The 56,838-nt window shown below is 52.3% G+C and carries 53 protein-coding genes and 1 rRNA gene (1 of these 54 only partly in view); 27 read left to right on the top strand and 27 right to left on the bottom strand.

Annotation, left to right across the window (positions count from 1 at the left end; genetic code table 11):
- Both V2P20_RS12545 and dinB read left to right on the top strand, forming a co-directional pair.
- Positions 1-214 carry the 3' portion of a DUF4389 domain-containing protein gene (locus V2P20_RS12545; RefSeq protein ID WP_331818797.1) on the top strand. 101 nt of this gene lie to the left of the window's left edge, so only the last 214 of its 315 coding nucleotides appear in the window; the start codon falls outside the window, past its left edge; it ends in the stop codon at positions 212-214.
- 6 nt (positions 215-220) lie between these two features.
- Entirely contained in the window at positions 221-1,300 is a 1,080-nt protein-coding gene (dinB, locus tag V2P20_RS12540) for a DNA polymerase IV (RefSeq protein ID WP_331818796.1), read from the top strand.
- Between the two features lie 4 nt (positions 1,301-1,304).
- On the opposite strand, the gene yjgA is transcribed toward dinB, so the two are convergent.
- Genes yjgA through V2P20_RS12525 form a run of 3 tightly spaced genes read right to left on the bottom strand, consistent with a single transcriptional unit; the run spans position 1,305 to position 2,651 of the window.
- Positions 1,305-1,916, bottom strand: a complete 612-nt coding sequence (yjgA, locus tag V2P20_RS12535; protein ID WP_331818794.1) for a ribosome biogenesis factor YjgA — start codon at positions 1,914-1,916, stop codon at positions 1,305-1,307.
- A gap of 5 nt (positions 1,917-1,921) precedes the next feature.
- Entirely contained in the window at positions 1,922-2,110 is a 189-nt protein-coding gene (locus tag V2P20_RS12530; RefSeq protein ID WP_331818792.1) for a hypothetical protein, read from the bottom strand.
- 25 nt (positions 2,111-2,135) lie between these two features.
- Positions 2,136-2,651 carry a DNA-deoxyinosine glycosylase gene (locus tag V2P20_RS12525; protein WP_331818790.1) on the bottom strand — a complete coding sequence of 172 codons (516 nt, stop codon included), beginning with the start codon at positions 2,649-2,651 and terminating at the stop codon, positions 2,136-2,138.
- Between the two features lie 83 nt (positions 2,652-2,734).
- Here V2P20_RS12525 and rdgC point away from each other — a divergent pair, with 83 nt between their 5' ends.
- Both rdgC and V2P20_RS12515 read left to right on the top strand, forming a co-directional pair.
- The gene (gene rdgC / locus V2P20_RS12520) at positions 2,735-3,643 is read left to right on the top strand and encodes a recombination-associated protein RdgC (RefSeq protein ID WP_331818788.1); all 909 of its coding nucleotides are present in this window, start codon (positions 2,735-2,737) and stop codon (positions 3,641-3,643) included.
- Complete coding sequence (locus tag V2P20_RS12515; RefSeq protein ID WP_331818786.1) at positions 3,640-4,698, top strand: L,D-transpeptidase family protein; 1,059 nt, start codon at positions 3,640-3,642, stop codon at positions 4,696-4,698. Before rdgC ends, V2P20_RS12515 begins: the two co-directional genes overlap by 4 nt.
- Positions 4,699-4,758: 60 nt before the next feature.
- On the opposite strand, the gene V2P20_RS12510 is transcribed toward V2P20_RS12515, so the two are convergent.
- Together V2P20_RS12510 and V2P20_RS12505 are read right to left on the bottom strand one after the other, a co-directional pair.
- Positions 4,759-5,037, bottom strand: a complete 279-nt coding sequence (locus V2P20_RS12510; RefSeq protein ID WP_194969468.1) for an Lpp/OprI family alanine-zipper lipoprotein — start codon at positions 5,035-5,037, stop codon at positions 4,759-4,761.
- A 127-nt stretch (positions 5,038-5,164) separates the two neighbouring features.
- A complete protein-coding gene (locus tag V2P20_RS12505) occupies positions 5,165-5,707 on the bottom strand; it encodes a L,D-transpeptidase (protein ID WP_331818784.1) in 543 nt (180 codons plus the stop codon).
- A 72-nt stretch (positions 5,708-5,779) separates the two neighbouring features.
- Here V2P20_RS12505 and V2P20_RS12500 point away from each other — a divergent pair, with 72 nt between their 5' ends.
- Positions 5,780-7,414 carry an alpha-D-glucose phosphate-specific phosphoglucomutase gene (locus V2P20_RS12500; RefSeq protein ID WP_331818782.1) on the top strand — a complete coding sequence of 545 codons (1,635 nt, stop codon included), beginning with the start codon at positions 5,780-5,782 and terminating at the stop codon, positions 7,412-7,414.
- A gap of 33 nt (positions 7,415-7,447) precedes the next feature.
- Here V2P20_RS12500 and V2P20_RS12495 read toward each other — a convergent pair whose 3' ends face one another.
- The 3 genes from V2P20_RS12495 to rluD are packed head-to-tail and all read right to left on the bottom strand — an operon-like array spanning position 7,448 to position 9,945.
- Positions 7,448-8,275 carry a ZIP family metal transporter gene (locus V2P20_RS12495; protein WP_331818780.1) on the bottom strand — a complete coding sequence of 276 codons (828 nt, stop codon included), beginning with the start codon at positions 8,273-8,275 and terminating at the stop codon, positions 7,448-7,450.
- 4 nt (positions 8,276-8,279) lie between these two features.
- Complete coding sequence (gene pgeF / locus V2P20_RS12490) at positions 8,280-9,014, bottom strand: peptidoglycan editing factor PgeF (RefSeq protein ID WP_331818778.1); 735 nt, start codon at positions 9,012-9,014, stop codon at positions 8,280-8,282.
- Entirely contained in the window at positions 8,989-9,945 is a 957-nt protein-coding gene (gene rluD, locus V2P20_RS12485) for a 23S rRNA pseudouridine(1911/1915/1917) synthase RluD (RefSeq protein WP_331818776.1), read from the bottom strand. Before rluD ends, pgeF begins: the two co-directional genes overlap by 26 nt.
- Positions 9,946-10,063: 118 nt before the next feature.
- On the opposite strand from rluD, the gene V2P20_RS12480 reads away from it, so the two are divergent.
- Positions 10,064-10,906: an outer membrane protein assembly factor BamD gene (locus tag V2P20_RS12480; RefSeq protein ID WP_331818774.1), complete on the top strand. Its 843-nt coding sequence runs from the start codon at positions 10,064-10,066 to the stop codon at positions 10,904-10,906.
- A 70-nt stretch (positions 10,907-10,976) separates the two neighbouring features.
- On the opposite strand, the gene phoU is transcribed toward V2P20_RS12480, so the two are convergent.
- The 6 genes from phoU to V2P20_RS12450 form a co-directional block, all read right to left on the bottom strand.
- Positions 10,977-11,693: a phosphate signaling complex protein PhoU gene (gene phoU, locus V2P20_RS12475; RefSeq protein ID WP_331818772.1), complete on the bottom strand. Its 717-nt coding sequence runs from the start codon at positions 11,691-11,693 to the stop codon at positions 10,977-10,979.
- A gap of 14 nt (positions 11,694-11,707) precedes the next feature.
- The gene (gene pstB, locus V2P20_RS12470) at positions 11,708-12,541 is read right to left on the bottom strand and encodes a phosphate ABC transporter ATP-binding protein PstB (protein ID WP_331818770.1); all 834 of its coding nucleotides are present in this window, start codon (positions 12,539-12,541) and stop codon (positions 11,708-11,710) included.
- Positions 12,542-12,547: 6 nt separating this feature from the next.
- On the bottom strand, positions 12,548-14,203 hold the full coding sequence (gene pstA, locus V2P20_RS12465; RefSeq protein WP_331818768.1) for a phosphate ABC transporter permease PstA: 1,656 nt from the start codon (positions 14,201-14,203) through the stop codon (positions 12,548-12,550).
- The gene (locus tag V2P20_RS12460; RefSeq protein ID WP_331818766.1) at positions 14,200-16,437 is read right to left on the bottom strand and encodes an ABC transporter permease subunit; all 2,238 of its coding nucleotides are present in this window, start codon (positions 16,435-16,437) and stop codon (positions 14,200-14,202) included. The genes pstA and V2P20_RS12460 overlap by 4 nt, the downstream gene beginning before the upstream one ends.
- Before the next feature lie 240 nt (positions 16,438-16,677).
- A complete protein-coding gene (locus V2P20_RS12455) occupies positions 16,678-17,664 on the bottom strand; it encodes a phosphate ABC transporter substrate-binding protein PstS family protein (protein ID WP_331818764.1) in 987 nt (328 codons plus the stop codon).
- A gap of 92 nt (positions 17,665-17,756) precedes the next feature.
- Positions 17,757-18,272 carry a histidine phosphatase family protein gene (locus V2P20_RS12450; protein WP_331818762.1) on the bottom strand — a complete coding sequence of 172 codons (516 nt, stop codon included), beginning with the start codon at positions 18,270-18,272 and terminating at the stop codon, positions 17,757-17,759.
- Positions 18,273-18,382: 110 nt separating this feature from the next.
- Here V2P20_RS12450 and V2P20_RS12445 point away from each other — a divergent pair, with 110 nt between their 5' ends.
- Entirely contained in the window at positions 18,383-19,906 is a 1,524-nt protein-coding gene (locus V2P20_RS12445; RefSeq protein WP_331818760.1) for a CHAD domain-containing protein, read from the top strand.
- Positions 19,907-19,937: 31 nt separating this feature from the next.
- Here V2P20_RS12445 and V2P20_RS12440 read toward each other — a convergent pair whose 3' ends face one another.
- From V2P20_RS12440 to V2P20_RS12425, 4 genes are all read right to left on the bottom strand, one after another.
- Entirely contained in the window at positions 19,938-21,824 is a 1,887-nt protein-coding gene (locus V2P20_RS12440; RefSeq protein WP_331818758.1) for a cytochrome c peroxidase, read from the bottom strand.
- 59 nt (positions 21,825-21,883) lie between these two features.
- Positions 21,884-23,227 carry a selenium-binding protein SBP56-related protein gene (locus V2P20_RS12435; RefSeq protein ID WP_331818756.1) on the bottom strand — a complete coding sequence of 448 codons (1,344 nt, stop codon included), beginning with the start codon at positions 23,225-23,227 and terminating at the stop codon, positions 21,884-21,886.
- 8 nt (positions 23,228-23,235) lie between these two features.
- Positions 23,236-23,514, bottom strand: a complete 279-nt coding sequence (locus tag V2P20_RS12430; protein WP_331818754.1) for a DUF4242 domain-containing protein — start codon at positions 23,512-23,514, stop codon at positions 23,236-23,238.
- A 65-nt stretch (positions 23,515-23,579) separates the two neighbouring features.
- Positions 23,580-24,176 (bottom strand): TetR family transcriptional regulator C-terminal domain-containing protein, encoded by a 597-nt coding sequence (locus V2P20_RS12425; protein WP_331818752.1) that lies wholly within the window; start codon positions 24,174-24,176, stop codon positions 23,580-23,582.
- A gap of 356 nt (positions 24,177-24,532) precedes the next feature.
- Between V2P20_RS12425 and V2P20_RS12420 the strand changes: the two genes are divergently transcribed.
- A complete protein-coding gene (locus tag V2P20_RS12420) occupies positions 24,533-25,216 on the top strand; it encodes a hypothetical protein (protein WP_331818750.1) in 684 nt (227 codons plus the stop codon).
- On the opposite strand, the gene V2P20_RS12415 is transcribed toward V2P20_RS12420, so the two are convergent.
- Entirely contained in the window at positions 25,207-25,890 is a 684-nt protein-coding gene (locus tag V2P20_RS12415; protein WP_331818748.1) for a YggS family pyridoxal phosphate-dependent enzyme, read from the bottom strand. The two genes, V2P20_RS12420 and V2P20_RS12415, sit on opposite strands and share 10 nt — an antisense overlap.
- A gap of 113 nt (positions 25,891-26,003) precedes the next feature.
- Between V2P20_RS12415 and V2P20_RS12410 the strand changes: the two genes are divergently transcribed.
- Positions 26,004-27,041, top strand: a complete 1,038-nt coding sequence (locus tag V2P20_RS12410; RefSeq protein ID WP_194969448.1) for a type IV pilus twitching motility protein PilT — start codon at positions 26,004-26,006, stop codon at positions 27,039-27,041.
- 9 nt (positions 27,042-27,050) lie between these two features.
- Complete coding sequence (locus tag V2P20_RS12405) at positions 27,051-28,184, top strand: PilT/PilU family type 4a pilus ATPase (protein WP_331818745.1); 1,134 nt, start codon at positions 27,051-27,053, stop codon at positions 28,182-28,184.
- 36 nt (positions 28,185-28,220) lie between these two features.
- On the opposite strand, the gene djlA is transcribed toward V2P20_RS12405, so the two are convergent.
- Positions 28,221-29,027, bottom strand: a complete 807-nt coding sequence (djlA, locus tag V2P20_RS12400; RefSeq protein WP_331818743.1) for a co-chaperone DjlA — start codon at positions 29,025-29,027, stop codon at positions 28,221-28,223.
- Between the two features lie 74 nt (positions 29,028-29,101).
- Between djlA and V2P20_RS12395 the strand changes: the two genes are divergently transcribed.
- The gene (locus tag V2P20_RS12395; protein ID WP_331818741.1) at positions 29,102-29,995 is read left to right on the top strand and encodes a phosphoribosylaminoimidazolesuccinocarboxamide synthase; all 894 of its coding nucleotides are present in this window, start codon (positions 29,102-29,104) and stop codon (positions 29,993-29,995) included.
- A gap of 207 nt (positions 29,996-30,202) precedes the next feature.
- On the opposite strand, the gene radC is transcribed toward V2P20_RS12395, so the two are convergent.
- Entirely contained in the window at positions 30,203-30,877 is a 675-nt protein-coding gene (radC, locus tag V2P20_RS12390) for a DNA repair protein RadC (RefSeq protein ID WP_331818740.1), read from the bottom strand.
- 94 nt (positions 30,878-30,971) lie between these two features.
- Between radC and coaBC the strand changes: the two genes are divergently transcribed.
- The 4 genes from coaBC (at position 30,972) to argB (ending at position 36,277) form a co-directional block, all read left to right on the top strand.
- Complete coding sequence (coaBC, locus tag V2P20_RS12385; protein ID WP_331818876.1) at positions 30,972-32,168, top strand: bifunctional phosphopantothenoylcysteine decarboxylase/phosphopantothenate--cysteine ligase CoaBC; 1,197 nt, start codon at positions 30,972-30,974, stop codon at positions 32,166-32,168.
- Entirely contained in the window at positions 32,149-32,604 is a 456-nt protein-coding gene (dut, locus tag V2P20_RS12380) for a dUTP diphosphatase (RefSeq protein WP_331818738.1), read from the top strand. The genes coaBC and dut overlap by 20 nt, the downstream gene beginning before the upstream one ends.
- A 24-nt stretch (positions 32,605-32,628) precedes the next feature.
- Complete coding sequence (locus tag V2P20_RS12375; protein WP_331818736.1) at positions 32,629-35,121, top strand: phosphomannomutase/phosphoglucomutase; 2,493 nt, start codon at positions 32,629-32,631, stop codon at positions 35,119-35,121.
- Between the two features lie 265 nt (positions 35,122-35,386).
- Positions 35,387-36,277, top strand: a complete 891-nt coding sequence (argB, locus tag V2P20_RS12370; RefSeq protein ID WP_331818734.1) for an acetylglutamate kinase — start codon at positions 35,387-35,389, stop codon at positions 36,275-36,277.
- Here argB and V2P20_RS12365 read toward each other — a convergent pair.
- The 4 genes from V2P20_RS12365 to proC all read right to left on the bottom strand — a co-directional run bounded on the left by V2P20_RS12365 (position 36,260) and on the right by proC (position 39,044).
- The gene (locus tag V2P20_RS12365; protein WP_331818732.1) at positions 36,260-37,255 is read right to left on the bottom strand and encodes a DUF4124 domain-containing protein; all 996 of its coding nucleotides are present in this window, start codon (positions 37,253-37,255) and stop codon (positions 36,260-36,262) included. The two genes, argB and V2P20_RS12365, sit on opposite strands and share 18 nt — an antisense overlap.
- 84 nt (positions 37,256-37,339) lie before the next feature.
- The gene (locus V2P20_RS12360; protein ID WP_194969438.1) at positions 37,340-37,645 is read right to left on the bottom strand and encodes a DUF167 family protein; all 306 of its coding nucleotides are present in this window, start codon (positions 37,643-37,645) and stop codon (positions 37,340-37,342) included.
- On the bottom strand, positions 37,642-38,217 hold the full coding sequence (locus V2P20_RS12355) for a YggT family protein (RefSeq protein ID WP_331818730.1): 576 nt from the start codon (positions 38,215-38,217) through the stop codon (positions 37,642-37,644). Before V2P20_RS12355 ends, V2P20_RS12360 begins: the two co-directional genes overlap by 4 nt.
- Complete coding sequence (gene proC / locus V2P20_RS12350; protein ID WP_331818728.1) at positions 38,217-39,044, bottom strand: pyrroline-5-carboxylate reductase; 828 nt, start codon at positions 39,042-39,044, stop codon at positions 38,217-38,219. Before proC ends, V2P20_RS12355 begins: the two co-directional genes overlap by 1 nt.
- 126 nt (positions 39,045-39,170) lie before the next feature.
- On the opposite strand from proC, the gene V2P20_RS12345 reads away from it, so the two are divergent.
- From V2P20_RS12345 to V2P20_RS12305, 9 genes are all read left to right on the top strand, one after another.
- On the top strand, positions 39,171-40,163 hold the full coding sequence (locus tag V2P20_RS12345; RefSeq protein WP_331818727.1) for a spore photoproduct lyase family protein: 993 nt from the start codon (positions 39,171-39,173) through the stop codon (positions 40,161-40,163).
- Entirely contained in the window at positions 40,151-40,867 is a 717-nt protein-coding gene (locus V2P20_RS12340; protein WP_331818725.1) for an SDR family oxidoreductase, read from the top strand. The genes V2P20_RS12345 and V2P20_RS12340 overlap by 13 nt, the downstream gene beginning before the upstream one ends.
- Positions 40,861-42,465: an NAD-binding protein gene (locus V2P20_RS12335; protein WP_331818723.1), complete on the top strand. Its 1,605-nt coding sequence runs from the start codon at positions 40,861-40,863 to the stop codon at positions 42,463-42,465. Before V2P20_RS12340 ends, V2P20_RS12335 begins: the two co-directional genes overlap by 7 nt.
- Positions 42,462-43,163 carry an NAD-binding protein gene (locus V2P20_RS12330; RefSeq protein WP_331818721.1) on the top strand — a complete coding sequence of 234 codons (702 nt, stop codon included), beginning with the start codon at positions 42,462-42,464 and terminating at the stop codon, positions 43,161-43,163. The genes V2P20_RS12335 and V2P20_RS12330 overlap by 4 nt, the downstream gene beginning before the upstream one ends.
- A complete protein-coding gene (locus V2P20_RS12325; RefSeq protein ID WP_331818719.1) occupies positions 43,148-43,654 on the top strand; it encodes a disulfide bond formation protein B in 507 nt (168 codons plus the stop codon). The genes V2P20_RS12330 and V2P20_RS12325 overlap by 16 nt, the downstream gene beginning before the upstream one ends.
- A 143-nt stretch (positions 43,655-43,797) precedes the next feature.
- Positions 43,798-44,604: a methyltransferase gene (locus V2P20_RS12320; protein ID WP_331818718.1), complete on the top strand. Its 807-nt coding sequence runs from the start codon at positions 43,798-43,800 to the stop codon at positions 44,602-44,604.
- A gap of 370 nt (positions 44,605-44,974) precedes the next feature.
- Positions 44,975-47,200 carry a primosomal protein N' gene (locus V2P20_RS12315; RefSeq protein WP_331818874.1) on the top strand — a complete coding sequence of 742 codons (2,226 nt, stop codon included), beginning with the start codon at positions 44,975-44,977 and terminating at the stop codon, positions 47,198-47,200.
- Between the two features lie 76 nt (positions 47,201-47,276).
- Positions 47,277-49,037, top strand: a complete 1,761-nt coding sequence (gene argS / locus V2P20_RS12310; protein WP_331818716.1) for an arginine--tRNA ligase — start codon at positions 47,277-47,279, stop codon at positions 49,035-49,037.
- 3 nt (positions 49,038-49,040) lie between these two features.
- A complete protein-coding gene (locus V2P20_RS12305; RefSeq protein ID WP_331818714.1) occupies positions 49,041-49,724 on the top strand; it encodes an SPOR domain-containing protein in 684 nt (227 codons plus the stop codon).
- 43 nt (positions 49,725-49,767) lie between these two features.
- Here V2P20_RS12305 and V2P20_RS12300 read toward each other — a convergent pair whose 3' ends face one another.
- Positions 49,768-52,158 carry an ATP-binding protein gene (locus tag V2P20_RS12300; protein ID WP_331818712.1) on the bottom strand — a complete coding sequence of 797 codons (2,391 nt, stop codon included), beginning with the start codon at positions 52,156-52,158 and terminating at the stop codon, positions 49,768-49,770.
- Between the two features lie 266 nt (positions 52,159-52,424).
- Here V2P20_RS12300 and lnt point away from each other — a divergent pair, with 266 nt between their 5' ends.
- The 3 genes from lnt (at position 52,425) to V2P20_RS12285 (ending at position 56,675) form a co-directional block, all read left to right on the top strand.
- Entirely contained in the window at positions 52,425-53,993 is a 1,569-nt protein-coding gene (lnt, locus tag V2P20_RS12295) for an apolipoprotein N-acyltransferase (RefSeq protein ID WP_331818710.1), read from the top strand.
- A gap of 300 nt (positions 53,994-54,293) precedes the next feature.
- Positions 54,294-55,385, top strand: a complete 1,092-nt coding sequence (locus V2P20_RS12290; RefSeq protein ID WP_194969425.1) for a triose-phosphate isomerase — start codon at positions 54,294-54,296, stop codon at positions 55,383-55,385.
- 378 nt (positions 55,386-55,763) lie between these two features.
- Positions 55,764-56,675: an SDR family oxidoreductase gene (locus V2P20_RS12285; RefSeq protein ID WP_331818708.1), complete on the top strand. Its 912-nt coding sequence runs from the start codon at positions 55,764-55,766 to the stop codon at positions 56,673-56,675.
- Between the two features lie 58 nt (positions 56,676-56,733).
- Here V2P20_RS12285 and rrf read toward each other — a convergent pair.
- Positions 56,734-56,838 (bottom strand): 5S ribosomal RNA (gene rrf, locus V2P20_RS12280); the annotation flags it as partial.

Below are 56,838 nucleotides of genomic sequence, written 5' to 3'. Positions count from 1 at the left end.
GCTGTGGGCGATTATCGCGCTGCAAGTCGCCTCCATGCTGTTGACCGGCAAAGTCAACAGCAACGTACTCAATTTCGGCCGCAGCCTTTCGGCTTACACCTACCATATCCTGCTGTTTCTGACTTTCAACACCGATACGCTGCCCTTCCCTTTCTCGGACTGGCAGATGACTGAAGAGATGAGCCTGCCCGAGCCGAGGGATTCAAAAAAATAACCCGCCATGGATGGTATCCGCAAAATCATTCATATCGATATGGATGCTTTTTTTGCGGCCATCGAGCAACGGGATTTTCCCAAATACCGGAACAAGCCGCTGATCGTCGGCGGCGCACCCGACACACGAGGCGTCGTTGCTACCTGCAGCTATGAGGCCAGACAGTACGGCATCCATTCGGCCATGCCTTCATCGCAGGCTTACCGTTTGTGCCCGCAGGCTATTTTTGTCAAACCCCGCTTCGAAGCCTATCGGGAAGCGTCGCAAACCATTCGAAAAATATTTGCCGGCTATACCGAACTGGTCGAACCGCTGTCGCTTGACGAAGCTTATCTGGATGTCAGCGATACTCAATTGCGCCAGGGATCGGCCACGCTCATAGCCAAAGCCATCAAGGCCGAAATTAAACAGGAAACCGGCCTGATTGCCTCGGCCGGCATTTCCTACAATAAATTTCTGGCCAAAATCGCTTCGGACATGGACAAGCCGGACGGGCTTTATCTGATCACGCCGGAACAGGGCGCGCGCTTCGTCGAACAGCTCACTATCGATAAATTCCACGGCATCGGCAAAGCGACAGCGCAGAAAATGCAGGCGCTGGGCATACAGACCGGCAAGGATTTAAGAAACTTGCCGCTGGCGACGTTACAGCAGCATTTCGGCAAATCGGCCCGCCATTATTACAACATCTGCCGGGGCATTGACAACAGGCCCGTCAACAGCCATAGGATCAGTAAATCGGTGGGCGTAGAGACGACTTTTCAGCGGGACATTACCGCCAGACAGGAGGTCATCGCGCAACTGCATGGCCTGCTGAAAAAAGCCCTGGCAAGAGCCGCCGAAAAACAGCTGGTCGCCTATACTTTAACCGTCAAAATCAAATACCACGACTTTGTCCAGATCACGCGCAGTCGAACCCTGCCCCACGCGGTGACAACCACATCGGGCACGCTTGCGATCCTGGAAGATCTATTGCGCAGTACCGATATTGGCGCGCGCAGAGTACGGCTGCTTGGCGTTACGCTGTCATCGCTGGAAAACCGGTCCAGACTGACGCATTTCCAGCAAACGGACTTGTTTAACTGAGCCGCTACAAATCTGAATCCGGTTCATCGTCAGCCGGTTCATCATCAGCTGATTCATAGCCATCGAACTCAAACACTTCTTTCAGATAGCGGTACAGCAGGCGCGAAGATCTGGGAGGCTTGCCCGCCGCCGCTTCCTTCTGGGCATTGCGCAACAGCTGCCTTAACTGCTGCCGGTCCGCCTGCGGCTGCTCATCAAGCAATTCGGCCAGCGCCTCGTTGCCTTCTGCAATCAATCTATCCCGCCAGCGCTCGATGATATGATGCTCCCTGACCGCATGCGCGCTTTTGCTTTTGATGCGGGCCAGTCCTTCCTGAATGGGTTCTATATCGATTTTATGCAGCTGGCCGGCAATAAATTTCAGCTGCCGTTTTCTCGCACCTTTTGGCGGCATGCCTGCAACCTGGACGATGGCTTTATGGAGATTTTCAGGCAGCTCAAAAGTTTTTAATTGCGCCTCAGGCAAACCCGACAATTCTTCGCCCAAAGCGAAAAGAGCGGCCATATCGCGCTTTTGCTGCGACTTGTTGGGGCGGACCGCATAATACTCCACCTCCTCGTCTTCATCGTATTCGTACCCGTATTCTTCCTCGTATTCGTATTCTTCTTCGCTCATCTGATCTAAACCACTACCATTAAAAAAATCACAAACAGCACGACAAGGCCCAAAGGCACCAGCACTGCCTTCCAGTCTGCCGGCGCTTTTCTGCTTTGCTCGAGTGATGCCTTAATCCCGGGCCGCATCCAGAAAATAATCAGCAGCGCCAGAACGCCCAACAATAGATTTTCCCAGCTTGAAAATGCTTCCATCTCTGCCTCGCCGTATAAATAACGCCTACTTTACCACAGGCTGCTTAATCACTTTCCATGCTTCTATTTTTTGCGCCAAATTCAAAGAAGCATGGGCTGGACTTGTTGAAGGCAAACGCTGATATTCAAGATAGGCAAAACGTTGATCCAAGCTTGGCAGAATATATTTTTTATAGACCTTTTCAGCCATGCCGCCATTGAAAAATACGCGCCTGATAAATTTATACTCGCTAAAAAAGTTTGCAAAGTCATTGGTTTTTATCGATGCCCACGCTATATTCGAATCCAGGCTGCCCTGCCGCTGACAGCTTTGCAGCACATCCCAGACCGCTACCTTGTTCTCCATCAGAATGGCCTTACGCCGCTCATAATCAAGATCAGGAAAAGCGCCGAACAATGCGCCCATGATCGGCCAGAATGCATTACTGGGGTGGCCGTAATACTGTTGCTTAAGCAGTGAGACTTCACTGGGCATGGACCCCAGAATCAACACCTGCGCACCCCTGGAAACAATCGGAGCGAATCCTCTAATGTCAGTCATGCTCATTCTATAAATTTTAATTTTAGCCCGGCAATTTTGCGCGATAATACGCGCTCGTCAATTTTATAGAGTATCTGTTACGCATGTGGTTTAAAAATCTTAGCATTTTTCGTCTCACCGAAGATTTCACCTTATCTCCAGCTGAACTGGAGCAAAAACTTGAGCAAATGGCATTTCGTCCTTGTGGCAATCATGAGGAATTCTCCTTTGGCTGGACCGCTCCTTTGGGCAATGCTTCAGCACAACTGGTGCACACTGCGAACGGTTTTATGATGCTGTGCGGAAAAAAAGAAGAAAAAGTGCTGCCCGCTGCCGTAGTCAATGACATGCTGCAGGAAAAAATCCTAGAAACGGAGGACCAGCAGGGCCGGAAATTAGCCAAGAAGGAACGTACCGCCATCAAAGACGAATTGATCTTTGAGCTGCTGCCCAGGGCTTTCAGCTTTTCACGCAAAACTTACGCCTATATCGATCCCAAAGGCGGCTGGCTGATCGTTGACGCCGCCTCGGCCAAAAAGGCAGAGGACCTGCTCAGCAACCTGCGCAAATGCCTGGGTTCATTGCCGGCCGTGCCGCCTAATACGGTGGAAAAACCGGTTTTTACCATGACCCAGTGGCTGATCAATCACCAAACACCGGCCGATATCACGATTGAAGATGAATGCGAATTGCGCTCACCCGAAGAGGAAGGCGGCATCATCCGCTGCAAACGCCATGATCTGACGCTTCCGGAAATCAAAAACCATCTCGATACCGGCAAGGAAGCAATAAAACTGGCCCTCACCTGGGACGACCGGCTCTCCTTCATTATCGACGAACATCTGTCCATCAAACGCCTGCGCTTTCTCGATTTGATCCAGGATCAGGCCGCCGATATAGAAACCCACGACGAAGCCGAACAATTCGACGTGGACTTTTCGATTATGTCACTGGAACTGGCGAACTTTTTACCCCGTCTTATGGAATTATTCGGCGGAGAAAATAAAGCATGACTTATCTAACGACCAGCCTTATTCTTAAAAGTCGCCTTACGCCGTCTTTTATGCCCAGGCTGGTCGTATTATTACTGCTGATATCCAGCCTGCCCGCTTCGGCCACAACGTATGAACTGCCCGATAACCCGGGCGACAGCCTGATCGGCGATCCATCAGTCGGCGAACTTTATACCACGGCCACTTATGAAGACACACTGCTCGATATCGCCCGGCATTATGATATGGGACAGCTCGAAATCCTGCTGCTTAACCCGGACGTGGACAGATGGCTGCCGGGCCAGGGCACTCGGGTCCGATTGTCCAATCAGCGCTTATTGCCCGATACACCAAGAAAAGGTCTGACGCTGAACCTTCCTGAATACCGCATGTATTATTTCCCCAGGCATGCGGAAGGCGAGAAAGGGGTCGTCAAAACCTTTCCGCACAGCATCGGCCGCGTGGATTGGCGAACGCCTCTAGGGCGAACAACAATTGTCCGCAAAACTGAAAACCCGACCTGGACACCGCCGGCATCGATCAGAGCGGAGCATGCCGCCAAGGGAGATATTCTGCCGGCATTCATACCGGCCGGACCCGATAATCCTCTTGGTCAGTTTGCGATGTATCTGGGCGTAAAGGGCTATCTGATCCACGGCACCAACAAACCTTTCGGCGTCGGCATGCGGGTCAGCCATGGCTGCATCCGTATGTATCCGGAGGATATTGAAGAACTGTATCCGGAAATAGAGACAGGCACGCCAATCTATATTGTCAATCAACCGGTTAAGGTCGGCTGGCATCAGGATACGCTGTATATAGAAGTTCATCCGACTTTGGCTGAAACTGAAGCGGAAGACGAGAATGGAACCATTCCCAAACAGACGGAAAAAAAATACCTGGCACGCCTGGAACTGGCGCTAAAATTGATTGAACGCGCCAACAACAATCAAATGCCGGTCCTTGATGGCGCGACACTGAAAAAGGCTCTGCAAATGCATAATGGCATCCCTGTCGCCATTTATAAGCGCCCTTCCATGACGGAAGCCAGCCCCGCACCTTCTTCAATCCCATAAAAAAAGCCCGCTGGGGAAAAATCCCAGTGGGCTCTCTCTATGCATCAAAAAAATGATGAATTATTTCATCATTGATTTTTTGAACATACGATCCAGTTTGCTGTTAGTGTCTTGAGCGTATTGAGCAGCGCGGTTAGCAGCTTGTTCCGCATCAGCAGCTTTTGCAGCCGCATCAGCAGCAGCACGTTGTGCGCTGGCAGCATCAGCTGAAGCTTGAGAAACTTTAGAATTCAAACCATCAATTTGTGATTGCAGGTTATCGATATCTGAGTTAGTGGCGCAACCAACAACCAGAGTAGCAGCCATAGCGATCATTGATAATTTAATTACTTTTTTCATATTATTTTTCCTTATTTCAAAGTTGTTACTACGTAAAGAGTACTTCCAAATTAGATTCTACACTATTTTCAAGCTTTTTTCCAGCTTTAAGTTAGTTTCTCCCATTATGCCCTTATCTGTCCATTGACTATTTTATCCTGACCATTGTCCCTTTATCTATCCAATGACTCAAATGATCAATCTGACTGTTGGTCAAGGCGATGCAGCCGTGCGTCCAATTCATCATTTTATGGATTTTTTCATCGGCCCGACCTAAGCCATGAATGCCTATCCGTCCGCCTAATGGGGTATTTTGCGGAGGCACTTGATTGTGCTTGTGAGCGTATACGATACTGTTATAGGTGACGCGATTTATCAATCCCTGCTCCAGCGCTTTCCCGGCATCGTCTACGGAAGGATAGGTTAAACCAAAAAATTTTTTAAAGGCGCTCTGCTCACCGACCCAGCCGATCCTGTAATCTCCAAAAGGAGTGACATTATCGCCCCGATGATGCTTAAAGCCCGCGCCGCCCTGGCCGATCGCAATACCGTCGAGGGTTTCAAGCGTCTTCTCGCCTTTTTTGACTTCAATCTTTAGCGCGCTCGTATCCACCAGCAGCCATATATCCTCAGCGGCAGATACAACCGTAGCACAACAACTACAATAGAGTAATAAATAAATTCGCCACATAAATAATCTACACTAGAATAAAGGTTTCCATACTTAAGCTCATCAGGATAATTGTCGCACTAAGGCAAAAATATGCAAATAGAAACGATCACTACCCACCCCTATAACGACCAGAACCCGGGCACATCCGGTCTTCGAAAAAAAGTTAAAGTATTTCAGCAGCCGAACTATCTGGAAAATTTCATCCAGTCCATCTTCGATTCTTTGGACGACTTTGCCGGCAAAAAACTCGTGCTCGGCGGTGATGGTCGGTATTTTAATCGAACCGCAATACAAGTCATCATTAAAATGGCGGCAGCCAATGGATTCGGCGAATTGATCATCGGCCAGGGCGGTTTATTGTCCACACCTGCGGCATCGCATCTGATCAGAAAAAACAAGGCCTTCGGCGGCCTGATCCTTTCCGCCAGCCATAACCCGGGCGGTCCTGACGAGGATTTCGGCATTAAATACAATGCCGACAACGGCGGCCCCGCACCGGCAAAATATACACAGGCCTTTTTTCAGCGCAGCCAGTCCATCGACAATTACAAAATCGCAACCATGGCCGATGTAGACCTGGACAGCGTCGGCACGCAGCAGATCGGCGACATTAAAATCACGATTGTTGACCCGGTAAGCGATTATGCCGAACTGATGCAGTCAATTTTCGATTTTCCGCTGCTGAAGCAAAGCATCAGCTCCGGCTATATCAGCTTGTGCTTCGACGCCATGCACGCCATTACCGGCCCGTATGCCAAAAGAATACTGGAAGACATGCTGGGCGCGCAGCCCGGTTCGGTCATCAACGCCGAACCGCTGGAAGATTTCGGCGGCCATCATCCCGATCCTAATCTGGCGCACGCGCAGGAACTGGCCGAGAAAATGTTCAGCCCTGCCGCACCGACTTTTGGCGCCGCTTCCGACGGCGATGGCGACCGCAATATGATCATGGGCGACCATTTCTTTGTCACGCCCAGCGACAGCCTCGCCATTATGGCGGCCAATGCGCATCTGATTCCGGCCTATGCCAAAGGCTTGAGCGGCGTTGCGCGCTCGATGCCGACCAGCCAGGCTGTCGACCGCGTCGCGGCCAAATACAACATTCCCTGCTATGAAACGCCGACCGGCTGGAAATTCTTCGGCAATCTGCTCGATGCGGGCAAAATCACGATCTGCGGCGAAGAGAGTTTCGGCACCGGTTCCAATCATGTGCGAGAAAAAGACGGGTTATGGGCCGTGCTGTTCTGGCTGAACCTGATCGCCAGAAGACGCCAGCCGGTTGCCGATATCGTGCATGAGCACTGGCAGAAATTCGGCCGCGACATCTACAGCCGCCACGACTACGAAACCGTAGCGAGCGATATCGCCAACGATATTATCGAACACCTCAGATCTCTGTTGCCGACACTGGCCGGCCGGTCATTCGGCGAATATGCCGTCAAGTATGCGGATGAATTCAGCTACCAGGACCCGATAGATGACAGCATTACCGAGAATCAGGGAGTCCGCATCGGCTTTGAAAACGGTTCCCGCATTGTGTTCCGCCTGTCGGGCACCGGCACGGTCGGCGCCACGTTGAGAATCTACCTGGAACGCTTCGAGGTCAATCCCGACAGGCATGATCAGGATGCACAAGTCGCGCTGGCCGATTTGATCGATCTCGCCGAACAGCTTTGCGAGGTCAAAAAGCGCACCGGCCGAACCGGACCGACTGTTATTACTTGAGCCAGCTCAAGGCGCAGGATTCAGCCCCTGCGCCTACACCTCAATATCATGGGCAATACCGTGCATGAGGCAAACCAGCAGCACGCCTGCCAGAATCAAGACAATCTGCTGCAAGGACGCCTTCATGTCGGTTTTTCTGTGCAGCGACGGTATCAGGTCGGCAACGGCGATATAAATAAAACTCGAAGCCGCCAACGCCAGAAAATACGGCAGACTGTCATGCAGATCCTCCAGGCTGAAATAAGCCAGCACACCGCCCACAACCGTCGTCAAACTGGCCAGAACGTTATAGAACAGCGCCTTGCCTTTACCATAGCCGCTCTGCAATAAAATCGCGAAATCGCCGACTTCCTGCGGAATCTCGTGCGCGGCGACCGCCAGACTGGTCACGATGCCCAGTTTCACATCGGTTAAAAACGCGGCCGCGATCAATACGCCGTCGACAAAGTTGTGGATGCTGTCGCCCAGAATGATCAAGGCTCCGGCGGACTTGCCGTGCCCATGACTGTGCGCGTGCACATGCGCATGATCGTGAGCGTCTTCATCGCCGTGCGCTTCACAGCCGCCACCGTAATGGCAATGGCGCCAGATCAGCAGTTTTTCCAGGACAAAAAAACCGAGTACGCCGGCCAGGATGGTTCCGGACAAGGGCTGGATCTGCTCCGGCCTGACGTCTTCGAACGCATGGGGGATCAAGCCCCAGAAAGCGACGGCCAGCAGCGCGCCGATCGCAAAACTGATCCCGTGCGGCAAAACCGCTTCCCTGTGATGATCCGGCAACAATAGAAAGACTGCGGCAGCCATAACGCTTAAAAGACCGCCTACGGCAGTAAAAATAACAATAAATACCAATAAACTCACTACTTCAGTCTCTCCAGATTAATGTCGCCATGCGTCCTGTCTCTTTATCCCGGCGATAGGAATAAAAACGTTCATGATCCGTGACGGTGCATAAATTACCGCCATAGATTCTGTCTATGCCAAGAGCGGCCAGATCCACTCGAGCCAGTTGATAAATATCGGCCAGCCATTTGCCGTTGCCGCGCGCTTTGAAAGCCGCCGCAAACCCTGCTGATTTTCCAATGAAAGCCTCACGGACTTCGGCGCCGACCTCAAAACACGCGGGCCCGATCGCAGGCCCCAGCCAGACCAGCAGATCCTGATTGCCCATCGCCGTGACCGTATTGCCAATCACGCCGGACAACAAGCCCCGCCAGCCAGCATGAATAGCCGCTATCCGCGAGCCTTCGGCATTGCAGACCAGCAGCGGCAAACAATCGGCCGTCAGCACCGCGCAGACAACCCCGGCCTCATCGGTAAAGCTGGCATCGGCCTGTACCAGCGATTGTGTTTTTCCTGCATCGACGGCTTTGTTGCCATGGATTTGCTCCAGCCAGACAGGCTCGGCGGGCAGCGCCAGCATCGTTTTGATGATCTGCCGATTCTGCCTGACCGTTTCGGCATCATCGCCGACATGCGTGGCCGGGTTTAAGCTGGCGAACGCGCCTTTACTGACGCCGCCAGAGCGCAATGTCGTCGCGGCATGTATGTGGCCGGGCGCGGGCCAGTCCGGCTCAAGCCAATGTTTGTTGCTGTTCATTTTCAGCTAATGCTTCAAGCAGATTGATCATGTCTTCAGGCAAGGGTTGTTCCCACTCCAAATATTCATCGGTGACCGGATGCCGCAGTCCCAATTTTGCCGCATGCAGCGCCTGCCGTTTGAAGTTGCGCAATGCCTGCTCCAGATGCTCGCTGCAATGCGGCGGCATCTGGAAGCGCCCGCCGTACACTTGGTCGCCAACCAGAGGATAGCGGATATGCGCCATATGCACGCGGATCTGGTGCGTACGGCCGGTCTCTAGCTTGACCCGAATCAATGTGTGCCCCGCAAAGCGCTGGATGACGCGGTAATGAGTCACGGCAAACTTGCCTGAGTTTTTGACCGCATAGCGTTTACGATCGGTAGGATGCCTGCCGATCGGCTCATCGACAGTGCCGCCGGCAGTCATGCGGCCGCGCGCGATAGCCAGATATTCCCGGGTAATCTCGCGGTCCTGCAATTGCTGAGCCAGACTATTATGCGCCTGCAGCGTCTTGGCGATCATCAGCAGGCCGCTGGTATCCTTGTCGATGCGGTGGATGATGCCGGCCCGCGGCAAGGTCTCCAGATTCGGCGCATGATGCAGCAAAGCATTCAGCAAGGTGCCGCTCCAGTTTCCGACAGCCGGATGCACGACCAGTCCGGCCGGCTTGTTGACGATCAGCAGGCTGTCGTCCTCGTAAATGATATCCAGAGGGATCTCTTCGGGCTCACAGGTAATCACCACCTCCGGCTCGGCATCGAGCGTGATTTCCTCGCCGCCTTCCAGCTTGTCTTTCGGCTTGAGCATTGAGCCGTTGACTAGCACGCGACCTGACTTGATCCAGGTTTGCAACTTGCTGCGCGAATAATCGCCAAACAGCTCCGCAAGCGCCTGATCCAAACGCATACCGGCCAATTCTAAAGGCACTTCTGCCGTTAATCTCGTCATAACAAATTCTTCTGATTAACTCGATGTTAAGTTATACTCGCCGGCTATATGGCCATTTCAAGCGCCGCGGCTATATCCTGCGAGAAAACCTCTAATATTACAACGTGTCGTTAGCACTATGCGATTAATTTTAATAAAATTTTTATTCATCTGCTTTTTAAGCCTGTCGATTGGGGGTTGCGAAACGCTTAAAGAGCTCACGGCCGGCGACACCTCCGATACAACAGACGAATACGCGGACTGGAATGCCGATAAATTTCGCAAAGAAGCTAAAGCGGCCTCGGATTCCGGCAATTACGAAAAGGCGATTAAACTTTATGAAGCGCTGGAGGCGCGTTATCCGTTCGGTGAAGAAGCGGCGCAAACTCAATTGGATGTGGCTTATGCTTATTTCAAAAATGATGACCCTGAAGCCGCAATCGCCGCAGCCGACCGCTTTATCAAAATCAACCCGAGAAGCCCCGCCGTTGATTATGCTTATTATTTAAAAGGCTTGGTCAATTACAATCGCGGCATTGGCTTTATTGATCGCTACCTGCCGACCGACACCTCTCAGCGCGATACCAGCAGTGCGCGTGAGGCTTATGATAATTTCGCCGAACTGCTGCGCAGATTTCCGGAAAGCAAATACGTGCCTGATGCCAAACAGCGCATGATTGCGCTTAACAACAACCTGGCCATGCATGAAGTCCACATTGCGCGCTTTTACATGAAGCGCAAGGCTTACATTGCCGCCGTCAACAGAGCGAACCATGTTGTCGAGAAATATCAGCGCACCCCTGCCGTTCCCTATGCGCTGCAAATTTTGCAGGAAGCCTATACAGAGCTTCAGATGCCGGATCTCGCCGCGGATGCGGCCAGAATTTACGAATTGAACTTCCCGGAAGGCCCGCCTGTGCCTGAACACAAGAGCGCTACCCTACTAAATAAGGTCTGGGATTTTATCGGCCTGGAAGAGTAACGCTAAACCGGTACATTAACCGGTTTTTGCTGAAAAGGCGGATATCTTGAGATGCCCGCCTTTTCAGCATCTAGCCTTTGATCTTTTTCTCAAGTTCGGCCTGGGTCATATGGCGCACATCCTCGCCTTTGACCATGTAGATGATGTTCTCGCAGATGTTGACCGAATGGTCGCCGATCCTCTCGAGCGCTCTGGCTGTCCACAGCACATCCAGCGTACGCGTGATATTTCTCGGGTCTTCCATCATGCGCGTGATCAGTTGCCGGATGATGCTGCCGTATTCACGGTCGACATATTCATCGCGCCCGGTAATGGTCGTTACATCCTCTATGCTCATCCTGGCGAATGCGTCCAGGGCGCCATGCAGCATATCCCGGACCAGATCGGCCATATGTTGCAATTCATAATATTGATCATGCTTGTTGGTATCGGTATCCGTTAAACGCATCGCCATTTCAGCAATGCGCTCGGCCATGTCGCCGACTCTTTCAAGCTCGTTAATGGTTTTAATGACCGTGATCAGCAACCGCAGATCGAATGCGGCCGGCTGCCTCAGCGCCAGGATCTGCATGCATTCCTGGTCGATGAGCATTTCCAGCGCGTCAACCTGATTATCCTGCTTGATAACCAGTTCGGCCATTTCTATATCGCCGGTCATGAAGGCTTCTACGGCCTGCTCTATCTGCTGCTCAACCAGCCCGCCCATCGTCAAGACATTATTGCGGATATCTTCCAGTTCCTTGTTGAACTGTCCCGAAATATGCTGCCCAATTTTGCTTTTTTCCATTGTTATCTCCCGGTTTAACCATACCGTCCGGTAATGTAATCTTCTGTCTGTTTCTTTTTGGGATTGGTAAACAACTCGCTGGTATGCCCCATCTCGATCAATTCGCCCATATACATGAAGGCCGTATAGTCCGAAACGCGCGCCGCCTGCTGCATGTTGTGCGTCACGATGACAATGGTGTATGTCTCCTTCAGCTCATTGATCAACTCTTCAATTTTCAAGGTTGAAATAGGGTCCAGCGCCGATGCGGGCTCATCCAGCAACAACACTTCCGGCTCAATGGCGATGGCTCTGGCGATGACCAACCGTTGCTGCTGCCCGCCCGACAACCCCAAGGCATTGTCATTCAGGCGGTCTTTTACCTCATCCCAGATGGCCGCACCGCGCAAGGCGTTCTCGACCGTTTCGTCCAGGGTGCGCTTGTCGTTGATGCCCTGAATCCTGAGCCCATACGCGACATTTTCAAAGATGGACTTGGGAAAAGGGTTGGGCTTTTGAAACACCATGCCCACGCGTCTGCGCAAAGCGGCCACATTCACCGATTTATTATAGATGTCTTCATTATCGAGCAGGATTTTGCCTTCGATTCGGACATTGTCGACCAGATCGTTCATGCGGTTGATGCAGCGCAGCAGCGTTGATTTGCCGCAGCCGCTGGGGCCGATATAGGCCGTGACCTTTTTCTTGGGCATTTCCATGTTGATGCCGTGCAGGGCCTGCTTTTCGCCATAGAACAGCTTCAAGTCCTCTATTTTGATGCAGGTTTCCTGCGGACCCCGCGGTTTTGTCTGTCCCTTTAAAATGGAGTCCATATCGATTGCGTGAGTTCGTACGTTTTCTGTTGCCATTCTTTGTTAACCTTCTAATGCGCGGTATTTTTCGCGCAGGTGATTTCTGATTTTAACCGCCGCCAAATTAAGCCCGACGATGACTATGACCAGCAGCAATGATGTAGCGTAAACCAAAGGTCTTGCCGCTTCTACGTTCGGGCTTTGAAAACCGACATCATAAATATGAAACCCCAAATGCATAAATTTTCTGTCCAAATGCAAAAACGGGAAATTGCCGTCCAACGGCAATGACGGCGCCAGCTTGACGACTCCGACCAGCATCAGCGGCGCCACTTCCCCCGCCGCCCGCGCGACCGCCAGAATCAGGCCGGTCATCATGGCCGGGCTCGCCATCGGCAGCACCGTGCGCCACAACGTTTCCAATTTGGTAGCGCCCAACGCCAGACTGCCTTCGCGTATCGACTTGGGGATACGCGCCAAGCCTTCCTCGGTAGAAACGATGACCACCGGCAAGGTCAGCAGGGCCAGCGTGATTGAGGCCCACAGCAGTCCCGGCGTGCCGAAAACAGGCGCCGGCGCCGCTTCCGGATAAAACAGCCGATCGATGTTGCCGCCCACGATATAGACAAAAAAGCCCAACCCGAATACGCCATAAACGACCGAAGGCACACCGGCCAAGTTATTTACCGCGATCCTGATCAACCGGGTCATAAAGCCCTGCCTGGCGTATTCGCGCAAATATACCGCGGCAATCACGCCGAACGGCGTTACGATGATCGACATGATGATCACCATCATGATGGTTCCGAAAATCGCCGGAAAAATACCGCCCTCAGTATTGGCTTCGCGCGGGCTGTCCGTTAAAAACTCTGCAAGCTTGCTGCCATAATGGATGATTTTATCACCTACGCTCATGGCATTCGGCTGGTACAACCTGACTACTTTAGCCAAGGGCACCTCGAGCTCGCTGCCGCCTGAAGTCTTTACCACCAGGCTATCACGCCGTATCTGCTGATACAGCTCGCCCAATTGATCCTGGTAGCGTTTGTAGTCGGCCTCATATTCGGCTTTTTCAGCCGCCATCTGCTGCTGCGCCTCCTGATTCCATTGGCCATCCATCTGCAGGCGTTTCTGTTTAAGCCTTAAGCGTTCCAGACCATAGTTGACCGCGCCGATTTCTTTTTTCTCAATTCGCGTTATCTCGTCAAAAATAGCCGAAGCCGCCTCTATTCTTTCCAGCGCGGCCGGCAGAGCCTGATCGCCTGCCGCAATAATGTTGCCGCTTTCTTTAACCGCAGCCAGATTACCATAAAGATTGCCCCATTCCCGACGTTCCAAAACGCTGATATCGGCTGGAAACTGTCGGCTCCGGATATTGCGTTCCTGAATCCAGCGGAAATCGGCGCCCAGCACATCGCGATTGCCGGTCTTGATCAGATCTTGCACCAGTGTGTCTTCATTATCGGCCATTTTATAGCCGGCCGCCTTTGCCATGGCGGCGCTGGTGATACTGGTATCGACGATCTCGCCAATCACCGTCTCGGACTGCCCGCCTTCTTCCTGGTAAACCATTTCCGCTACATTGGACGGCCAGAAATGCCCGGCCCCTTTTACAGTCACGAGGCCCAGCAGGCCGAGTACAAAAATAAGACAGATACTGACCGCCGCGGCATTGAGCCATACCCACGGCGAACCGCTTTTAAACCATTGTTTGATCATAATGAACTGTATTTTTCGCGTAGGCGCTGACGGATGACTTCGGCCAGCGTGTTAACAATAAAGGTGAACAAAAACAATACCAGTGCGGCTAAAAACAGAACCCGATAGTGCGTACCATCAACTTCCGATTCCGGCATTTCGACGGCGATATTGGCCGATAAGGTGCGCATGCCTTGGAAAATGCTTAAATCCATGACCGGCGTATTGCCTGTCGCCATCAATACAATCATGGTTTCGCCGACGGCGCGGCCCAGACCGATCATGATCGCCGAGAAAATCCCCGGACTGGCCGTCAACAGCACGACCCTGGTCATGGTCTGCCAGGGCGTAGCGCCCAATGCCAGCGAGCCGACCGTCAAATGTTTCGGCACACTGAAAATGGCATCCTCGGCAATCGAAAAAATCGTCGGAATCACGGCAAAGCCCATCGCTACGCCAACCACCAGCGCGTTGCGCTGGTCATAGCCAATACCCAGCTCGGCTTTAAACCATTCGCGCAGGCTGCCATTGAATAATGCGGCTTCCAGCGGCACGCTGACGGCAAAAGCAAACCAGCCGCTTAATAAAATGACCGGTATCAACAATGCCGCATCCCAGCCTTCCGGCACTTTTTGCCGCAGGTCTTCGGGCAGGTTTTGCCAAAGAAAGGCAAACAGCATCACGGCCAGCGGCACAATCATCAACAATGCAAACAAACCCGCCAGATGCGCTTCTATAAACGGCGCCAGCCAGAGGCCGGCCAGAAAGCCCAGAATAACAGTCGGCAACGCCCCCATCATTTCGATGCTCGGTTTTACATAACGGCGCATGGCCGGCGTCATGAAGTAGGCTGTATAAATAGCGCCCATCAATGACAAAGGAACGGCAAACAGCATCGAATAAAATGCCGCCTTCAAGGTGCCGAATACCAGAGGCACCAGGCTGTATTTAGGCTCAAAATCATTGCTTGCCGAGGACGATTGCCAGATATAGCTGGGCTTCGGATAGCTTTCATACCAGACTTCCTGCCAAAGCACCTTCATCGAGACCTCAGGATGCTCATTTTCAACACGCCAGAAATGCAGGGTGTTGTCGCCGGACTGCACCAGGAATGCATTGGCTTTGGGCGATAGCGTTGCGGCAATAGAGCCCGCGTCGCCGACAGGCTTTTTAACCAACTCTCTTTCAGCAGTTGAATGGTAAATGCCAACGACACCATTGGCGTCCAGTGTCATAAAACCTTTGCGGCGCTGCTCGGCGTATATGCCAATGACAGGGCTGTCAGAAACCTTGAACGCTCTGATCTTCCGCAGTGCCGGCTGTCTCATATCGTCCCTGCCCAAATTCCATTGCGATACCAATCCGCTGGAATCGCCGACCAGCAGCGACAGATCGCCATTCAGGAATGCGATACTTGAAATCTTCTCGCCCGCCGCCACTACATTCTGCTGTTGCCGGATAGCCGGGCTGCTTTTATTGCTGATATCAAAAAAACTCAAACGTCCGTCGCTGCTGATCAGATACAGGCTGCGCTGTTCTCTGTCGATGATGATATCCGTCAGATTAAATGCTGCCGGCATGCTCAGAACGGCATCGGTACGATTTAGTCCTGCTTCCTCATCAAATAAAGACTCCTTTTTCTCAAAGCTGACCAATCGAACCTTATCCGCAGCTTTGGCTACGATCGTGGTTGTATCATTGGTCTTGACAGCAACTTTTTCCAAAGCCGCGCCAGTGTCGTCCACCATCAGCGGCGCCTCGCCCAATGGATAGCTCAGGGATGGCGTAATAACCCGCCTGTCGTCCGCATAAGATTCCTGGTATTGAGATTTTGCAACGATAGCGCGGCCATCGGACAATCCATAAATGACCTCGCCCTCGGCTGGACTGCCTTGGGCAAAACTGCTGATATGCACGCCTGCCGGTATCGGGAGCGATTTTACGTCCACCGTTTTGCCTGTCGCGACTTCAAAAAACACGACCTGGCCGCTATCGGTGAAACGAGAGGCCATTTGATTTTGCTCATCCATCGTCAGCAACAGCGTATGGCCCAGTGTTTTTTCGGGCACGTCGTAATGTGCAGCAGATTCCGCTGCCGCGGGTATAAACAAGGGAAAAACCGAATACAGCAGAAAGAAGAAAATCAGTGCGATAGCGACGATGATGCCCAGGCCGCCTATCACGACGCCATAACGGGCCAACTGGTCTTTTATCAATCGCCACTGATGATAATGCCTGCCGGTATCGGTTTTCATACCCGCAGATTGGTAATTTAAATTGCTTTCAGACATGCCGACATTTTGTAAATTGTTAGGACAATGAAATACAAACGAAAAAAGGCCGAGATTCATACAAATCCCAGCCGCCTTTTGTCCGGATTAATCTCTGTTTATCATGAGAAGGGGAAGAGAGCGTTAATCCAGCTCAACATCCTTGTTTATGCATCCCTGCACAACAATCAAAGTCCTTTCATAGCTAATCCATAATCTGTACTGTTATTTAATGGAAGCCGATGCTTTTTCAACCACTTTGGCAGGCAGTGGAATATAGCCGTCTTTTATGACAGCCTGCTGACCTTCTTTCGATAATACCATTTTAAGGAACTCATTTTCTAAGGGCGCCAATGGCTGGTTAGGCTTTTTATTGACGTAAACGTACAGGTAGCGCGCTAAAGGATACTTGCCAGCCAGTGTATTTTCAGGCGTGGGATCAACAAAAGCTTCGCCCGCTGCTTTTGCCAACGGCACTGCTCTGACGCCTGATGTCGTATAACCCATACCGGAATAACCGATACCGTTTACTGATGTCGTCACCGCCTGAACCACTGAGGCAGAGCCCGGCTGTTCATTGACGTTATCTTTGAAGTCGCCTTTGCATAAAGCTTCTTCCTTAAAAAATCCGTATGTGCCGGAAACCGAGTTACGTCCGTATAGCTGAACGCTTTTGCCTTGCCAAGCTCCGCTAATACCCGCTTCACCCCAGGTAGTAATGTCTTTGTCGTATCCACATTTGCGTGTCGCCGAAAAAATCGCATCGACTTGGGGCAGCGTCAGACCTTTAATCGGATTGTCTTTATTGACGAAAACCGCCAAGGCATCGATGGCTACAGGCACGGCAGTAGGCTTGTAATTGAATTTGCTTTCAAACGCATCGATTTCGTCATCTTTCATTTTACGGCTCATGGGGCCGATATTGGCCGTGCCTTCGGTTAAGGCAGGAGGTGCGGTAGAAGAACCGGCCGCTTGAATCTGGATGTTGACGTTCGGATAGTTGCGGTTGAATTCTTCTGCCCACAGCGTCATCAGATTTGCCAATGAATCTGAACCTACGCTGGATAAATTACCCGATACGCCGCTGGCTTTTTGATAGCTGGGAATAGCCGCATCAACAGTCTGTGCAGCCATCGCATGACTGCTTGCCAATGAGACGGAAGCCATCCCGATTGCTGTAACCAACTGTTTCACATTGAAAAATAATTTCATAACCTGCCTTTACTGAAATAACTGACTTGGAACCATTATGCAGGCAATAGATGACAGTAATATGACAGCTCTCATTTTTTGTCATATTACTATTAACGAGCTTTGGGTAAATTCCTGGCATAAGTAATGGACAACAGTTCTGCGCCCCCTGTGTTCATGCGACTCCAGTCACAAGATATGATCAGCCTTGCCAGCGCCGCCGTCGGCAATAACTTATCTTTATCGGGCAACGCTGCATTGCCTGCCAAGTCAATCAGCAGCGCTTCCAGTTCCGGATTATGACCAATCAATAAAACCCGCTCCGCCCGAACCGGACAATCGGCAAGCGTGTCTTTCAATCCATCCGGATCCTGCTCATACAAGCGCTTGTCCCGATGGATGACCTGAGCCGGCAGTCCTAATGCAGCGCAGACTATCTCCGCCGTTGCCACGGCTCTTAATGCGGGTGAACTGACCACGAAATCAGGCACCAGCTGATGCTGCTGCATCCAGATTCCCATCTGGCGGGCTGCGCGTTTTCCTCTCCGGCTTAACGGCCGCTCGAAATCATCGGCATCGACATGCCAGTCCGATTTTGCGTGCCGCAGCAACCATAATTCTCTATTCATACCCAACCTTTGGTAGTTGAACGCCGGCCTGTCATTAAACGTTAATACTCCGTTGGTACGCTTGGCAGTGTTGTACCAGACGACCCTGAACCATGACTAGCCCGGCAAATATGTTCCTAGATTTTGAATTTCCCATCAATTTAACGACGGAAAAATTTATCGCTCAACTAAGCGGTAAAGTGGATTTGCAACCGATTAGCCGACAATACACGCTCAAGACTTATTATGACAGCTTTGACTGGCGGCTCTACACTCACGGCATCACTTGCGAACTTAATCAATCCCTCTCTTCATCCACGCTGGTATTAAGGCATCTTGAAACAGGACGAATCATTGCCAAGGAAGAGCTTGATAGTGCTCCTGCTTTCAGCAGACAATTCAAACAGGGAGAGATACGCAGCCTGATCGAGCCGGCGCTGGAGATGCGCGCCTTATTGTCTGTCTGCAAACTGAATTATCAATGCCATCGGCTCAACATAATCAATAAGCGCGGAGAAACCATGCTCAATCTCTTTATTGAAGAGCATGATCTGTACAATAATCGCGCTTCAATGCAGCTAATCGATGGTCATGAGCATGCAGCCTCGGAAATCAGCGCATTATTAACTGCAGAACTTAACCTGAAGTTTTTAGACGAACCACTGCTGCTGACAGCCCTGAAACTGCAAGGCATCAAGCCTAAAACCTACACCTCGCGGTCGGCCATTAACCTGGATCCGGCCATGCGTGCCGATATTGCCGGCAAATTCATTTACAGCCACCTGCTGAAAACCATCAAGGACAATGAACAGGGAACCATTGCCCATACAGACAGCGAATTTCTGCATGATTTTCGCATCGCAGTCCGTAAAACCAGAACCGGCCTCAACCAAATCAAAGGCATACTGCCTGAGCCTATCAATTCATATTACGCCGAATTCTTCTCCTGGCTCGGACAGATTACCAGCCAGCCCCGTGATCTGGACGTTTTGCTATTGGATTTCGAACGCTACAAAGAGAGCCAGCCGGCTTCCACACAGGAGGACCTGAGTCCTTTGCATGAATTGATCCAGGCCAAACAAGAAAAAGCACATAAGGAACTGGTCAGGAAACTGAAGTCCGAAAAATACCTTTTTACATTATCCGAATGGGAGCAGTACCTGAAAGAGCCGGCATTAAGAAATCCGTTGGAGCCCAATGCCAAACTGCCCATTAAAGAGCTGGCCGATCGCAGGCTCTGCAAGATTTATGGCCGGCTTATGCAGAGAGGCGAAGCCATCACCGAGCAATCGCCGGCCGAAGCGCTGCATGAGGTAAGAAAGACCTGTAAAAAGCTGCATTATTTACTGGAGTTTTTTCAATCTCTTTATCCAGAAGACCAGATCAAGCCTCTTGTAAAATCCCTGAAAGTATTCCAGATCGTATTGGGGGAATTTCAGGACGCTGAAATACAGATACAGGCATTAAAACTATTCCGCGAGGAAATACTGGCCAACCCTGTGCCGGCCGATACGGTTTCAGCGATGGACCGATTGATTCAGGAACTGGGCGCCCGCCGGCATCGGGCGCGCCATGATTTCATCAAGCAATTCACCGCTTTTAGCCAGTCTGAAAGTCACTCCGTGCTTGATTCGCTGCTCGCTCTTAAAGCTTAAGCGACTTTATCATCATGATGCCTGGCTGAGCCTATTCCGCATCGCCGACCGGCGCGGCAAAAGCATCCGAAACCAGCTCCCGGACATTATCGCCGGTCAGCGCATTCAGGAAAGCCTCCAGATCATCCATGTCCTGAGCCGTCAAATTCAGCGGCTTAATCAAAGGGTCCAGGTTTTCATTAACAACGCCGCCTTTGTTATAGAACTCGATGACCTGCCGCAGCGTCCCGAGAGAGCCGTTGTGCATATAAGGCGCAGTCAGACTGATATTGCGCAAGGATGGGGTCTTGTATTTCCAGCGGTCATCCGGATTTTGAGTTATTTCATATCGGCCCAAGTCATTGGGTTTGATCTCGGAAACTGAATCGATCAACTGTGCCGCCACATCGACATATAGGCCTGGAGCGACCTGCACGCGTTGAGCGTCTTCCGTTTTGCCCATCGCGGCCGCATAGCCGATGCCGGTATTATGCAAACTATTATCCGTGAACAAGGCGTGTTCTGCAGTGACGACATGACAGCTTGAACAATTGGCCTTGCCGGTAAAAAGCTTGAAGCCGCGCTGCGCTTTGGCATCGAGCGCCTGCGGGTCTTTACCATAATACCAGCGGTCGAAAACCGAATTGGCCGAATTCAAGGTCCGTTCATAACTGGCGATCGCCATCCCCAAGCTTTCCATGTCCGGTCCCTTGCCGAAGACTTTCTTGAACAGTTCGTTGTAGTCGGCGCTGCTTTTCACCTTGTCGAGCACATAGCCGATGGAGGGATTGCCCATTTCGTTATGCGCCAGCAACGGCAGCCAGATCTGCTGCTCCAGCGCGTTTTCGCGGCCGTCATGGAACAGTTTCCGCGCATAAGCGATATTGTAGACCGTCGGCGTATTGCGCCTTACCGTCCGGCCTTCGATGCCGACGGCCGTGGCCATCTCGTTGCTGGCGAAGCCCTGCTCGGGAACATGGCACATGGCGCAGGAAAACGTGTTGTTGAACGACAGGCGGCGGTCATAGAACAGTTTGCGGCCCAGATTGACTTTGTCGGCAGTCAGCGGATTGTTGTCCGGCACAGGCACGGCAGGCAGGCCCAACGGCGGCTGCCTGATCGTTTTAAGTAGATCGGCCGGCTGGCCGGTGCGGTCGGTCAACGCCATCGAATGCGTTTCATAGTCGCTGCGTTCGTAGTGATTTTTATTGTCGCCGGCGGCATACAGTGCAGCGGTATCGGTTTTGATCGATTGCGTTTCCGATTTTTTCCCGGCCAGCAGCACAGTCTTGATGTCGTTGATTAGCGTCTCCGGCTGCAGGAACGAGACGCTGTAAATATTGCGCAGCTGTTTGTCTTTATCGATCAGGTAAACGCGCAAGATATGCGAGAACGTACCGGTAAAACGGCCCTGGTCGTCATAAATTTTTTCCAGGGTTTGCTTGTAGCTGTCCAGTATCGGCTGCAGCTGCCGCTCCGAGCGCGTGGTCAGGAACCGCCATTCGACGCCCGGTTCCTGAAATGCCTGTCCATACTGCTTCATCATGGCCGGCGTGTCATGCTCAGGATTGAAGCTTAAAGTCAACAGCCGCAATTGCTTGGCCAGTTCCGGCTCTTTTTTCAGGCGGCTCTTGATTTTGTGCAGCACCGAGGTCGCCAGCGGACAGCCGTTGACATCACTGCAGGTAGCATAAATAAAGCTCAGCAGGACGACTTTGTCGCCCATTAAATCATGCAGCGCTGCCTCATTGCCTTCCGTATCCAGCACGGCGCCATCGACGGCAGTCCCCAGAACCGGCAACTGATAAGTGCCCGGTTCCGGAGCGATAAATTCAAGGCGTTCGGAAGAAGGCGAAGCGGCGGGGCCAGAGTCGGCATAGCCGTTAGTCGTGATTAAACTGATCGCTAGCAATGCTGTGGTCAAGAGGACGCTGTTCATGGAGAGACTTACTCCGGTAAAACTGGAAAAAGGGCGGCCGAAGCCGCCCCTGTCATGGATCACTTGGATGATGAGGTTTTGTAAAGCGAGTAAGCGCCGAACTTCATCTGGTGGGCGCGGCCCAGTTTTTCCTTGATGAAATCGATCGCGAACTGCTCTTTCAACTCCTTGCCGTCCCAGTGGTAGGCTTTGAAGAACTGCTCGTTATCGGCGCCTTTCTTGTCCCAGTTGGCCAGCAATGAAGACGTGTAATACAGGCGCTTGCCGTCCCAGCTTGAAGACACCATGTTGACCTGGGCGCCTATTTTCTTCTCATAAACCTGTTTCGGCTTGAACGGGTCGCTGATATCGAACAGACGGGTTTTGCCGTCCATGAAGGTATTGACCCAGAGCCTTTTGTCATCGCTGGAGATCGAAATATCAACCGGCAGCGGCACTTTGGACGGCTCGCCGATATCGGCTACCTCTTTAGCCTGCCATTCGCCGGCTTTGTCTTCATGAATCAGCCAGATCTTTGAAGTCAGTGCAGTCGTACTGAAGCAGTAGTTGTGAGTTGGCTCCCAGGCACAGCGGATTTCCAGTGGCGCGCCCGGCACATCGAAGACTTTTTTCGGCTTCCGTGCGTGCAGATCCCACTGCACCATCGTGTTGCCGAAACGCTTCATGGCTTCCTTGTCGCCGAGCATTTTGCCGAAATCCATCATGTAATTCGACCAGCCCGTAAACGAGGTTGTCAGCATCAGGTTGCGGCGTGGCAGTGCGCGCACATCATAGTTGTAACCGTCGGCATACTTGCCGGTTTTGATGGCGCCTTGCAGGTTGCTGTCGGTCGGCAGCCAGTAGGTCGCCACATAGTCACCGTCATTGGTATATTCCACCAGTGCGGTGCGGCCGCCGTGGTCCTTATTGTTGGAAAGGCCCGTGATGATCATGCGGCCCGGCAATGCATAGGTCGAGTGCGGGCCGACTACGCCGCCGCTTTTGGCGACGAAATCGGTGATGGTCTTGACCAGTTTGGGCTTGGCCGGATCACTGTGCACATCGAAGACAAAGATTTTATTGGTGTCGAGAGAGCCGGCCCATAAATAGCGGCGGTCGTCGGTGAAGTCGGAATGATGCGCCTCATTGCGCCCGCCCACGGACACGCTGTGGATGATTTTGCCGTAAGTTTTCGACTTCGGATTGACATCGACGGTCACCATCTTGTCCTGCCCATCGCCCACGCCTTCCATCCCCAAGGTCCAGACATAAACCACATCCTCCTGGCCGGTAATCTTGACCATGTAAGGCGATTGGCAGGTCTCGTCGGCCTGCGCGGCGGTGATGCCGGCCAAACCGAGCGTGGACGCGGTAAAGGCGCACGCTGTCATGAAGCGGTTCAGCCGCTGTTTGTTCGATTTCATAATTACTCCTATTGGTTCTCGGCCGTTGTCGGGTCGATCACGGTTTTAACCTGGGAAATGCGGTTGGCCGGGAATCCGCCTTTTTCGGCATGGGCTCTGAGCGTCGCTTCATCGGGCGCGATATAGACGCAATACACTTTGTCGTCGGTCACATAACTCTCAAGCCACTGTATCTGGGGACCCATGTCGCGCAAAATGCCGCACGATTTTTGCGAGATGCCTTGCAGTTCCTGAGGACTTAACGCGCCGGCACCGGGTATCTCCCGTTCGATAATGTATTTGGGCATACAGCTTCTCCTGTTGGATTAATATATAGATGACTGGTCGTCTCTATTTTGGTGACAAAAAAAAATCAGGCCTTGAAAAAATCCTCCAACAATTCCTGACAACATTGCTTCAGCGGCGCCGAAGACTTTTCGATCTTCATCCTTAACAGAGCGCCCTGCCAGGCATTGACCAGCAAATCGGCCATGTCGGCGGCCGATTTATCGGCTCTGACCATGCCTTGCCGCTGCGCTTGTTCCAATCCTGATTGCAATAAATTCCGGTAGCGCCCGACCGCGCTCTGTAGAGAAGCCCGGCAGATTTCGCTGGTATCGCCGATTTCCCCCATCAGATTGCCGAGCAGGCAGCCGCCTTTGAATTCGGCTTTTTCAAGTTCGCCGATCAGTTCATCGAAATAAAGCCGCAGCGCAGTCAGGGCATCCATGTTCGGGTTGTCCAGATGTGCGCTTAACTGTTCGATGAACGGATTGATATAATGCTGAATGACAGCCGCGCCGAACGCTTCCTTGCTGCCGAAATAATTATAGAAAGACCCTTTGGGGATCTGCACGGCGTCGAGGATTTCTTTCAATCCGGTGCCGTGATAACCCTGCTCCATCAGCAGCGCGACGCCCTGGCTGAGCAGATTCTCCCGATTGATCTGTTTTTGCGTGATTTTCGTCATGGCTCAATAATACGACCGGTTGTCTCAATCGTCAAAATATATTTTTTCTAATGCGCGATATGCCCCATTTGCCTGCGTAATATGCCGCATAAAAAAGCGGAAGTGTGTCAAGACAATCGGCGCAAACCCTGATTATCAATGACTTGGCATCAGGCAAAACCAATAATTTCAGCAGATTCCATGCCAAATTGAGCGGCATATTGTCGCGCGGCAATATGACACACGACAAGCCATATTCAAATCGTTAGACTTTTCCCGACTCTTACCTGTACTCAACAGTAGAGTTACTTATCCTTCCTCACAATAATGCGGGCAGCCTGGATCGTCCGCATTTTTTTTAATAAATGGAGGTTGTTATGAAACGCAGTGAAGTCTCTCACGCGATTGAGCACGTCAATTACAAAGAACTGATCCGGCAGACCGCCATCCATGAGGCGGGGCACGCCGTGGCGATTCATTTAGGCAACCGGCAAAAATCGCTGCCGCCGGTTTTTTTTCAGATTGTCATTAAAAAACCGGCCCCTGATTTTCCCCGGCACGCATCAGAATCTTACGCCCATTGCACGGCCAAAGTCGAGGGCGGGCGCTTGATCCATATGCTGCCGTCTTCGATTGAAGAAGCCACAAACGATTTCTCTATAGAACAAAAACAAGCCTATCAACAGGCTTTCGAAGCCGACATTGTCAATCTGCTGATTGGGCCGCTGGCCGAAGCCCGATACATCGCCTCGCGCGATGATGAAGTCATTAACGCCTATCTGGTGAATCTGAATGCACTGCGCTATTACGGCGGCACATCCGACCTGGAACTGGCCGGCGAATATCTCGAATGCTTTATAGCGGACCAAGCGCTGCGCGAAAAGAAAATCGGCGAGCTTTTCATGAAAGCCTTCGCATTTGTCCATCATGCGCAAAACTGGCGGGCCATCATGGCTTTGGCGGACTATATTCTGGCCAGCCCGAAATCGATCATTGATTGCGAAGAAGTGATGGCATTGCTGGACAACTGCCTTATCCAAAACCGATATGCCTATGCTTGAGCATAGGCCCGGGCACCGAACAATGCCGTACCTATCCTGACGATCGTAGCCCCTTCCGCAATCGCCGCTTCCAGATCATCGGTCATGCCGAACGAGAACGTATCCAGCTCAGGCCTGCCGAGCGCCGCCACGGCCTGATAAAGCGCCTTATAAGGTTGACGCTGCCGCTCGAAATCGGCCTCGGGCGCAGGAATGGCCATGACGCCGCGCAGCTTTAAATGCGGCAGTTGCGCCACTTGCTCGCACATATCCGGCAACTCGGCCAGGGTGATGCCAGACTTGCTAGCCTCGCCGCTGATGTTGACCTGCAGGCAAATATTGAGCGGCGGCAGATGGGCCGGACGCTGCTCGCTCAACCGTTGTGCGATTTTCAACTTATCAACGCTATGGACCCAGTCGAAATGCGCCGCTATGGGTTTGGTTTTATTGGACTGGATGGGGCCGATAAAATGCCAGGTAATGTCAAAAGCGCCGAGTTCCTGCTGTTTCTTCAGCGCTTCCTGAAGATAACTTTCCCCAAAATGGCGCTGGCCCGCCCTGTAGGCGCTAGCAATATCGCCGGCCGGCTTGGTCTTGCTGACCGCCAGCAATAAAACCGATCCCGGTTTGTGGTGATAGGCCTGCTCAGCCTTGCTGATTTGGTCCCTTATCTGTTTGAGTCGCTCGGCTATCATAATCTGTGCAATATTTAAGCTACGTTGCCGATTATTAAACAATACGCCTTCAAAAAAGCAAAGACTTGAACTATGGTATAGAGATGATTTTTTAAACGCTTCAAGAGGATGTTATGGATATTGCCGAGTTATTGGCCTTTTCAGTTAAAAACAACGCGTCGGATTTGCATTTGTCCGCCGGCCTGCCGCCCATGATCCGGGTCGATGGCGATATCCGCCGCATCAATATTCCCGCTCTGGAGCATAAGGAAGTGCATGCGCTGATGTATGACATCATGAACGACAAGCAGCGCCGCGATTATGAGGAATTCCTGGAAACCGACTTTTCCTTCGAATTGCCCGGCATTGCCAGGTTCCGTGTCAACGCGTTCAATCAGGAGCGCGGCGCGGCCGGTGTTTTCAGAACGATTCCGTCCAAAGTCATGAGCCTCGAAGAGCTGAAGGCCCCCAAATTTTTTGAGGAACTGACGCGCAAACCGCGCGGCCTGATTCTGGTGACGGGTCCTACCGGCTCGGGCAAATCGACGACGCTGGCGGCCATGATCAACCATATCAACATCAACGATTACGCGCATATCCTGACCGTTGAAGACCCGATCGAATTCGTGCACGAAAGCCAGAAATGCCTGATCAACCAGCGCGAGGTTCACCGCGACACCCACGGCTTTAACGAAGCGTTGCGCTCGGCCCTGCGTGAAGACCCGGACGTTATCCTGGTCGGCGAGATGCGTGACCTGGAAACGATCCGGCTGGCCTTGACCGCAGCCGAAACCGGCCACTTGGTATTCGGCACCTTGCACACCTCCTCGGCCGCCAAAACCATCGACCGTATTATCGACGTCTTTCCAGCCGCCGAAAAAGACATGATCCGCTCGATGCTGTCCGAATCGCTGCAGGCGGTTATTTCGCAGACCCTGCTCAAGAAAGTCGGCGGCGGCCGTATTGCCGCACATGAAATTATGGTCGGCACGCCCGCGATCAGAAACCTGATCCGCGAAGCCAAGGTCGCGCAAATGTATTCGGCCATCCAGACGGGCCGCAAAGACGGCATGCAGACGCTTGATCAGAACCTGAAAGAACTGGTCGACAAGGGCCTGATCACAGCCAAGACCGCGATGGTCAAAGCCGTCAACAAAGATATGTTCCGCTAAGAGGTCAGCATGGATTTTAAAACGCTACTTGCACTGATGGTGCAGAAAAAAGCATCCGATTTGTTTATTACGGCTGGCCGGGCGCCGACCATGAAAGTCGACGGCTCGCTCGTGGAAGTATCCAAATCGCCGTTGACGGAAGAGCAATCGTTAAGAATCGTCCTCAGCATCATGAACCAGAAGCAGAGGGACGAGTTTGAAAACACCAAGGAATGCCAGTTCGCGATCAGCGTGCCGAGCCTGGCGCGTTTCAGGGTCAGCGCCTTCACGCAACGCGACGCGGCCGGCATGGTGCTCCGGCGCATTGAAAACGATATTCCGGATTTTGAAAGCCTGCATTTGCCGCCCGTCTTGAAAGACCTGATCATGGAAAAACGCGGTCTGGTCATTTTCGTCGGCGCGACCGGCACCGGCAAGTCCACCTCGCTGGCGTCACTGATCAAATACCGCAACCAGAACAGCAGCGGCCACATCATCACCATCGAAGACCCGATGGAGTACGAGCATCAGCACCTGGGCTGCATCATCACCCAGCGCGAAGTCGGCGTCGATACCGAATCCTATGAAGTCGCGTTAAAAAATACCTTGCGGCAGGCGCCCGACGTCATCCTGATCGGCGAAATCAGAACGCGCGAAACCATGCAGAATGCGATCACCTTCGCCGAAACCGGGCATTTATGCCTGTCCACACTGCACGCCAACAACGCCAACCAGGCGCTGGACCGGATTCTGCATTTCTTTCCCGAAGAAATGCACGATCAATTGTTCATGGACTTGTCGTTGAACCTGCGCGGCGTCGTAGCCCAGCAACTGATCAAGCGCGCGGACGGCAAGGGCCGCTATCCGGCCGTCGAGGTCTTGATCAACACGCCGCTGGCCAAGGATTACATCCGCAAAGGCGAGATCAACAAGCTCAAGGAGCTCATGAAAGACTCGCGCGAGCAAGGCATGCAGACGTTTGACCAGGCGCTGTACGACCTGTATGTCGCCGGCAAGATCAGCTACGACGATGCCCTCAACTCGGCCGATTCCAGAAACGAAGTCCGCCTGATGATCAAGCTGGGCGCTGACAGTTCCGGCACTTTCGATGATAACAGCATGGTATTGACGGAAACCGATGACGACAAAGGCACGATTTTTTAAGCTCGCGTTTTGGGTGGAGGGAAACCTGCCGTATTGTCAGATTTTTCTGCCCGATTTCTGAATCGTCTCGTAAGCCTTTCTGATCTGCTGGGTTTTTTCCTTGGCGATGGTCATCATTTCTTCCGGCAGGCCTTTGGCGACCAGCTTGTCGGGATGATGCTGGCTGATCAGACGCCGGTAGGCTCTTTTAACCTCGGCATCGCTGGCCGCAGGCGTCAGACCCAACACGTCATAAGCGTCCTGCAGGCTGGATTGCTGCCGGGCCTTTTGATGCTGCCGGCCCTGGCCGTAGAAACGGTACTGGACCTGCAGCTGTATTTTCATGCGCTCATAGTCAAAACGCGAAACGCGCAGCTGTGCACAGATATGCAGGAGCAGCCGCTCTTCGTAATCATTAAGCGCGCCATCGGCAACAGCCGCCTGCAACTGGATTTCGACAAATATGCGTATAAGATCGGTTCGCCAGTGGCATTCCCTGCGAAATTGCGCCAGCACCTCATCGAGCGGAAAACCGGGCTGCTTGCCCTGCCGAAACAGATTGATCGCAGTCGTGCGCAGGGCGCCTGAGATCCCCATCTGATCCATGACCCGATTGGCCAGGGCTATTTCTTCCGGTGTGATGCGGCCATCGGACTTGGCGATATGGCCCATAACCGAAAAAGTCGTGGTAAAAAACGCCATTTGCACGCGTTGCTGGTCCCCGTCGCCGAACAGTTCGCTGCTTCCGATATCGGCAAAACCTTCATCAAACTGATGGCCGACGGAAGCGCCCAAGATCGCCCCCAAAGGCCCGCCGAACAGGAATCCGAACGCGCCGCCTAGAAATTTGCCTAACCAAGCCATTTATATCAATCCAGTTCAATGCGAAACAATGATAAAATTACCATATTTTCCACTTGAACGTTTAGCGAGGTCTTATGAATGCTCCGGCAGCTCTTTACGAATCATCACTGTCTTCTTTAAAACTGCGCGCGCGCGGCAAGGTCCGCGATATTTACGACATTGATGACAAGCACATGCTGATCGTAACGACAGACCGGCTATCCGCATTCGATGTAATCCTGCCCGACCCAATCCCCGGCAAAGGCCGCGTCCTGACGCGCGTTTCCAATTTCTGGTTTGCCAAATTAAGCCATATCCTGCCGAATCATCTGGCTGACATCCCGCTGGAACAGGTCATTGCCGATCCGGCCGAGCGCGCGCAAGTCGAAGGCCGCGCGGTGGTTGTGAAAAAAATGAAGCCGCTGCCGGTTGAGGCCATCGTGCGCGGCTATCTGATCGGCTCCGGCTGGAAGGATTACCAGAAAACGGGTGCGGTTTGCGGCATCCGGCTGCCGGAAGGCTTAAAGCAGGCCCAGCAATTGCCGGAAGCCATCTTTACGCCATCGACCAAAGCCGGCGTCCACGAACACGACGAGAACATCTCGTTTGAAAAAGCCGTGGAACTGATGGGCCAGGACATAGCTGAAAAAGTGCGAGACGCCAGCTTGCGGCTGTATACGGAAGCGGCCGCCTATGCCAAGGAACGCGGCATCATTATCGCCGACACCAAATTCGAATTCGGTCTCGACGAGAACGGCGTCCTGCATCTGATTGACGAAGCCTTGACGCCCGATTCATCACGCTTCTGGCCTGCCGATGAATATCAGGTAGGCATCAGCCCGCCCAGCTTCGACAAGCAGTATGTGCGCGATTACCTCGAAACGCTGGATTGGGATAAAACGGCGCCGGGCCCATCACTGCCGGCCGAAGTGGCCGAGTTCTGCGCGGCCAAATACCGCGAAGCGGAAGCCCGATTGACGCAGGGTTAGTGGGACACAAAACCCATCGTGCTTCAATTTAGTTATGATGTAAAACCACGAAAGCCACGAAGTTTTATATTATTCATGGCCTAGCCGGACAGGGCATGCTGCCCTGTCCGAAACGTTTGACGTTGGTTATGCAGCCTTTTAGCTCAGACATTGTAGAAATGTCAGGAACGGGGTTGCAAACCCCGTTGCGCTTGAGAGCTTCATAGTTTACAGCAGCCCGTGCTCGGCAAACGAGTACGGCTGCCCATCCCCGATAATGAAATGATCCAGCACGCGGATATCGAACAAAGCCAAAGCCTGCTTGAGCTTCTCGGTAATCTGTCTGTCAGCCTGGCTGGGCTCGGAAATGCCGGAAGGATGGTTGTGGGCGAAGATGACTGCCGCGGCATTGTGATGCAGCGCCTGCTTGGCCACTTCCCTGGGATAAACGCTGGCACTGTCTATGGTGCCCCTGAACAGTTCGTCAAGCTTTATGACCCGATGCTGGTTGTCCAGGAACAGGCAGGCGAACACCTCATAGCTGTAGCCGCGCAGGTGCGCGCTCAGATAGGCTCGGGTAATATCCGGGCTGGTCAGCGCATTGCCGCGCTGCAGAATTTCCTTAAAATGCCGCCGGGCCATCTCCAGCACAGCCTGAAGCTGTGCGTATTTTGCGCTTCCCAGACCATTGGCCCGGCAAAAGCGCGACAAATCGGCATCGAGCAGAGACTGTAGCGAGCCGAAGTCGGCCAATAATTCCCGGGCCAAATCGACGGCCGATTTGCCCGGCGTGCCGGTACGCAAAAAAATGGCCAGCAGCTCCGCATCGGTTAATGCTGCCGAACCGCGTTGCAACAGTTTTTCCCGGGGCCGCTCTTCGGCAGGCCAGTCCTTGATAGCCATAGGTATCTCCTTATGCTTATGAGAATTTAAGCATAGAAGAATTTTTCCAGACTTGCCATAATAATGCGTTGATTAATTTTTCAGGTGCTTCCCCATTAACACGCATATTTTATTGGCTGTCTGCGGCGGCATTGCCGCTTATAAATCGGCTGAGCTGGTCAGATTGCTGCGTAAGAAAGGCGCCGATGTGCGCGTGGTCATGACGCGTTCCGCCATGCAGTTTATCAGCCCTTTGACATTCCAGGCGCTGTCCGGCAATCCCGTGCATACCGAACTGCTCGATGCCGAAGCGGAAAATGCCATGGGCCATATCAATCTGGCGCGCTGGGCCGACAAAATCATTATTGCTCCGGCAACGGCGGACACGATCGCCAAGTTGAGCCACGGCCTGGCTGACGACTTGCTGTCGACGCTTTGCCTTGCCGCCACCTGCCCCATTTATATCGCGCCGGCCATGAACCAGGCCATGTGGCGCAAGCCCGTCACGCAGGACAACCTCAAAAGACTCATCGCCTATGGCGCCACGATAATCGGCCCCGGCCAGGGCGAACAGGCCTGCGGCGAAACAGGCTTCGGCCGTATGTCCGAACCGGCTGAAATCTGTGAGCGTTTATGGGCCGAACCTACAGGTCAGCATTTGCATGGCAAGAAAATCCTGATCAGCGCCGGCCCCACGCGCGAGCCGCTCGATCCGGTGCGCTACATCACCAACCGCAGCTCCGGCAAGATGGGCTACGCGCTGGCGCGCGCGGCGCTTAAAGCCGGCGCACGGGTGACGCTGGTCAGCGGACCGGTTGCCCTGACGCCGCCAGCCGACGCCGACGTGGTCAAGGTGGAAACGGCGGCGCAAATGTACGAGGCTGTCATTGCCAGAGCCGAGGCGCACGATATTTATATCGGAGCGGCAGCCGTCGCCGACTACACGCCTGCAACCGTACAGCCTGAAAAGATCAAGAAACAGGACGAGCAGACCACCATAACGCTGCAAAAAACCCGCGATATTCTGGCCGAAGTCGCACAACTGCCCGGCCGGCCGTTCACAGTGGGCTTTGCCGCCGAAACCCATGATCTTGAATCCTATGCGCTCGGCAAGCTGACCGCCAAGAAACTCGACATGATCGCAGCAAACTGGGTAGGCCGCGATCAGGGCGGCTTCGACAGCGAACAGAACGCCTTACAGGTTTTCTGGGCAACGGGTCAGCAAACCCTGGCCATGACCGATAAAACCCAGTTAGCGGAACAATTAATCAGCTTAATCGCAAAGAGATGTGATGAAAAAAATACAGCTTAAAATTCTGGATGACCGCCTGGGCAAAGAAATTCCTTTGCCTGAATATGCAACGGCGGGATCGGCCGGCCTGGACTTGCGCGCCTGCCTGGACGAGCCGGTCGAATTGAAGCCCGGCGAAACCGTACTGATTCCGACCGGACTGGCTATCCATATCGATGATCATCAACTGGCGGCAGTCTTATTGCCGCGCTCTGGCTTGGGTCATAAACACGGCATCGTGCTGGGCAATCTGGTCGGGCTGATCGATTCCGACTACCAGGGCCAGGTTTTTGTATCATGCTGGAACCGCGGCGATACGGCCTTCACCATCAACATCGGCGAGCGCATTGCGCAAATGGTTTTTGTGCCGGTCGCCCAAGTGTCGTTTGAACAGGTCGTTGAATTTGACGAAAGCGCCCGAGGCGCCGGCGGGTTTGGCCATACGGGCCGTCATTAGTCGTTTTTTAGTAGAGATCAAAAAATGGAACGCATCTTAGCGTGGCTATCGGCAGTAATCATCCTGATGATTTTGAGCGTTGGCGCCGGCGTTTACTGGATATCCGCATCGGAGGTCGCGCAGGCAAAACAGGGTGCCGCGGCCGCGCAGGCGCAAGGGGCGGCTTTGGCGCTATCCGAACAGATTGCGGCCCGGCAACGCATTCTCGATAAAATGGCGCAAGATCCGGAGGTGCTGGCGGCCGTTTCCGGCGCCGATCCCGCCCTGTTGAGCGCAGTGGCCTCAAAACTGGAAAAACAGGTTCCCGATGCCTTGAAAGTCCGGGTGCTGTTGCCCGGCGCCAGCGAACTGGATGAAAAAAGCGTGCCGCGCATGGGCTATGCCGATCTGGATATGGTGCGCGAAACCTTCGCCAAAAACCAGCCGGTCGCCATACAGGGCGATCAGGGCCCCGACCGGCATTTGGCCATGACGAGCAGGATCATGCGCAATGATCAGGCCATCGGCGTTATTCTCGCCAGCCTGAGCTACGACTTTATCAATAAAAGCCTGCAAGCCATGCCGGCCAAGGGCAGCTACCTGGAATTAAGGCAAGCCGCCCTGGTACTGGCTTCTTCCGGCAGTCAGGCCGCTGGCGAGCTCGATGTCAACGAGCAAATAAACGTCGCGCATGCGGACTGGCAGCTTCATTATGGCTATCCGGCTGGCGCGGATGTTCATGAATTGTCGATGATAGCCGGCTTTACCGTCATTATCGCGCTGTTTGCCGCGCTGGCCTTCTTTGTCGGCTACCGGAAGTTATCAGAACTGCTGGATCAGGATATCAGCATTGTGCTGAAAGCTTTCAAGGACATGATTACCCATAAATCTCTCGGCAATTATCCGGTCTATTTAACTCAAATGCAGGGCATTATCCCAACGCTGGCGCAATACAAACGGGTCATGGAAGGTCATGATGATCAGGCTATCACTATAGATCAAGATGAAGCATTCGAATTCGATGATGTTCTAGGCAGACCGGTGAATTCCGGTTTGCATTTGTCGGTTATTGAAGAAGACCTGCCTGATGCGCAGCCTGCCCAGGCCCCTGCCTTGGCGGCAAAAGCAATCGGGAAAGACCTGCCGAAACCAACTGAGATGCCCGACGCCCTGGCGGCCATTTTCAGGGCTTACGACATCCGCGGCATTGTCGGCAAAACGCTGACTGAAAAAGTGGTTTACGATGTTGGCCGCGCGCTAGGGACTGAAGCCCGTCAGCACGGATGCAGAACGATTGTCGTGGGACGGGACGGCCGGACCTCAAGCCCTTCCTTGACCGAGGCGCTGGCTGACGGCATCCTTGCCACCGGCCAAAATGTGCTGGATATCGGCATGGTCCCGACGCCAACCCTTTATTACGTGGCCAAGCATACCGAAGGCCAGTGCGGCGTCATGATCACGGGCAGCCATAACCCGGCCGATTATAACGGCCTGAAGATGGTCATCAATGGCGAAACGCTGGCTGGGGACAGAATTCAGCAGCTTAAACAGTGCATCATGAGCCAGGCCTACGCCACCGGCGAAGGCAGGATAGAGCGCAACCCCCTGCTCGCCAATGAATATATCGGCGCAGTTGCCGAGGATATTCACATCGCCAGGCCGATGCGGGTAGTGCTGGACTGCGGCAACGGCGTCGCCGGTGAACTAGGCCCTGTGCTGTTAAGAACCATCGGCTGCGAAGTCATCGAATTATTCTGCGATGTCGACGGCACGTTCCCTAACCATCATCCGGACCCCAGCAAACCGGACAATCTGGCCGACCTGATTGCATCGGTCAAGCATTACCAGGCGGACCTGGGCATCGCTTTTGACGGTGACGGCGATCGTTTGGGCGTAATCGATTCAAACGGCAAAATCATCTGGCCGGACCGGCAAATGATGCTGTACGCCAAAGATGTATTGGCCTCGAACCCGGGCGCGGAAATTATTTATGACGTCAAATGCTCGCGGCATCTGCCGGCACAGATCGTACAATCCGGCGGCAGACCCGTGATGTGGAAAACGGGCCATTCACTGATGAAGGCAAAGCTGAAAGAAACCGGCGCAAAGCTGGCCGGTGAGATGAGCGGCCATATCTTCTTCAATGACCGCTGGTTCGGTTTCGATGACGCCTTGTACTCGGCCGCGCGCCTGATAGAGATACTGTCGGCCGATACACGCAACAGCGCCGAGGTGTTCGCCGATTTCCCGGACAGCGTCAATACGCCGGAACTGAATATCGATCTGGCGGAAGGCGAAAACTTCAAATTCATAGAAAGCATGTTCGCGGCGGCCAACTTTACCGGCGGCAAGATTACCAATATCGACGGCATGCGCGTGGATTTCGTCAACGGCTGGGGATTGGTGCGGGCCTCCAACACGACCCCGTCGCTGGTTGTCCGCTTCGAAGCCGATACCCGGGCCTCCCTCAGCGATATTCAGGCGCAATTCAGACAGCTCATGCAGAAAATCAAGCCGGATATTGTGTTACCTTTTTAACTGATGTTACGCAAGCCGTAAAAAATACCACGAAGAACATAAAGAACACGAAGAAAAATATAAAACTCAAGCGGAACGGGGTTTGCAACCCCGTTCCTAAAGTTTCTGCGATGTCTGAGCTAAGGGGCTGCACTTAACTAGCATCGAACGTTTCGGACAGGGCAACATGCCCTGTCCGGCTATGTTATGAACAATATAAAACTTCGTGGTAAAAATTTCTTAGTCATGGCATAACACCAATTTTAATACTGGAAAATCAAAAACTATGCAGAAAAAAACAGCTCACCAAATAGCGGATGTCCTGATCGAGGCATTGCCCTACATCCAGCGCTTCAAAGGCAAAACCGTCGTGGTCAAATTCGGCGGCAATGCCATGGTCGATGAGGCGCTGAAGCACAGCTTTGCCCGCGATATCGTGCTGATGAAACTGGTCGGCATCAATCCCATCGTCGTTCATGGCGGCGGTCCGCAAATCGGACGCTTGCTGGAAAAAATCGGCAAAACCTCAAACTTCATCGACGGCATGCGCGTCACCGACAGCGAGACCATGGATGTGGTGGAAATGGTGCTGGGCGGGCTGGTCAACAAGGAAATCGTCAATCTGATCAATATGCACGGCGGTAAAGCGGTCGGCCTGACCGGCAAGGACGGCAATTTCATCCGCGCAAAAAAGATCGCGCTGAAAAAATCGGCGCAGGAGGCGCAAGCGCCGGAAATCATTGATCTCGGCCATGTCGGCGAAGTCAGCAGCATCGATCCGAGCGTGGTCGACATGCTCGGCAACAGCAATTTCATTCCGGTCATTGCCCCGATCGGGGTCGGCGAAGACGGCTTTTCCTATAACATCAATGCCGATCTGGTGGCGGGAAAAGTGGCCGAAGTTCTGAAAGCCGAGAAACTGATCCTGTTGACCAATACCGCCGGTATTCTCGATAAGCAGGGCGAACTGCTGACCGGCCTGTCGATAAAGGACATAGACACTCTGATCGCCGACGGCACCATTTCCGGCGGCATGATCCCGAAAACCCGCTGCGCCACCGATGCGCTCGAAGGCGGCGTGACCAGCGTGCATATCATCGACGGCCGCGTCGATCACGCCGTGCTGCTGGAACTGTTCACCGACCAGGGTGTCGGCACATTACTGATCAGTCACTAGCAACGCGGATTCGATATAAGGTCTGAATGCAGACCTTATATCCCAAACCTTCTGGCTGGCGCACAGCTCCGCGCCCAGCGATGTGTCGCGGCAATGGACGTCCAGAAAAAGCTGCTGCCTGCCGTTGCCATCGTCCGTTCTTGAAACAGACAAGCTCAGATCGCCGTCCTTGGCAGGCGCCTTGCTCATGATCAGCTTGTCGTTATCGATGTCGGCGTCGGTTGAGGCGTGCGTATTGATAAAGTGATGGGCGATGGCCCAGGCTTTCGCGCATTGCGCCTCGCTGTCGCAGATGAAAAGCCCCAGTTCCGGCATCTTGTTTTGCGCTGTTTCGGCGTTTGCATCCGGCGCGCCATCGCCTGATCCGGTTAAGAATTTATAGCGCTCGATATCTGCTGCATTTTGCGCTTGGGCCAGCTGCATCTTCTCCGACTGCTTGTCTATTTCTGCCTGCGCGAGCTGAATTTGCGCCTCGGCGGACTTGATGCGATCCAGCAGAGCTGCCGGGGATTTCTCGCCGTTGCGCTCATGCGCCGCGGCCTGTTTTTGCTGGGCCTCCAGCTGGCTTTCGAGGCGCTGCAGATTGCTCTGCAGTAAGCTTTTCTGGATCTCCAGCGTTTTCATATTGTTTTCCAGCATCGCCCGCATATCGTCGAGGCTGCGGAAAGTGCTGAGCAAAACCTGATCGTGCGATTTTTGCTTGGCGATCATTTTCTCCTGCGCTTTCCTGAGCGCTTCCAACTGCCGGTCCTGCGCCTGCTGCTCTTTTGTTCTGGCTTGCGGAGTAACCCCAACCACTCTACCCTTTTCATTGAGCGACTCGCGGCGGTATCCCGCATGTTCCGGCGGCACCTGATCGGAAAAGAAAACATTGCCGTGTTCATCCACCCATCGGTACATTTTTTTGGCCAGCGCGACCTGGCTACTGAGCAAACAGATCAGGCCGGCTAAACAAAGGCTTACTGTAGAAATGCGCATTGACATAGATTCATCGACGATCTTTACGGAGTTGAAACACAAAGTAAAGATAGCAGATATCCCTGGCTTTGCCCGAGCCGATCTTTAGCTTAACGAGATATCAAACCGCAACGGTTCGGGCAAATCAGGCAATTTACGCGGCGAGTCAATGGCGACGCGCTTTTCCCGCCCCGATTCGCCCGATATGAGCGTGCAGGCGGATTTGCTGACGCCGAATTCGCCGGCTATGAATTTGAGCAAATGCTGATTGGCCCTGCCGTCAATCGGCGGGGCCTTGATTCGCAGCTTTAGCCGGTCACCGTGCAACCCCGCCCATTCGTCCTTGCTGGCTTTAGGTTGAACATGGAGATTCAGGGTCAAAACGCCCTGTTCATAGAAATACCAGTTCATCCGATCAAACTGGCCAATTCCTGCAACGGCGGCAAAATAAGCATTTTTGCCAGTTGCAGCAACAGCAGCGCGACCAGCGGCGACAGATCGATGCCGCCCAGGTCGGGAATAAAGCGGCGGCAAACATTGAGCAAAGGCTCGGTCAGGCTGTACAGGATGGAGGCAGCCGCATTGAACGTACCCGGATTCAGCCAGCTGAGCAGGGCTCTGGCGAAGACGGCGAAGATGAAGATATTGATCAGCAGCGAAACCAACTGCGTCATCGACAATATCGCCAGTGCTCCGATGCCGATCGATACGCCTTTCAGCATCAAGATCGAGAAATCGGCCAGCATCTGCAGCGCCAGCACCAGCACCAGCGACGAGGTATCGATTTTGCCGATAGGCGGCACGAAGCGGCGCAATATCCTCAGCGGCGGATGCGTCGCCTTGACCAGAAACTGGGAGATCGGGTTGTAAAATTCGGCGCCGCACCACTGCAGCAGAAAACGCAGCATGACCGCCAGGATATACAGGGAAAACAGCGTATCGATGATAAAAATAGCCGGGTTGGTTACATAAGTAGAGTCCATCAACTGTTCTCCATTGGTTTAGACATTTCGATAGAGCGGTCCCTTGCGGCATGCATGGCCTTTGAAACCAGTTCGGTGAATCCGCCCTGTTCGAACGTTTCTATGGCGCGTTGCGTAGTGCCGCCCGGCGAAGTCACGCGCTTGCGCAACTGTTCCGGCGATTCGGATGATTCCAGGGCTATTTTGGCGGCGCCCAGCGCCGTTTGCTGAACCAGCAGGCGCGCGGTGTGTTTATCCAGTCCCAGTTCCTCAGCGGCTTTTTCCATGGCCTCCATGAGCAGAAAGTAATAAGCAGGACCGCTGCCCGAAACGGCCGTCACGGCATCCAAATCGCTTTCATCGTCAACCCATAGCGAAATGCCGACCGAACGCATGATGTTCTCGGCCAGATCGCGTTGCTCCTCGGTGACATTGCGGTTGGCATGCAGCCCTGTAGCGCCGGTCAAGACCAGAGCCGGCGTATTGGGCATGCAGCGGACGATGGCCGTATCGGCGCCCAGCCATGCACCGAGGCTGGCCTGAGTGATGCCGGCCGCAATGGATACGACCAGAGGTTTCTTGTGCTGGATCAGGCCGGCCACGCTTTCGGCCACCTGGCGCAGTACCTGCGGCTTGACGGCCAGCACTACGACTTCGGCCTCCTGAATGACGGTCTCGTTGTCCGGCGCAATATTGACTTGCAGGTTGGCCGCCAGAGAGGCCAATTGGTCCTTGTTGATATCCGATACCCAAAGCTGCTGCGGGGAATGGCCGCTGGCAATCAGTCCGCTCATCAGACTGGATGCCATATTGCCGCCGCCGATAAAACCTATTTTTTGTGTTTTCATGTGTACAGTGTATTTGGTTAGGGTTAAAAGTATTTTAACCTATATAGGGTCTGTGCAATCAATCACAAGTCTTTTAATATATGCGCCGCTGTGCTGCATTAAGCGCTCGCCATTACCACAGAGCCCATGATTGAAACCATTTATATTGAAGAAAACATCCGCAAGCACGCCCGCGTTATCGACATTATTGCCCGTTTTCCGCACGCCCGAACCATTACCTGCGAGCGTTATGCCCAGGTCTTTAATCCCAAGGCCCAGAATTTCCGGCTGCAAAAACAGAAACCGGCCCTGATTCTGGCCGAGAAATACAAAAATTTCGTGCTCGAGGCGCCCGCCGGCTACGGCATCGGAGCGGCGAGAAACTATTACTTCTCGCACATGCTGAACTGTTTGTATGACTGCCGTTACTGTTTTCTGCAAGGCATGTACCAATCGGCCAATTATGTGCTGTTCGTCAATTATGAGGATTTTCAGCAGGAAATCAGGCAAGTCTGCAGTGCCGCGCCGGCCGATCCGATCCATTTTTTCTCGGGCTACGACTGCGACAGCCTGGCGCTGGAGCCGGTCACACGCTTTGCCGAGCAGTTTCTGCCGGTTTTCGAGGCCATTCCGAATGCCTGGCTGGAGTTAAGAACCAAAAGCACGCAGATCAGAAGCCTGCTGGCCCGCGAACCGGCTCCGCGCTGCATCGTCGCCTTCAGCCTGTCGCCCGATGAGATAGCGGCCAAGGTCGAGGCCAAAGCGCCGCCTGTGCAGCGCCGTCTCGAAGCTTTGCGCCGGTTGCAGGCTCAGGGCTGGCTGGTGGGCTTGCGTTTCGATCCGCTGATTTACCAGGCAGGCTACCGGCAACAGTACCGGCAACTGTTCGGGCAGGTCTTCGCCGGCCTGGATTTAAACCGCCTGCATTCGGTCAGCCTGGGCGTTTTCCGGCTGCCGGAGGGCTATTTCAAAAAAGTGCACAATCTTTATCCCGAAGAGAAACTGTTCTCTAGCCCGATGGTCACTCAGAGAGGCATGGTTTCTTATCGCCAGGATCTGGAGCAGGAAATGATGCAATACTGTACGGAGCAATTGTTAACTTATATTCCTGAAAGCAAATTTTTTCCATGCACACTGTAAAACGCACCGTGCTGGTTACAGGCGCCAGCTCGGGCATAGGCCGGGCCATCGCCAGAAACCTGCTGAACCAGGGCCATCACGTGATCGGCCTGTCGCGCGACCGTACGCGCTTTACCCGGTCCATGACAAACTTCAGTTCCGTCCAGCTGGATTTGAGCCAGTTGCATGAACTGCCGCAAAAGCTGCGCGAATTGGCACAGGCTTTCCCCGATATCGATACGGTAGTCTTTTCGGCCGGCCGGGGGCAGTTCGGCTCGGTCGAAGAGTTCTCTTACGAGCAGATCGAAGCGCTCATGACCATAAACTTTACCAGCCAGGCTTTTCTGACGCGTGCCCTGCTGCCTTCCCTGAAACGCAAAGCACGCAGCGATCTGATTTTTATCGGTTCGGAAGCGGCGCTGAAAGGCAGCCGCAAGGGCGCGGTCTACTGTGCCAGCAAATTCGCCGTGCGCGGCTTTACCCAGGCGCTGCGCGAAGAGTGCGGCCGGAGCAACGTACGCATCTGCCTGATCAATCCGGGCATGGTTAAAACGGAATTCTTTGAACAGCTGTCCTTTGAGCCGGGCGATGAGGCCAGCAATTATCTGGTGCCGGAAGATGTCGCCGAAACGGTCGCCTACGTACTGAATTCCCGCACCCAGATTGTCATCGACGAGATCAATCTGAATCCTTTGAACAAAGTCGTCAAGTTTAAAAAATGCTGACGCGGCTGATCGTCTACTTTGCTTATTCGCTGAGAGCATCCGCGCAGTACGGGCAAACCAAACAATTTTTCTATAATCTGCTGGAAAATCCGCGCAGCCGGCTAAAAACCTATTTTGATGTATTCATGATAGGCGTAGTCGTGCTGAGCGTTTTAATGCTGATCTATGAAGCCCAAAAAGCGCCCGATGGCGCAGCTTTGTTAATCGAACAGGTAACAGTCACGCTTTTCATTGTCGAATACCTGCTGCGCGTCTGGCTTTACGACGACAGTCATAAAATCATTCTGAACCAGTACGAGAGAGCCGAGTATTTAAACATTCCGTTTCACCTTGGCCGCGCTGTCAGGCTGATCCTTGCCAAGAAGATCGAATATATGCTGACGCCGCTGGCCGTGATCGATTTGCTGGCCATCCTGCCCAGTTACCGGGCCTTGCGACTGCTGCGCCTGTTTGTTATTTTCCGATTGTTCAAGTTGTTCCGGTATTTCAACAGCATCCAGTTATTCGCCTCGGTCCTGGCCAGCAAGCGCTTTGAACTTTACACGCTGGTCATCTTCCTGGGCTTTCTGATCTTTATCGGCAGCATCGGCATTTATTTGTTCGAGAATCCAATCGATGGCGGTAACATCCAGAACCTGTTTGACGCCTTTTACTGGTCCATCGTCACGCTGTCGACGGTCGGTTATGGCGATATCACGCCACAAACGCCGGGCGGGCGGCTGATCACGATGGCCTTGATTTTCACCGGACTGGGCGTTATCTCTTTTTTCACTTCGATCATTGTGTCGGCATTCAGCGACAAGCTGCATGTCATGCGCGAAAACAGAACCTATACCGAGCTGAGCCGATATGACAGTTTTGTTATAATCTGCGGCTTTGGCCGGGTCGGACAGCACATTGCCAGACAGCTCGAAAAAGACAAGCAGCATTTTGTCGTGATTGATAAGCAGGAAGCCAATGCGTTAAAAGCCAGTGAACTGGGGTATCTGGCCATTCACAGTGACGCCAGCGAGAATGACGTGCTGGAGCACGCCGGCATCAATAAGAAGGCCACGGCGATTTTATGTACGACCGGCGATGACGTCACGAATGTTTACATTACGTTGACCAGTCGTCATTTAAATGCAGGCATCCGGATTATTTCCCGGGTAAATAAACCGCAAAATGTAAAAAAACTTTATCAGGCCGGTGCGACCAGTGTCATTCAACCGTTCGAAATAGCCGGCATGGTAGCGGCCGAGTATGTCGGCCAATCGGTCGCCTTTGAGGCTATTCTAGGTATCATCCGTGAAGAAAAGCCTATAGTCATAGAAACGGTGCCTGTACATGCCGGCTCTTTTATTGAAAATTTGAAAATTTCTGAAATTGACTTTGAACAAAGAAAACTGATGCTGGTCGGTATCATCAGCATGAATCCGATGCATCTCATACATAAGCCCAGCTATCCGATAAAAAACCAGTGTTTTTATTTCAATCCGGCTCCCCATTTCGAAGTGCAGGCTGGAGACCTGCTGGTGGTTATAGGCAGGCGCTATGGCATTGACTATTTTCGCAATCAGATAGAAAGAAGCCGCCTAAAAATAGGGCTAAGACCATGAAGCGCGTTGCCGTATTCGGCTACAGCATTATGGCGCTGGAAACCATGCGTCGCCTGAATCAATCACTATACCGCCTTATTTTTATCGGCAATAATGATACGGAAGCAAGCCTGGTTTCAGAGCAGGGTTTTGAGGTAGCCGTCATTGATTTTCGCGATGACGATGCGCTCAGAGCCATCGGTATCGGCGAGAATATCGATGTCATCTTCTGCTTTTATCCCGATGATGCCGACAATGTGTTCCTGACGATTTCGGCGCGCGCCCTTGCCAAGAATCTGACTATTATTGCCAGTGTCGATGCGCCGGAATCGGCGGAAAAATTACTGTCTGCGGGCGCCGACAAGATTATCGACCCTTACGAGATCTGTGGCAGAAAGACGCATGAAATGCTGACTAAACCCGATATCACGACATTGCTTGATGATACTGTGTTCGGACGGCATGATTTGAATATGGCGCAGATAGAAATCGTGAAAGGGTCCTGCCTTGAAAATACCAGGCTCAGCGATTTAAAACTTCATACGAAATATAACCTGCTTCTTATCGGCGTCGTCGATAAGGCAGTAGATAAGGAATTGCATTTTGCAATCGGTGAGAAAGAACATAATCTGGATGCGGGCGATGTTCTGGTAGTCATGGGCCCGGCGCGGGAAATTCGATTATTTAAAGAAGAAGTGGAAGCATGTACAAATTACTAAAATTTAATTCGAGAATCTGGTTTTTATTAGGTTTCCTTGGCTGCGCCACATTGCTGGCGATAGGTGCTTACCTGCAGTTTATTGAAGAGCAGGAACCCTGCCCGCTGTGTATCTCGCAGCGTATCGCCATTCTTCTGACCGGCATCGTGTTTTTAATCGCCGCGGTGCACAACCCTGGCCGGACCGGCATAAAGGTTTATTCGATCATAGGCGCGCTGACCGCGCTGGCCGGTGCGTCCATTTCAACGCGTCACGTCTGGCTGCAGCATTTGCCGCCTGAGGAAGTGCCGGAATGCGGCCCCGGACTTGAATATGTTTTCGATAATTTCCCTTTGTCCGAAACCATTAGGCTAATGCTGAGCGGCACCGGCGATTGCGCTCAAGTATCATGGACATTGCTGGGTTTAAGCATTCCCGAATGGACATTGATCGCTTTCTTAATGCTGGCGTTGTTGAGTCTGATGCAAATCTGGAACCCTGAAAACCAATAGCCAGAACAAAAAATCAGCAGGCATGCACAATCCTTGGGAAGCGCTTCGGTAACCCTATGCGCTGCTGGATTCCCGCTACAATTGTGTTCAACAACTACTTTAAAATTTATTGTTGGCCATGGCCAATAAGCGAGATCAAAATAATGAAAAAAGTTTTACTGGCGCTACTGCTGGCTGGCAGCTTCTCGTCTTCGCAAGCCGCCGATGATAACAGCATGTTGCCTAAGATCATTGCCGGCGCTCATCGCTCGGCCGAGCACAAAGCCAGGGATAAATACCGGCATCCGCAGGAAACGTTGGAATTCTTTGAAGTCAAAGACAATATGACCGTCGTCGAAATCTGGCCCGGCAGCGGCTGGTATACGGAAATCCTGGCGCCTTATCTGAAAAAACACGGCAAACTGTATGCGGCGCATTTCTCAGCCGATGCCGAGGAACCTTATTTCAAGAAAAGCCTGAATGAGTATAAGGCCAAACTGAAGAAACAGCCGGATCTGTACAGCAAAGTCGAGTTAACGGAGCTGCAGCCGCCCGAAAAAGTGAAAATAGCGCCGGACGGCTCGGCCGATCGGATTTTAACATTCCGCAATGTCCACAACTGGATGAAGAACGGCCAGGCATCCACGGTATTCAATGCCATGTATAAAGCCCTGAAGCCCGGCGGTATCCTGGGCGTCGTAGAGCATAGGAACTCCCCTAAAAAACTGCAGGACCCGAGCGCCGCCTCGGGTTATGTCAGCGAGGATTATATCATTGCACTGGCCAGAAAAGCGGGATTTGAATTTCTGGGCAAATCCGAAATCAACGCCAACAGTAAAGATAACAAAGATTATCCCGAAGGCGTCTGGACCTTGCCGCCAACTTTGAAACTGAAACAACAGGACCGCGAAAAGTACCTGGAGATCGGCGAGAGCGACAGGATGACGATTAAATTCATCAAGCCCAGATAACAGGACAGACGGCCGGACTCAGCCGGCCATAATTTGACAGGCCGAGCCATGATTTCTGTTAATTACACACATCAAGCCGGCCTCAAATAAATTCAGCAAGCAATATCTGATCACTGTCAGATATTTCTTTACAAGACTTTGAAATATAACAAAATAATATTTTTTACTTAAAATTATGCTGGCCAAAAAACTGTATTAAAAACGGTCATTAAGCTGATTTAGAAACCGGTTACCCACAGAGTTATCCACAGCTTTTGTGGATAACTCATTGGCTGAACCATAGGCCTGATTGCAATAGAGACCGGAAATGGTTGCATGGGCGGCTATTTGCCCTTCTGCGAACAATAACTATAAACCTCATTTAACCACTATGGCCAAACCGCCCGGCGGGAACGAACTGATTTTCAGAGTCGCCATTCCCGCGCCTTTCTATCGATTGTTTGATTACCTTGCCCCGGCCGAAACAGGCCCCGGCCCCGTCCTGCCCGGCATGCGCCTGGAGGTGCCTTTCGGCAAAGGCAGCAAAGTCGCTTTTCTGGTTGCCATAACGCAGCACAGCGAGTTCGACAACAGCAAATTAAAACGCGTCACGCGCATTCTGGACGATGAGCCGCTGCTGTCGTCCAAAGACTTGCGCCTGCTGCACTGGGCCAGCAGCTATTACCATCATCCTTTGGGCGAAGTTTTCAGCGCCGCCTTTCCGGTCTCGCTGCGCCAGGGCAAGCCGGCCGAACTGCATGTAGAAAAGTGCTATGCCTTGACAGAGCAAGGCAAAACTATTGACGGCAACCGGTTGAATCGTGCGCCCAAACAAAAAAGCGTCCTGGAAAAATTTCAATGCCATGCCGGCAGCCTGTCTGAAACCGAATTGTCGTTATGGAATGAAAACTGGCGGCCGGCCGTGAAAACCTTGGTCGATAAGCGACTACTTGAGATCAGTAAGCCTGACGCTGCGCCCGGCCCCGGCTTGCTGACTCGCGACAGCGCGCTGCAGTGCAATGCACAGCAGCAAGCCGCCATTGATGCCGCCTGTGAATCGCTGGGGCAGTTCGCTGTTTTTCTACTGGAGGGCGTAACCGGCAGCGGCAAGACCGAAGTATACATGCAGATTATCCGGCATGTACTCGAGCGCGGCCAGCAGGTGCTGGTCCTGTTGCCGGAAATTACGCTTACGCCGCAGCTTGAAGAACGGTTCCGGCAGCGCTTTGCCGTCACCATTGCGGTATCGCATTCCAAGTTGACCGACGGACAGCGGCAAAACGCCTGGCTCCAGATGCAACAAGGCGTCTGTTCGATTTTGCTGGGCACCCGCTCGGCATTATTCACACCGCTGAGAAATCCCGGCCTGATCATTCTGGATGAAGAGCATGACGCCTCGTTCAAGCAACAGGAAGGCTTTCGTTTCTCGGCGCGCGACGTCGCGGTCGTGCGCGGCAAGCTGCTGAATATTCCGGTGTTGCTCGGCTCCGCAACGCCGTCGCTGGAAAGCCTGCATAATGTCGATCGACGCCGTTATCACCTGCTGCATCTGCCTGAAAGAGCCGGCAATGCCACAGCGCCGATCCTGCAACTGCTCGATATCCGCAACAAGCGCATGCAGGAAGGTCTGTCCGAGGCACTGATTGAGGACATCCGGAAAACCCTGGCGAGAAACGAACAGGTTCTGCTGTTCCTGAACCGGCGCGGCTATGCCCCGACCCTGATCTGCCATGGCTGCGGCTGGGTTGCACGCTGCCGGCGCTGCGACGCCAATCTGGTCATCCATTATGACGAAAGTTTGCTGCGCTGCCATCATTGCGCCCAGGAACAACCATTGATCCAGAGATGTGTGGCCTGCGAAACCGGCGAACTGACGCCGCTAGGCCTGGGTACCGAGCGCGTCGAAAAAGTACTGGCCACACTGTTTCCGGATAGAATGATCGTGCGCCTGGATCGCGATTCGACTCAGCGCAAAGGCACACTGGAAAACTATCTGCAACAAATCAACCAGGGCTGCGTAGATATCATTCTGGGCACACAGATGCTGGCTAAAGGCCATCATTTTCCGAATGTAACGCTGGTGGCGATTCTCGATGTCGACAGCGGCCTGTTCAGCATCGATTTTCATGCGGCCGAAAAACTGGCGCAGATGATCGTGCAAGTTTCAGGGCGGGCCGGACGCGCCGAAAAGCCCGGCAAAGTGATCATGCAGACCCGCAAACCCGAGCATCCTTTGCTGACGACATTAATCAGGCAAGGCTATAGCGATTTCGCCAGAACGGCTTTGGCAGAGCGCAAAGAAGCTTCATTGCCGCCTTTCAGCTATCAGGCGCTGCTGAGGGCGCAGGCCCTGGACAATAAAATGCCGCCTTTGTTTCTGGAAGCGGTGGGCAAGCTGGCCCGACAATACAGTCAGGGACATATCCAGATCCTGGGTCCGGTTGCGGCGCCCATGACCAAGCGCGCCGGACTTTACCGCTACCAATTGCTGTTTCAGAGCACAAGGCGTCAAGCCTTGCATGCCTTGCTCGATGGCTTGATGCCGGAAATTGAAAAACTCAAGCAGGCCAAAAAAGTGCGTTGGTCGCTGGATATCGATCCGGTGGATCTGTATTGATGTTGTTTGAATGGATAATCAGATGATTTTCATGGATAATGTGGCACTTATTTGATCTACTTACCGCAATGAAGCAATGAAACAAAAGATAGAGGCACTTATCCTGCAAGCCGTTGAAACACTTAAAAATCGAGGTGTTCTGAGTCAGGAAATTACCCCGCGCATTAACATTGAACGCACCCGCGATCCGCAGCATGGCGATTTTGCTTCAAACCTGGCATTGACCCTGGCTAAGCCGGCAAAATCAAATCCCCGACAACTGGCCGAGCAAATCATGGCCGCACTGCCCCAGCATGAGGCGATTACCAAGGTTGAGCTGGCCGGCCCGGGGTTTATCAATTTCTTTGTCAATGCCAACGCCCAATATCAGATTATCAAACAGATTCATGATGAAGGCCGTAGTTTCGGTTTGAGCACTATCGGCGCCGGCCAAAAGGTTCAGGTTGAGTTTGTTTCCGCCAATCCGACCGGGCCGCTGCACGTAGGCCATGGCCGTGGCGCCGCTTATGGCTCGGTCGTTGCCGATTTGCTGGAGGCGACCGGTTTTGACGTGCACCGCGAATATTACGTCAACGACGCAGGCCGCCAGATGGATATTCTTGCTACCAGCATCTGGCTCAGATACCTGGAAGAGTGCGGCGAAGTGGTCAATTTCCCAAGCAATGGCTATCGGGGCGAGTATGTGCGCGATATCGCCTGGGATATTCATAAAAACGCCGGCAACGACTACCGCAGGCCTGCAGAGCTGGTGCTTGAAAATATACCGGCAGACGAGCCGCACGGCGGCGATAAGGAAGAGCATATCGATGCGCTGATCGCCAGAACCAAAACCCTGCTCGGGCCGTCGCTGTACCGTGACCTCTTTCAAATCGGTTTGGACACGATCCTTGACGACATCAGGCTTGACCTGCAAGAGTTTGGTGTCGACTATCAGGAATGGTTCTCGGAGCGTCAGTTAATGGAGGACGGTTCGGTGGGGCAAGCGCTGGAACGCCTGCGCGCCGGCGGTCATCTTTATGAAAAGGATGGCGCAACCTGGTTTGCATCGGCCGAACTGGGCGATGAAAAAGACCGGGTTGTAGTCAGGGAAAACGGCCAGACCACCTATTTCGCTTCCGACATCGCCTACCATATGAACAAGCTGGACCGTGGTTTCGACCGCATCGTCAATATCTGGGGCGCCGATCATCACGGCTATATTCCCAGAGTCAGGGCGGCCATGACCGCGCTGGGCGCCGATGAATCCAAACTGAAGGTTCTGCTGGTGCAGTTTGCAGTGCTCTACCGCGGCGAGGAAAAAGTCCAGATGTCCACGCGTTCCGGCGAATTTGTCACGCTGCGGCAACTGCGCAACGAGGTCGGCAAGGATGCGGCGCGTTTCTTTTATGTCATGCGCCGGTCGGAACAGCATATGGACTTCGACCTGAAGCTGGCGACCTCGCGCTCCAATGAAAACCCCGTGTTTTATGTGCAATACGCTTATGCCAGGGTGTGCAGCGTATTCCGCCAACTTGACGAAAAGGATTGGGACAGAAATCTGCTGCTGGGCATGGAGAATCTGGATCGGTTGACCGAAGAGCATGAAATCGATCTGATCGGCACACTGGCGCGCTATCCTGAAGTGCTGGAGCGATCGGCGCTTCAGTATGAGCCGCATCAATTGATCCAGTATCTGCGCGAGCTGGCGACCGAGTTTCATACGTACTACAATGCCCATCAATTCCTCGTTGAGGATGCCGCGCTTCGCGACGCCAGATTGAATTTGATCAGCGCCGTGAGACAAGTCCTGGCAAACGGATTGGGACTGCTGAAGATCAACGCTCCAGAAGCAATGTGATATATGGCCATAGACTACAAACATAGAGCAACCCAGGGAAGAACAGCGCCGCGCGGGCAAAAACCAAGCCACCATGATAGCGTCGGGGTTTTTAAGTGGATGCTGATCACGGCGCTGATTATTGCTTTTGTAGTCTTTTTGGTTTATTTGCGCAACACGGGCTCTAAGCAGAGCGATCTCCCGCAGGTTGCGCTATCGGCAACAAAACCCGACAAAACTGAGCCGGTCAAAAAAGAACAGGCTCAGCAAAAGAAAGCAGCCGAGCCCGTGCATCAGCCGCCGCAGTTTGATTTCTACACTATTCTGCCGCAAAAGGAAGTGGTTGTGCCTGATTATGAAATCAAGACGCGCGCCCGCGAAGAACTCATCGGCAAGATCAAGGAGCCTCAAGATAAGACAGATCAAGCGATGGAGAGCCAAAATAAAGATGCCCAACATCAGGATAAAGGCGCTCAATATATGGTGCAGGCCGGCTCTTTCAGGGAATTTCAGGAGGCCGATAAATTAAGGGCCAAACTGGCCTTGATGGGCATTGAATCGCGCGTCGAGAAGGCGAAAGTCGGCGGCAATACCATTTGGTATCGCGTTAAAATGGGACCTTATGGCCATATGACCAGCGTCAATACGATCAGGACCCGCTTGAGGCAGAACGGCATCGATGTCATAGTAACCGAGTCCGGCCGTTAATCCGTGGCGCAGCTATTAAACGCAGTAGCTGCGCCTGACAGGCTCAGGTTGCCCCTTCCTCTTTATCCTCATCAAGCGCCATATCGGAGATCTCTTTTAATCTGAAAATGGCTTTGTAGTTAATACTGTTTTCTGGATAGTTGCCTTCGCTATCCGGTGAACCGGCCAGCTGATCAGTCAGTAACTCCAGGGTTTCATTGACATTGGACACCGCATAAACGGCAAACAAACCTTGAGCAACCGCATCCACGACTTCCTGCTTTAGCATCAGGTTACGTTTATTGGCGGCCGGAATGATAACGGCATGCTGGCCATTGAGGCCGCGCCCTTGGCAAAGCCGGAAGAACCCTTCTATTTTTTCATTGACGCCGCCTACAGCCTGGACTTCCCCATACTGGTTAATCGAGCCGGTCACGGCAAACGTTTGCTTGATCGGCGTGCGAGTCAGCGCCGAGATAAGACAGCAAAGTTCAGCCAGCGCCGCGCTGTCCCCATCGATATAGCCGTAGGATTGCTCGATGGCGATGCTGGCCGAAATGGCTAATGGAAATTGCTGGGCGTAACAGTCGCCCAGATAACCGGTCAAAATCATTACGCCTTTCGAGTGTATGGACTGGCCAAGCTCGGCTTCGCGCTCAATGTCGACGATGCCCCGAGAGCCCGGATAAACAGTCGCAGTGATGCGTGCAGGTGCGCCAAAACTGCTGCCGCCCACTTCCAGCACCGTCAGACCGTTGATCTTGCCAATCGCCGAGCCTTCGGTATCGATCAGTATCGTACCGACGAGCATTTCTTCGAGGACGTCCTGGGATAGTTTACCGTTACGCTGCTCTCTTGCCGCCAAAGCCTGTTCGACATGCACTCTATCGATCTGATCGGCCTGGGCTTTATGGCAGAACAGATTGGCTTCGCCGATGATGTCCAGCGAGTCATTGATGCGTGCAGAAAGATGGTACTGATTTTCGGAAAGCCGGCAGCTGTGCTCGATCAGGCCCTCAATAGCGGCACGTGACAGCGGCTTTGCCCCCGAGTCCGCGGCATGTTTGATCATCAGGATGGCAAAACGCTGTATCGATTCATCAGTCAATTGAATATAGCTGTCAAAATCGGCCAGCACTCTGAACATTTCGTTAAATTCGCTATCCAGCTCCTCCAGCAGATAATAGATCTCGGGAGAACCGACCAGGATGACTTTGACATTCAATGGGATCACCTCGGGCTTCAAGGTGATCGTATTAATGCCCAGTTCCGAATAGGGCGACTCGATTTCAATGCGGCCCGACTTCAGGGCCCGTTTAAGCCCTTCCCAGACGAAAGGATAAGTCAGCAGTTTTTCGGCATCCAGAATCAGATAACCGCCATTTGCCCGATGTAGGGAACCGGCGCAAATCCTGCGATAGTTAGTAACCAGCGTGCCTTGATCGCTGACATATTCGATACGCCCGAACAGGTTTTGATAAATCGGGTGAGATTCAAAAACAACGGGGGCGCCACTGTCCTGCTTGTAATCGACCAGAATATTGGGCATATAAAGCTCAGTCAGCATGAGCCGCTTGGCGGAAATATCTTTCTGTTCCAATGAACGGCCCGGCATCAGATAATCGGTAATCGTGATAACCAGGTTTTTTTTGATTTCGTCTAAAAACGTAACAGCGTCGTCAATATTTTGGTATTTATCATCCAGCTCTGAAAACAGCGGTTCTATAGCCAAGCTGATCGTATCATTGTCGAGTTGCCTGATTTTTTCCACTGTAGCTCGGCGCCACTGGGGCAGTTCGATCAATACATCGCCCAGATAGTCTTCCAGCTCTTCCACGTGTTTATGAAAAACTTCGCGCTCCGATTGCGGCAGCTGCATAAACAGGTCTTCATCCAGCGACTTATCGTCCTTGATAGGTGCAAATGTAATGGAATCGTTTTCTCTGAACAGAGCAATGTTCAGAGGCAGGGCCTTTTTTTCGACCAGATCAATGGCGCTGTTATAGCGCTGATTAAATTGCCGCTCAATCGCGCTCTTCTTTTGCTGGTAAGCAGGACTTTCAAAGACAGCCGGAAAAGTGACTAGCAAATTGTCGATCAATCGCTCTATATCCCTGCAAAGTTCTTGCCCATGCCCGGCCGGCAATTCAACTTTGACTGGCTCCCTGGGATTCTCGAAATTTTCCACATACGCATAGGTTGGCGGCGCGGGCAAACTTTGCGCAGTCGTATCAAGATGATTGGTGATCATGGTCAGCCGACCGCTCCCATGGTCGCCCATGACAAAAATATTATAACCGGGATTGCGCATCGCAACGCCGAATTCCAGTGCCGACTGGGCGCGGGCTTGCCCTAAAATAGTAGTTTGCTGCCTGGGAGCTTCCGGCAAGTCGATATGAGACAAATCAACATTTAATTTCAATGATTCAAGTGGAAGCTTTAGCGTAGTAGACATGGATAAAAATAACATCCCAAGGTTGCAAGGTAATCGGCGATTTTAGCATGTTGTATAGGAATTCCGGCAAGGCCAACACAGTTATGTATGAAATGTATTCTGAGAATACGCTGCAGTCAGCGGCCAGTAAATAATTTGCCGATACAGTTCTAATAATCTTGTATAAAAATACTTAGATAATAGACCACTTTGCAGGATAATCCCCGCCCATCGACAACATCTGCTCTTGCGCTTGTGTACAATAAAATATTTCATTAAAAACTGATATGAACGATTTTTCAGCTAGCAAAACCCGCCTCTGGTTGCTGCCGGTCCTGTCCGGCATTTTTATCGGCACCAGTTATATTCCTTTTCCGCCTTGGGCGTCTTTATTCTGCTTCGTGCCGTTGTGGATTTTCTGGAACCGGCAAACCAGCCTGAAAGGTGTTTTCTTGGGTGGATTGGTTACGTCCTTCATTTTTACACTGATCGGTTTTAACTGGGTCACTTATCTTTTGCATGAATTTGCGCATCTGGATTGGCCCGTAGCAGTCCTCGGCATGTTGCTCTATGCACTGATTGCGCACTTGTTTGTCCCTGTGGCGGGCATGTTGTGGTTTTGGGGGCGGCGCAAGTTCGCTTGGCCGGAACGGCTTTCGCTAGCGTTAATGGCATTGATCACCATTATATGCGAAGCTTACTCGCTGACCTTGTTTGACTGGAATTTCGGTTATTCCTGGTATGGTGCCGGCGTGCCTGTTTACCAATGGGCTGAAGTGATAGGCTTCAGCGGCCTCAGCGCTCTTACATTATTGTGCAATCTGCCGCTTTATATCGCCTGGCAGAAACGCCGGCAGGCCGCCGGTAAAAGAATTCTGATGGCTGTAGTCTGGGGTTTTGTCTTGCTGAACGCCGGCGGATTTTGGCTCAAAAACAGATTGCCTGAACCGGATGCCTCTTTTAAAGCGTTATTGGTCCAGGCCAATATCGGCAATTCGGAAAAACTCGCCGCCGAATTAGGCAGAGGCTATAGCCAGGAAATACTTAAACGGTATACTGATCTGACCGATCAGGCGCTAAAAGCAACAGAAGCAAAAGTCGACTTTGTACTGTGGCCGGAAACGGCTTTTCCGTCACTGTTGGGAGAGGACTTCAAATTCGATGCGCATCCGGCCCAATTAAGCCAATTTATTCGCGAGCGCGAACTGCCGCTGATTACCGGCGCTTATAGTGTCGATAGAGCCACCCGGCTGATTACGAATTCGCTGTTCGTGCTCGATAAAAACGGTGAAATAGTACCGCCTCATTACAGCAAATCCATCTTGCTGGCTTTCGGCGAATATATTCCTGGCGAACAATTCTTCCCGCAAATTCGCAACTGGCTGCCGCCGACCGGTCATTTTGCACGCGGACAGGGGCCTACGACTTTGTTACACTGGAATGGTTACAAGATGGGGCCGCAAATATGCTATGAAAGTCTTTTTCCCGGATTCGCGCGTTCCCTGGCTGAACTCGGGGCCCAGTTCATTGTCAACGTCACGAACGATGCTTGGTACGGCGCCTGGCAAGAACCCTATCAGCATATGTATATGACGCTGGCGCGAGGCGTCGAATTCCGAAGGCCTGTACTCAGAGCGACCAATACCGGCATTTCTACCGTATCTCTGGCATCCGGAGATATTCTGGAGCGTTCTCCATTACACCAAGCTTGGGCCGGCGTTTATGAAGTCCCTTATCTGACAAATCCGCCAGTCACTTTTTATCAAGAATGGTTCTGGTTGATGCCTTCTCTGCTTTGGACCGCGCTGATTGTACTCATCGGCATAGGAGTCCGTAATCGCTATCAAAAGCAATGAGATTTTGGTCGGTTTGCCCAACTATTTCTTGCTCTTCAGCATGAGTAAGGTGTAATGTTCGGAACGGTGGGAAAACATCCGATTCCGGTATCAGTTTCCTATCAAGGAATCGGAAGCAAAATGAGGTTCTTCGTGCCTCTGCTACGAACACTAGCTGAGAATTTCCAGACAGAAAAGTAAATTTTCACAGTCTGCGAAAATGCCGTATCACAACTTTTTGGTAGCACATGGCATTTTATTAATAGGGTAAGGGGCTAAAACCTCATACGGAAATTAATATTGGACTAAAAGGTACAATGCATGAAGACGGCAAATCCAAAGGCATATAGAAACTACTTCCGTCAAAGAACGGCAAACCAATGGCATAAAATCGAAGCCGAAGCCGGAATTCCCGGAGCGATCAGGCCGTTTCTGGCCGGTAACTGGAAAATGAATATGATTCCCCTGTCGGGTGTCGCCCTTACGGCAAGAATCCTGGATATCTGCCGCGGAATAAGAGATGTCGATATAGGCCTTGCACCTCCTTACACAGGACTTTCTACCCTGGCCGATTATATTAAACCGGATTTTCTCAGGACAGAATATGGCTTAGGCAGAAATGTATTTCTGCTGGCGCAAGATACGTTTTTTGAATCCAAAGGCGCATTTACCGGAGAAATTTCGCCCGAAATGCTGGGAGCCATTGGGGTCGACCGTGTCATAATTGGCCATTCGGACCGCAGAGCCAATCTAGGGAAATATTATGGTTTTGCCTCTAGTGTGGCCAGGCGTCTGACAGACAGCTTTCTTTCCGACAAGTTGAAGAAACTGAAAGCAAAAGACGGTGCCGATGCTCAAGTTATAGCAACTTTGGAATACCTGGTCGCCAAAGAGAATCGTAACCTCCTGACTGGATTGTCCCGGTTTTTGGAAGAAGAATTAAGAGAACGAGCCGGAGAAAGCGATCAATCCATTCAGCTAAAAATCCAGGCTGCTCTAGGCCAAGGGCTACAGGTCATTCTTTGCTGTGGTGAGAACAGAGAAGCCAGACTCGCAAATGAAACGTTCAGCTTGTTGGACCGGCAATTGCGAATGGCGTTTGAGGCCGTCTCGCCCAGAGCTGTCAGCGAAGTAATTATCGCTTACGAACCGGTATGGGCTATCGGTGAAGGAGCAAAACCCGCCACATTAGAGCAGATAAAAGAAGTACATGATTTCATTAGAAATCTTATTATGGACCTGTACGGCGAGCAAATCGCTTCATCCATAAGGATCCTGTACGGTGGAAATGTGAAGCCCGACAATATTGTCGATATCATGAATATTTCAGGTGTTGACGGAGCCTTGGTCGGCGGGGCGAGTTTAAAAGCCAATGATTTTGCCTCAATAATAAGATTTGGCCTGGATTCTTAAAACCTTTGGCCTAGCCAGACTATAGAGCTTATGCCTCTAAGGCTAAGCATCGGACATTTCTGTGTAGAACCCTCTTTAATTTCTCATTGAAGAGGGTATTTCCCCTCATAAGCAAAAAGCAATTCCTCCAACCAACTGTTGTGTATAAATATCAGGCTTTAGCGTGCGTTGCAAAACCAGCAAACATCAACGCTTAGCAGTCAAATTAACAAAGATGCCTGTTTTTGTGATGTTTCGGCTAATCCATAAAATGATTGAACAATTGAATTATGGAAGCATCTTAAAAAAGAAGTCAGGAATTTTAATTTAGCATTCGATATATTCTTTCTTAGTACGTGCGAAAAAGGTTATAAATATTTTTGATTAGGAGAGAGCTTAATGCCAAAAGAAAGCCAACCAAATTCTGAGGATAAACTAACTCCAAACGAAAAATATCCTAAAAGCCCAATGCCCGCCCAGCACCAGGAACGCCCCGGTGTTGAAGCGCAAATAACGCCACGGCCACAATATCTTGCGCCCGATTACAAAGGCTCGAGCAAATTAAAAGATAAAGTCGCCTTAATTACCGGCGGCGATTCGGGTATTGGTCGTGCCGTTGCTGTACTTTTCGCTCGCGAAGGTGCGGATTCCGCAATAACCTTTCTTCCATCTGAACAGATCGATGCTGAAGAAACTCAGCGGCAAGTCGAAAAAGAAGGTCGTCAATGCCTGTTAATCTCGGGCGATGTAACCAGCCTGGAGTTTTGTCAAAATGCTGTTGAAAAAACAGTCCATGAATTCGGCAAATTGAATATCTTAATCAACAATGCAGCTTATCAGCATAACCAGGAATCAATCGAAGATATTTCTGATGAACAATTTGATACCACTTTTAAAACCAATATTTACGGTTACTTTCGCATGGCAAAGGCAGCGCTCACACATCTGCAAGATGGCGATGCCATTATCAATTGCGGATCAATTACCGGTCTGGAAGGAAATAAACACCTAATTGACTATGCCTCTACCAAAGGCGCCATTCATGCTTTTACTAAATCACTGGCGCTGAATTTGGTCGAGAAAGGTATTCGCGTCAATTGCGTTGCGCCAGGCCCCGTCTGGACTCCACTCAATGTCGCAGATAAACCGGCGGAGCAAGTGGCTAAGCATGGTGCAAATACGCCAATGAAACGACCTGCACAACCGGAAGAAGTTGCTCCTGCGTTTGTCTTTTTCGCATCGCCAGCAGACTCGAGTTACATCACGGGCGAGATCCTGACCTTGCTGGGCGGGGAGACGCGGGCGGCCTGAGCGCGGCGGGCAAAAAAAAACCCGGGCCCTTGTTCGGGGTCCGGGTTTTCGGATAGGCGCTTGGCGATGCCCTACTTTCGCATGGCAAACGGCCACACTATCATCGGCGCTAAGCGGTTTCACTTCCGAGTTCGGGATGGGATCGGGTGGTTCACGCTCGCTA

Origin of the sequence: Methylobacter sp. Wu1 (genome assembly GCF_036553575.1) — a bacterium.
GTDB lineage: Bacteria > Pseudomonadota > Gammaproteobacteria > Methylococcales > Methylomonadaceae > Methylobacter.
This window is presented reverse-complemented; position numbering and strand designations above follow the sequence as displayed.

Excerpts from the sequence above, each read along its gene's own strand:
- dinB (WP_331818796.1), top strand. The coding sequence starts at position 221 with ATGGATGGTATCCGCAAAATCATTCATATCGATATGGATGCTTTTTTT.
- yjgA (WP_331818794.1), bottom strand. The coding sequence starts at position 1,916 with ATGAGCGAAGAAGAATACGAATACGAGGAAGAATACGGGTACGAATAC.
- V2P20_RS12530 (WP_331818792.1), bottom strand. The coding sequence starts at position 2,110 with ATGGAAGCATTTTCAAGCTGGGAAAATCTATTGTTGGGCGTTCTGGCG.
- V2P20_RS12525 (WP_331818790.1), bottom strand. The coding sequence starts at position 2,651 with ATGACTGACATTAGAGGATTCGCTCCGATTGTTTCCAGGGGTGCGCAG.
- rdgC (WP_331818788.1), top strand. The coding sequence starts at position 2,735 with ATGTGGTTTAAAAATCTTAGCATTTTTCGTCTCACCGAAGATTTCACC.
- V2P20_RS12515 (WP_331818786.1), top strand. The coding sequence starts at position 3,640 with ATGACTTATCTAACGACCAGCCTTATTCTTAAAAGTCGCCTTACGCCG.
- V2P20_RS12510 (WP_194969468.1), bottom strand. The coding sequence starts at position 5,037 with ATGAAAAAAGTAATTAAATTATCAATGATCGCTATGGCTGCTACTCTG.
- V2P20_RS12505 (WP_331818784.1), bottom strand. The coding sequence starts at position 5,707 with ATGTGGCGAATTTATTTATTACTCTATTGTAGTTGTTGTGCTACGGTT.
- V2P20_RS12500 (WP_331818782.1), top strand. The coding sequence starts at position 5,780 with ATGCAAATAGAAACGATCACTACCCACCCCTATAACGACCAGAACCCG.
- pgeF (WP_331818778.1), bottom strand. The coding sequence starts at position 9,014 with ATGAACAGCAACAAACATTGGCTTGAGCCGGACTGGCCCGCGCCCGGC.
- rluD (WP_331818776.1), bottom strand. The coding sequence starts at position 9,945 with ATGACGAGATTAACGGCAGAAGTGCCTTTAGAATTGGCCGGTATGCGT.
- V2P20_RS12480 (WP_331818774.1), top strand. The coding sequence starts at position 10,064 with ATGCGATTAATTTTAATAAAATTTTTATTCATCTGCTTTTTAAGCCTG.
- phoU (WP_331818772.1), bottom strand. The coding sequence starts at position 11,693 with ATGGAAAAAAGCAAAATTGGGCAGCATATTTCGGGACAGTTCAACAAG.
- pstB (WP_331818770.1), bottom strand. The coding sequence starts at position 12,541 with ATGGCAACAGAAAACGTACGAACTCACGCAATCGATATGGACTCCATT.
- pstA (WP_331818768.1), bottom strand. The coding sequence starts at position 14,203 with ATGATCAAACAATGGTTTAAAAGCGGTTCGCCGTGGGTATGGCTCAAT.
- V2P20_RS12460 (WP_331818766.1), bottom strand. The coding sequence starts at position 16,437 with ATGAAAACCGATACCGGCAGGCATTATCATCAGTGGCGATTGATAAAA.
- V2P20_RS12455 (WP_331818764.1), bottom strand. The coding sequence starts at position 17,664 with ATGAAATTATTTTTCAATGTGAAACAGTTGGTTACAGCAATCGGGATG.
- V2P20_RS12450 (WP_331818762.1), bottom strand. The coding sequence starts at position 18,272 with ATGAATAGAGAATTATGGTTGCTGCGGCACGCAAAATCGGACTGGCAT.
- V2P20_RS12445 (WP_331818760.1), top strand. The coding sequence starts at position 18,383 with ATGTTCCTAGATTTTGAATTTCCCATCAATTTAACGACGGAAAAATTT.
- V2P20_RS12440 (WP_331818758.1), bottom strand. The coding sequence starts at position 21,824 with ATGAACAGCGTCCTCTTGACCACAGCATTGCTAGCGATCAGTTTAATC.
- V2P20_RS12435 (WP_331818756.1), bottom strand. The coding sequence starts at position 23,227 with ATGAAATCGAACAAACAGCGGCTGAACCGCTTCATGACAGCGTGCGCC.
- V2P20_RS12430 (WP_331818754.1), bottom strand. The coding sequence starts at position 23,514 with ATGCCCAAATACATTATCGAACGGGAGATACCCGGTGCCGGCGCGTTA.
- V2P20_RS12425 (WP_331818752.1), bottom strand. The coding sequence starts at position 24,176 with ATGACGAAAATCACGCAAAAACAGATCAATCGGGAGAATCTGCTCAGC.
- V2P20_RS12420 (WP_331818750.1), top strand. The coding sequence starts at position 24,533 with ATGAAACGCAGTGAAGTCTCTCACGCGATTGAGCACGTCAATTACAAA.
- V2P20_RS12415 (WP_331818748.1), bottom strand. The coding sequence starts at position 25,890 with ATGATAGCCGAGCGACTCAAACAGATAAGGGACCAAATCAGCAAGGCT.
- V2P20_RS12410 (WP_194969448.1), top strand. The coding sequence starts at position 26,004 with ATGGATATTGCCGAGTTATTGGCCTTTTCAGTTAAAAACAACGCGTCG.
- V2P20_RS12405 (WP_331818745.1), top strand. The coding sequence starts at position 27,051 with ATGGATTTTAAAACGCTACTTGCACTGATGGTGCAGAAAAAAGCATCC.
- djlA (WP_331818743.1), bottom strand. The coding sequence starts at position 29,027 with ATGGCTTGGTTAGGCAAATTTCTAGGCGGCGCGTTCGGATTCCTGTTC.
- V2P20_RS12395 (WP_331818741.1), top strand. The coding sequence starts at position 29,102 with ATGAATGCTCCGGCAGCTCTTTACGAATCATCACTGTCTTCTTTAAAA.
- radC (WP_331818740.1), bottom strand. The coding sequence starts at position 30,877 with ATGGCTATCAAGGACTGGCCTGCCGAAGAGCGGCCCCGGGAAAAACTG.
- dut (WP_331818738.1), top strand. The coding sequence starts at position 32,149 with ATGAAAAAAATACAGCTTAAAATTCTGGATGACCGCCTGGGCAAAGAA.
- V2P20_RS12375 (WP_331818736.1), top strand. The coding sequence starts at position 32,629 with ATGGAACGCATCTTAGCGTGGCTATCGGCAGTAATCATCCTGATGATT.
- argB (WP_331818734.1), top strand. The coding sequence starts at position 35,387 with ATGCAGAAAAAAACAGCTCACCAAATAGCGGATGTCCTGATCGAGGCA.
- V2P20_RS12365 (WP_331818732.1), bottom strand. The coding sequence starts at position 37,255 with ATGCGCATTTCTACAGTAAGCCTTTGTTTAGCCGGCCTGATCTGTTTG.
- V2P20_RS12360 (WP_194969438.1), bottom strand. The coding sequence starts at position 37,645 with ATGAACTGGTATTTCTATGAACAGGGCGTTTTGACCCTGAATCTCCAT.
- V2P20_RS12355 (WP_331818730.1), bottom strand. The coding sequence starts at position 38,217 with ATGGACTCTACTTATGTAACCAACCCGGCTATTTTTATCATCGATACG.
- proC (WP_331818728.1), bottom strand. The coding sequence starts at position 39,044 with ATGAAAACACAAAAAATAGGTTTTATCGGCGGCGGCAATATGGCATCC.
- V2P20_RS12345 (WP_331818727.1), top strand. The coding sequence starts at position 39,171 with ATGATTGAAACCATTTATATTGAAGAAAACATCCGCAAGCACGCCCGC.
- V2P20_RS12340 (WP_331818725.1), top strand. The coding sequence starts at position 40,151 with ATGCACACTGTAAAACGCACCGTGCTGGTTACAGGCGCCAGCTCGGGC.
- V2P20_RS12335 (WP_331818723.1), top strand. The coding sequence starts at position 40,861 with ATGCTGACGCGGCTGATCGTCTACTTTGCTTATTCGCTGAGAGCATCC.
- V2P20_RS12330 (WP_331818721.1), top strand. The coding sequence starts at position 42,462 with ATGAAGCGCGTTGCCGTATTCGGCTACAGCATTATGGCGCTGGAAACC.
- V2P20_RS12325 (WP_331818719.1), top strand. The coding sequence starts at position 43,148 with ATGTACAAATTACTAAAATTTAATTCGAGAATCTGGTTTTTATTAGGT.
- V2P20_RS12320 (WP_331818718.1), top strand. The coding sequence starts at position 43,798 with ATGAAAAAAGTTTTACTGGCGCTACTGCTGGCTGGCAGCTTCTCGTCT.
- V2P20_RS12315 (WP_331818874.1), top strand. The coding sequence starts at position 44,975 with ATGGCCAAACCGCCCGGCGGGAACGAACTGATTTTCAGAGTCGCCATT.
- argS (WP_331818716.1), top strand. The coding sequence starts at position 47,277 with ATGAAACAAAAGATAGAGGCACTTATCCTGCAAGCCGTTGAAACACTT.
- V2P20_RS12305 (WP_331818714.1), top strand. The coding sequence starts at position 49,041 with ATGGCCATAGACTACAAACATAGAGCAACCCAGGGAAGAACAGCGCCG.
- V2P20_RS12300 (WP_331818712.1), bottom strand. The coding sequence starts at position 52,158 with ATGTCTACTACGCTAAAGCTTCCACTTGAATCATTGAAATTAAATGTT.
- lnt (WP_331818710.1), top strand. The coding sequence starts at position 52,425 with ATGAACGATTTTTCAGCTAGCAAAACCCGCCTCTGGTTGCTGCCGGTC.
- V2P20_RS12290 (WP_194969425.1), top strand. The coding sequence starts at position 54,294 with ATGAAGACGGCAAATCCAAAGGCATATAGAAACTACTTCCGTCAAAGA.
- V2P20_RS12285 (WP_331818708.1), top strand. The coding sequence starts at position 55,764 with ATGCCAAAAGAAAGCCAACCAAATTCTGAGGATAAACTAACTCCAAAC.